The following is a 57,671-nucleotide window of genomic DNA, read 5'->3' as shown; positions in this document are numbered from 1 at the left end:
CGCACCGCTGCGCTGCGGGCACTGCTCCGTATGCTACGGCCACGTCGCGCATCTGCCGGCACCGCCGAGCCTGCCGCCGCTTGTGGATAAAAACTTCATGGGGCTGTGCGGTGATTTTATCCACAGGCATCATGAGCACACCGGCCAACTGCCAGGCGCTGAGCGACTGACACGTTTCCTGGGCGGTATCAGCGTGCCGTTGTTTACCAAGTTGAAGGCGCGCGGCATTCCTGGTTTTGCTGCGCTGGAGGACTATCCCTACGCCGATGTGCGTGAGTGGGCCCAAGTCCATTTGAATGACCTTTAACCCTACTTTCATGAGACGTGCCCATGCCTGACTCAATGCCGCAACGCGCCGATTACCGTCACTTCCAGCCGATCATCACGCGCTGGCACGACAACGATGTGTACGGCCATGTGAACAATGTCACCTACTACAGCTTCTTCGACACGGCGGTGAATACTTACCTGATCGAACAGGGTGGGTTGGATATTCATGACGGTGAGGTGGTGGGGTTTGTGGTGAGTTCGGCATGCGATTACTTCGCGTCGATTGCCTTTCCCGACCGCCTGGAAATCGGCCTGCGGGTGGGCAAGTTGGGCAACAGCTCAGTGCAGTACGAATTGGCGGTATTCAAGGCAGGCGAAGAGGAGGCCTGTGCGGCGGGGCGCTTTGTGCATGTGTTCGTGGATCGGGGGACGAACCAGCCGGTGACGATTCCGGGGATGTTGCGCGAGGCGTTGCAGCGGTTGGTGGTCTGACTTCGGCGTTGCAGCCACCACGGAACTCAATGTGGGAGGGGGCTTGCTCCCGATAGCGGTGGGTCAGCCAGTACACGGGTGGCTGATACTCTGCTATCGGGAGCAAGCCCCCTCCCACATTGGTTTTGCGCTGTTTTTTAGCGCTTAGCGGTGACGGTAGTGATGCTTGTTCTTGCGATGCCCGTAGGCATGGCCACGGCCGCGATGGTCATCGCGGTCATAACGGCGGTTATCACGACTACGACGATCATCATCATCGCTCTTGTTGCCCATGTAGTTGCCCAGCGCACCGCCCGCGCCACCGCCGGCCGCTGAACCGATCAGTGCACCGGTGCTGCCGCCGACACTGCGGCCCACCACGTTGCCGCCGGCTGCGCCCAGTGCGCCGCCAATGGCTGCTTCGCCGCGGCTGCGCTTATCGGCGCCGACTGCGCTACCGCCTGCGCCACCCAGGGCCGCGCCGATGGTCGAACCGGTGTTGCCGCCCAACTGCTGGCCGACAACCGAGCCAAGAACCCCGCCCAATGCGCCGCCCACACCGGCTTCGGTGGTGCCACCGGCCATGGCTGCGCCACTGACCAGGCCAAGGGACAACAAGAGAATCGAGGAGAACTTCATAGAGAGACCTCAAGAGGATGACGGCGCGATCCTGAGGCTGTATCGACATGGTTACAATAGAAATCCGACCAGTAACACGAGTTGTACACAATTCTCTAAGTTACTGTTTTAACTCGGGAACTTAAGTGATTTTTGCGAGTCTTTAGCTACTTCGGAACGGCCGCTTTTATGCAAAAGCGGCCTTTTTTGTGCCCGAAATGATCAGTCAGGCCGAACGCGCCATGATCAGCCCATTGTCACTGGCAGCTTCCAAACGTATCGCCACGAACTTCGACGTCGGTGTATGGCTGCCATCCCCAGTGCTTTCCAGCGGCACCAGCGGGTTCACTTCTGGGTAGTAAGCCGCAGCCTGCCCCGCCGGAATATCAAACGCCAACAAGGTGAAGCCCTTCACTCGACGCTCACGACCGTCTTCCCACAACGACACGATGTCGGCTTTCTGCCCCGGCTTGAAGCCCAGGCGGATGATGTCGGCTTCGTTGACGAACAGCACGTCACGCTGGCCTTTGACCCCGCGATAACGGTCGTCCAGGCCATAAATGGTGGTGTTGTACTGATCGTGGGAGCGCATCGACTGCATGATCAGGTCCGGTACGCGGCCAGTGGCGTGGGTACGCTCGTGGATCAGGTCCTTGGGCAGGATGTTCGGGCGGAAGTTGGCACGGCCCGAAGGGGTGTTCCAACGCCGTGCACCAGCGGAGTTGCCCAGGTAGAAACCACCAGGGTGTTTGAGGCGTTCGTTGAAGTCCTTGAAGCCTGGGATGGTATCGGCGATCAGGTCGCGAATGCGGCTGTAATCGGCCACCAACCAGTTCCAGTCCACCGGTGTGCTGCCCAAGGTCGCGGCGGCGATGCCGGCGAGGATGGCCGGTTCCGATTTCATCAACTTCGACAGCGGCTGCAGTTGGCCGTTGGAGTCGTGGACCATGCTGAACGAGTCTTCCACCGTCACGGCTTGCGGGCCTTCGGCCTGGATGTCGATGTCGGTGCGGCCCAGGCACGGCAGGATCAGCGCGTCTTTGCCGTGCATCAAGTGGCTGCGGTTGAGCTTGGTGCTGATCTGCACGGTCAGGTCGCAATTGCGCAACGCTTCGAAGGTGCGCGGGCTGTCCGGCGTGGCTTGGGCGAAGTTGCCGCCCAGGCCGATAAACACCTTGGAGCGGCCTTCGAGCATGGCGTGGATCGCTTCCACCACGTTGTGCCCGTTGGTGCGCGGTACCTGGAACTGGAAGCGCCGCTCCAGAGCGTCGAGGAACGCCACCGGTGGGCGCTCGTTGATACCCATGGTGCGGTCGCCCTGCACGTTACTGTGGCCACGCACCGGGCATAGGCCAGCGCCGGGGCGGCCGATGTTGCCGCGCAGCAGCATCAGGTTGGCGATTTCCTGGATAGTCGGCACCGAGTGGCGGTGCTGGGTGATACCCATCGCCCAGCACATGATCACGTTCTTGCCCTTGGCGTACATGCGCGCCGCTTGCTCGATCTCGACCAGGGGCAGGCCGCACTGCGCGACGATTTCATCCCAGGAGGTATCGTCGATCTGGCCCAGGTAATCGAGCACGTTGGCGGTGTGTTCATTGAGGAAATCGTGGTCGAACACGGCCTCCTTGCCTTCGGCCTGAGCCTGGCGCTCCCACAGCAGCAGGAACTTGGCCATGCCACGCAGGATCGCCATGTCGCCACCCAGGGCTGGGCGGAAGTACGCGGTGTTGGTCGGCTTGTCGCCGTTGGTGAGCATTTCCAGCGGGTGCTGCGGATGCTGGAAGCGTTCCAGGCCGCGCTCCTTGAGGGGGTTGATGCACACCACCTGGGCGCCACGTTTCACCGCTTCGCGCAGCGGTTCAAGCATACGAGGATGGTTGGTGCCGGGGTTCTGGCCCCAGACGAAAATCGCATCGGCATGTTCGAAGTCATCAAAGGTCACGGTGCCTTTGCCGACGCCCACGCTCTGCGCCAGGGCCACGCCGCTGGCCTCGTGGCACATGTTCGAGCAATCCGGGAAGTTGTTGGTGCCGTAGGCGCGCACGAACAGTTGGTACAGGTACGCCGCTTCGTTACTGGCACGGCCCGAGGTGTAGAACTCAGCCATGTCCGGGCTGGGCAGGGCGTTGAGGTGTTTGCCGACCAAGTCGAAGGCCGCTTCCCAGCTGATGGGGGTATAGCGGTCGGTTTCAGCGTCGTAGCGCATTGGCTCGGTCAGGCGGCCTTGGTACTCAAGCCAATAATCGCTTTGCTCCAGCAGGGCGGTGACGCTGTGCTTGGCGAAGAATGCCGCATCGACGCGGCGCTTGGTGGCTTCCCAGTTGACCGCCTTGGCGCCGTTTTCGCAGAACTTGACCATGCCGCTTTCCGGCGAGTCGCCCCAGGCGCAGCCCGGGCAGTCGAAGCCGCCGTTCTGGTTGGTCTTGAGCATCATGCGCAGGTTTTTCAGCGCGTTGTCGCTGGTCAACCACGCCTGTGCCACGCTGATCAGCGCCCCCCAGCCGCCAGCCGGGCCCTTGTAGGGCTTGTAGCGCGGGGTTGGGGTTTGGTCGGCTTGATGATGATTGCTCACGGCTGTTTCTCCATCGCAGGGCTGTAGACCCGCGGCGCACTTTTCTGCGGCAGGTGGATGAGATTGAGGTTATGCCGGCGGGCCCATTGCAGGGCCAGGCCGGTGGGCGACGACAGGCTGACCAGGGTCTGGATGCCCGCGCGCAGGACTTTCTGGATCAATTCGAGGCTGCAACGGCTGGTGACAATCGCCAGCCCGCCGTCGGTCGGGATCTGTTGGCGGATAAGTGCGCCGATCAACTTGTCGAGAGCGTTGTGCCGGCCGATGTCTTCACGGCCCATGAGCAATTCGCCCTGGTTATTCATGAACACGGCCGCATGCACCGCGCCGCTGTACTGGCCCAGGGGCTGGAACGCACTGATGCGCTGGCGCAGGCCGTCGAGCCACTCGGCAGGCGGCAAGGGCGCGCCGGGCAGCACTTGAAGGTCCGGCAGGGCCTGTTCCACTGCTTCCACTCCACACAGGCCGCAGCCGCTGGTGCCTGCCAGCTGGCGGCGCTGCTGCTTGAGGTTCCAGAACGCACGGCTGGAGATCTGCACCTGAGCGTATTGGGTCGAGCCCGAACCGCTGAGTTTCAGATCATAAATATCGCTGACGTCGGCGATAATGCCGCTGCCGATGCTGAACCCGACAATAAAGTCTTCCAGGTCCGTCGGCGTGACCAGCATGACCGCTTGGCTGATGTCGTTATAGGCAATCGCCAACGCCACTTCTTCCGCCAAGGCTGTGCTGGCGACTTCGGTGTGCTCAAGGTTGCAAAACTGGTAGCTCTGGCTGGCGACGGGCGCGGACATTTCCGGAGCAGGCGCCGCGCAGGCTGGGCGCTTGGCGTTCATGGGGCAGTACCACCGGCGGATTGATCAGTGTTTAGACTAGGCGCGACAAAGCGTCGCGTCTAATTGCCAGTACTGATCTACCGATAGATGACGTCGATCAAGACTCTGTTTGCGATTTCTGAAACAGCGCGAAACACGCCTCCGCCAGCGCCGAGCGAGGCGCGCTGCGCCGCATGATCAGGCCCAGGCGCGCCAGGGTGTGGGCGTCTTCGATAGGTTGCAGGCGCAAATGTTCGGTGAGGGCGTCCAGGCCGCCGTCCAGCGGCATGACTGCGCAGCACAGCCCGCCATGCACAGCTTGTAACAACTGATGCACGGCGTCGGTTTGTAACAGCGGCTGCGGGTGCAGGCCCCGGCTGTGGAAGTTGTGGTCGATGGACTGACGGAAGTGCATGCCACTGGTGAGCATGCCCAGGGGCAATTCGATCAATGCCTCCCAGCTCAGCGGCTTGTCGCCAAAACTGAAATAGCGCTGGTCGTAAAGCAGGCCCATGCGGGTTTCGCCGAGGGCCAGGGAGTCGAAGCGCTCGTTGTCCAGGCGGTCGAGGTAGGACACGCCCAGGTCCAGGCGATTGCTCGCCAACTGTTCGAGGATCTGCTCGGAACTGAGGGCCGAGAGCTCAAAGCGCAGGCTCGGATGCTCCTTGTGCAGTTGTTGCATCAACGCCAGTGGATCAAAGCTCGACAACGGCACCACCCCCAGGCGCAACGTACCCACCAGGTTGCCACGACAGGCGGCTGCTTCGGCCTGCAAACCGTCATAGGCCGCCAGCACCGTGCGTGCCCAGGCCAGTACCCGTTCGCCAGGGGCGGTAAAACCTTCGAAACGCTGGCCGCGATTGACCAGCGGCAAGTCCAGCTCTTCTTCAAGGCTGCGCAGACGCATCGACAGGGTGGGCTGGGTGATGTGGCAACGCGCCGCGGCCTGGCCGAAGTGACGGGTCTCGTCGAGGGCGATGAGGAATTTCAGCTGCTTGATGTCCATCTTCGCTCCAGGGCTTATTCCAATGGCGGGGGGATTCTAGCGCGTTTGGGTCTTTGGTCGGGCTGGAACCCAAGCGTTTAGGGTTGGTCTAGTCTTTGGCATCTGGAAATCAAACATCAAGGAGAGCGCACCATGAGTCTTTTGAGCTTTGTAAAGGAAGCCGGCGAGAAGTTGATTGATCTGTTGACGCCGGGTAATGCAAACGCCAGTGAGCAGTTGAAGGAACACGTGGCGAAGGTGGGTCTGGGTAATCCGAATGTGCAGACCACGGTGGATGGCGACAAAGTGACCGTAACCGGCGAAGTCGCGACCCAGGAAGAGAAAGAGAAGATTCTGCTGGCGCTGGGCAATATTGCCGGTGTGGCCAGTGTGGATGACCAGATCACCGTATCCGGCCCGGCGGTTGCCGCCGCCCGTTTCGTCGTGGTGAAAAAGGGCGACACCCTCAGCGCAATTTCCCTGACGGTGTATGGCAACGCCAACCTGTACAACAAGATCTTCGAGGCCAACAAGCCGCTGTTGTCCCATCCAGACAAGATTTACCCAGGGCAGACGCTGCGTATTCCTGAGTAATACACAAAGTAAAATGTGGGAGGGGGCTTGCTCCCGATAGCGGAGTGTCAGTCGACATCAAGGTGACTGATGCACCGCTATCGGGAGCAAGCCCCCTCCCACATTTGCTCAGAGCCCGACAATGAGATCGCGGTAATCCTCGACTGCCGCAAATTCCCCGGTGTCCTTCGGCCCTTTTTTGCTGTCCGGCTCTTTCACCGCCAACAAGTGCCCCACACCAAACGCCTGGGCACTGCGCAGGATCGGCAAGGTATCGTCGATAAACAGGCTGCGCGCCGGTTCGAACTGGATGTCGGCTTGCAGGGCATCCCAGAACTGTGGGTTTTCCTTGGCGAAACCATAGTCGTGGGAGCTGATCAATCGCTCGAAATACGGCGCCAGTTCAATGCGTTCCAACTTCAACGACAGCGAATCACGATGGGCGTTGGTGATCAGGATCACGCGCTTGCCGGCCTGTTTGATCGCCGTCAGGAAGGTGTCGGCATCCGGGCGCAGGGCGATCAGGTGGGCGGTTTCCAGCTTGAGTTCGCGTACCGGGATGTTCAGTTCCGCACTCCAGAAGTCCAGGCAATACCATTGCAACTGTCCGGCGTTACGCTCGAACAGAGGCTGCAACTCCATCTCGGCCATGGCCCGGCTCACCCCGTGCAACTCGGCGTAACGCTGGGGCAGGTGCTCCATCCAGAAGTGGTTGTCGTAATGCAGGTCGAGCAGGGTGCCGTCCATGTCCAGCAGGACAGTGTCGATGGCGTGCCAGGGCAAAGAGGGCATGGTGCGGTCTCATGTAAGTAAAGATATCCGACACAGACAATCGGAAAAGCCACGGTATAGTAACCCGATCACGCCAAGGAGCCGCTTATGCGCCAGAAACCCACCGTCCTCGCCCGCGAAATAGTCGCCAGTAGCCGTTTGTTCCGCGTGGAGGAAGTGCAATTGCGCTTTTCCAATGGCGTTGAACGGACCTACGAGCGCCTGGTAGGCCGCGGTGCCGGTTACGGCGCGGTGATGATTGTGGCGATGATCGACGAGGATCATGCGTTGCTGGTTGAGGAGTACTGCGGCGGCACTGATGAATATGAGCTGTCCTTGCCCAAGGGCCTGATCGAGCCGGGTGAAGACGTGCTGGCGGCGGCTGACCGTGAGCTCAAGGAAGAAGCCGGCTACGGCGCACGGCAGCTGGAGCACATTACCGAACTGTCGTTGTCCCCTGGCTACATGAGCCAGAAAATCCAGGTGGTGCTCGCCACCGAACTCTATGAAGAACGCCTGGAAGGCGATGAGCCCGAGCCGATGCGCGTGGAGCGGGTCAACCTGCGCGAGCTGTCGCAGCTTGCGCAAAACGAGCAATTCAGCGAAGGCCGCGCCCTGGCCGCGCTGTACCTGGTACGAGATTTGTTGATTCAGCGTGGAGCGTTTACCCCATGAGCGAACTGTTTTTAGGCCACCCGTATATCGCCCCTGTGATCGAGCTGGCTCGCCAGGCGGGTGAAGTGATCCTGCCGTATTGGCGCGCCGATGTGGCGGTGACCTCCAAGGCCGATGATTCGCCGGTCACGGCGGCCGACCTGGCCGCCCACCATCTGATTCTCGCAGGCCTTACCGCACTGGACCCGAGTATCCCGGTACTGTCTGAAGAAGACGCCGACATCGACCAGAGCGTACGTGCCGGCTGGCAGCGTTGGTGGCTGGTGGACCCGCTGGATGGCACCAAGGAATTTATCGCCGGCAGCGAAGAGTTCACCGTCAATATTGCCCTGGTCGAACAGGGCCGCGTGGTGTTCGGTGTGGTATCCATGCCCACCAGTGGCCGTTGCTACTTCGGGGGTGCCGGCCTGGGGGCGTGGCGCTCCGATGTGAACGAAGCGCCCAGGCAGATCCAGGTGCGCGAGGCGCCGGCAATGGGTGAGGCGTTTACCGTGGTTGCCAGCCGCCGGCATACCAGCCCCGAGCAGGAGCGTTTGCTGGATGGGTTGAGCGAAGGCTTGGGTGAGTTGAAGCTGGCGAATATCGGCAGTTCGTTGAAGTTCTGCCTGTTGGCTGAGGGCAGTGCCGATTGCTACCCGCGCCTGGCGCCGACTTCGCAGTGGGATACGGCGGCGGCGCAGGGCGTATTGGAAGGGGCGGGCGGCGAGGTGCTGGAGTTGAGTGGCGAGCCGTTCAGCTATCCGGCGCGGGCATCGTTGTTGAATCCGTTTTTCCTGGCGTTGCCGGCGAAGGCGGCGTGGCGTGAGCGCTTGCTGACCTTGGCCCGCTCTTAATACCTCAGCCGATCAAAATGTGGGAGCGGACTTGCCCCCTCCCACATTTTTTTTGTGTATTGGCTTCTAGCGGTGCAGGACGTATTGGCCGGTGAGCGTAACGGCCCGCTCTTCACTGCCCTCATTCACGATCCACGTGTCCAACGCCAGCCGCGCCCGGCCATAGCGCTTGTAGGTCGCTAAAAAGCGCTTCCACACCTTCTCCTCCGGCGCCGCGCAAAGGGCGGTCGCATCTTGCGTCACCGGCAGTGGATAGCTGATCTGCCCTTCCTGAATCACGATATGCCCGTCTTCAATCCCTTCCTCGCGCAGTTGCAGGTGCATCCAGCCCCAACCCGCCAGCACCGCACCGCAATAGAGGCTGCCGCCGAACATGGTGCTCTTGTGGTTGATATTGGCTTGCAGGGGCAGGTGCAGCCGCAGTTGCCCGTCTTGCCAGTCGAGCACCTTGAGGCCCATTTCGCGGGTCAGGGGGATGTCGTGGTGGAGGATGGATTCCAGGTAACGGCTGTCGCGGCTCATGGGGGCCTCTTGATGGGTGGGCAGGGTCATTCGTCATCAGCGCTTTGGTTGGCGAAGTTCAGGCCGTGTTTGCGCAGTTTGTCGTGCAAGGTCTTGCGCGGTACGCCGAGTGCTTCGGCGAGGCTGCGCATGGAGCTGTGGGGGCGGGTCAGTTCGGCGGCGATCAGGCTTTTTTCGAACTGCTCGACCTGCTCGCTCAAGCCGCCCGGCGTGGAAGTCAGCACGCTGCTGGCGGGACTGTCCGGCGTGTTGTCCAGCGCCAACTCCAGGCCCAAGGCAAAGCGCTCGGCGGCGTTCTGCAATTCGCGCACATTGCCCGGCCAATTGTGGCGTAACAGCAGCGCGCGTTGGCCCGGTTGCAACTCGTGCAACGGTAGGCCGTGGCGGCTGCTGGCTTCGTCGGCGAAGTGCTGGAACAGCATCAGCGCGTCTTCACCGCGCTCGCGCAGTGGCGGAATGCGCAATGGCGCGACGTTGAGGCGGTAATACAAGTCGGCACGGAAGCGGCCCTGGTCGGCGGCCTGGCGCAGGTCTTCCTTGGTGGCGGCGATGATGCGGATATCCAGCGGGATCAGCTGATTACCGCCGAGGCGCTCCACCACACGCTCCTGTAACAGGCGCAGCAGCTTGACCTGCACGTCCAGGCTCATGCTTTCGATTTCATCGAGGAACAACGTGCCGCCATTGGCGAATTCGAACTTGCCGATGCGGCGTTTTTGCGCGCCGGTAAAGGCGCCGGGCTCATGGCCGAACAGTTCACTTTCCACCACCGATTCGGCCAACGCCCCGGCGTTTATCGCCACAAACGGCCCGCTGCGCCGGCTCGACAGGTCGTGCAGCGCGCGGGCCACCACTTCCTTGCCAGCGCCGGTTTCACCGAGGATCAGCACATCGGCACGGGTCGCGGCCAGGGCGCCGATCTGCTCGCGCAGGCGCAGCATTTGCGGGGAGTGCCCAACAAGGCGCGTGCTCAACTGCTGGCGGTCACTGAGGGCCAGGCGCAGGCTGCGGTTGTCGAGTACCAATCGGCGCAGGGCCAGGGCGCGGCGCACGCTGTCGAGCAGGGCGTCGCTGGAGAAGGGTTTCTCGAGGAAGTCATAGGCACCCGCGCGCATGGCCTGCACCGCCAACGGCACGTCGCCGTGGCCGGTGATCAGCAGCACCGGCAGGTCCGGATCCTGGGCGTGCAGATCGGCCAGCAGCTCCAGGCCATCCATGCCGGGCATGCGGATATCGCTGACCACCACGCCCGGCCAATCCCGCGACAGGCGCGCGGTGAGGCCGGTGGCTTCGCCCAGGGTCAGGACTTTCAGCCCGGCCAGGTCCAGGGTCTGGCACAGGGCCTGACGCAAGTGTGGATCGTCGTCGATCAACACCACCTGAATCTGGTTATCGATACTCATACACTGCGGTCCTCGGACGGTTGCAGACTGACGCCCGGCGAGCCGGCGCGCAATTTCAAGGTTAACAGCGCGCCGCCTTCCTTGTGGTTGGCAAACAGCAGTTCGCCACCAAAGGCACGCATCAGGGTTTCACAGATCGCCAGGCCCAGGCCCAAGCCTTGGGTGCGCGTCTTGGTGGTGTAGAACGGTTCGCTGGCGCGGCCCAACGCTTCCATGCAAAAGCCTGGACCATTGTCGCGAATGTACAGGTTGACGCCCTGGGCGGTGGTTTCGGCACTCAGCCACAGTTTGCGCGGCGGGCCTTTTTCGGTGAGGGCGTCGAGGGCGTTGGCCAGCAGGTTGCCCAGTACCTGGCGCAGGCGGGTTTCGCCGGCCTGCACCCACAGGGTCGCTTCCGGCAAATCGCGGATCAGCTCGACTTCCATCGACCGCCGCCGCTTGGCCAGCAGCGCCAGCGCATCGTCCAGCGCCGGTTGCAGGGCCACGCTTTCCGGGGCATGGCGGTCGCGCCGGGCGAAGGCGCGCAGGTGCGCGATGATCGAGGCCATGCGCCCGGTCAGTTCGCTGATCAGCTTGAGATTGCCCCGGGCATCGCTGGTGCGCTCGTGGTCGAGCAGGATCTCGGCGTTTTCCGCATAGCTGCGAATCGCTGCCAGGGGTTGATTGAGTTCGTGGCTGATACTCGCCGACATGGTGCCCAGCGCCGACAGCTTGCCGGCCTGCACCAGGTCATCCTGGGCGCGCACCAGTTCCTGCTGGGCGTGTTCGCGCTCCAGCACTTCCTGTTTGAGGCGTCGGTTCAGGCCTTCCAGATCGCTGGTACGTTCGACCACACGCATTTCCAGCTCGCGGCGGGCCTTGGCTTCGAAGGCGATACGTTCCAGGTAGTGGCGACGGCGTTGCATCAACAGGCCCAGCAGCAGCATCAACACCAGCAATGTGGCGCCGCCCACGGCGACCACCGTGCGCACCGGGCGGCTGATCAAGGATTGTGGTGCAAGGATCTCCACATTCCAGCCGGTCTCGGCAATGGCGGTGGATTGGCGCAGCCATGCGCTGTTGCTCAGGGTCAGCGGCTGCGGGTCACGTGTGGGGTAGGGCTGGATGGCAATGATGGCCTGGCGCTCTTCGGCGGTCAGCGGCCGCGTGGCACGGAAGCGCCATTGTGGACGCGACGTGAGGATCACCACGCCGTTGTGGTCGGTGACCAGCAGTTGCTCGGGCGTGTTGCCCCACAGGCTTTCGGTGTGGTCCAGGTCGACCTTGACCACCAGGACGCCGATTATTTTGTCGCCATCGCGCACGGCGGCGGCGAAGAAATAGCCGCGCTTGGCCGAAGTGGTGCCCAGACCGAAAAACCGCCCCAGGCGCCCGGCCATGGCTTCGCTGAAATAGGGCCGGAACGAGAAGTTGCGCCCGACGAAACTGTCCTGCTTGTCCCAATTGGACGCGGCGAGGGTCTTGCCGGTGGTGTCCATCAGGTACATCACCTCGACCCCGGCCTGGGCGGCGACGTCCTTGAGCAGCAGGTTGGCGTTGACCAGGTTGGTGCTTACCTGTGGTGCATCCAGCACCGTGCGCAAGGCCGGCAAGTCGCCGAGAATCTGCGGCAGCACTTCATAGCGATGCAGGGTGCCCAGCAGGTTGGCGACGTACAGGTCGAGGGTCTGGCGGTTTTGCCCGGCCAGTTGGCTGCGATAGTAGCGCTCGGCCAAATGCTCCAGCGGCCACAGCAGCGGTGCCAGGCACAGGGCCAACAGGGCGAGGCTGCGCCAGCGGGGTCTTCGCGGAAGGGGTGGGGTCATGGGAGTCGTGCGCCTGTGGGTACAGGCGCATTATGCCTAGTGCTGCCCGGCAAGACACTCGCGCAGTGCGTCTTGCCACAGCGGCTGAGTGACGTGCCATTGCTGGCGCAGGTGGCTGCAATCGAGGCGTGAGTTCAGCGGGCGCCGGGCGGGCGTCGGGTAGGCGCTGGACGGGATCGCCTCCAGTTCGGCACAGGCACGGCCGCTGGCGCGCAGGTGCTCGCCGATCGCCTGGGCAAAGCCGAACCACGAGGTTTCACCCTCGGCAGTCAGGTGGTAGATGCCCCATTCCCCGGCCTTGCCCGCTTGCCAGCGTTCGATCAGGACCCGCGTACTGGCGGCAAGGGTCCCGGCCCACGTCGGCGCGCCGATCTGGTCGGCGACGATGCGCAGGTGGGGTTTCTCCTGCAGCAGGCGCTGCATGGTCAGCAGGAAGTTCTTGCCGTGGTTGGAGTAGACCCAGCTGGTGCGCAGGATCAGGTGTGCGCCGCCCACTGCGGCAATCGCCCGCTCACCGGCCAGTTTGCTCTGGCCGTAGACGCCCAAGGGGTTGGGCGTGTCAGCTTCGGTGTAGGGCGCCGGCTTGCTGCCGTCGAACACGTAGTCGGTGGAGTAGTGGATCAACGGGCTGTCCAGGGCCTTGGCTTCCTCGGCGAGAACACCGGGGGCGATGGCGTTGAGGGCGAAGGCGAGGTCCGCTTCGCTTTCAGCTTGATCCACAGCCGTGTGGGCGGCGGCGTTGATGATCAGGTCGGGGCGGTGGGCGCGCACCTGCTGGCGGATGTGTTCGGCGTCGGTCAGATCGAGTTGCTCGCGGCCAAGCACAATCAGTTTGCCCAGGCCCTGAAGCTGCGTTTGCAGCGCCTGGGAGACTTGGCCGTGTTGGCCGGTGATCAGGATTTTCATGGGAACAGGTCGGCGTCTTTCAGGCTTTTGCCGCTCTGATCCTTGGAAGACAAGGTTGGAGGCCCCGTCAATTGCCAATCGATATTGAGATCCGGATCGTCCCAGCGGATGCAGCGCTCTGCAGAGGGTGTGTAGTAATCAGTCGTCTTGTAGAGGAATTCGGCGTAGTCGCTGAGTACCACAAAACCATGGGCGAACCCCGGAGGAATCCACAGTTGGCGACTGTTGTCGGTCGATAGCCGAACGCTGGCCCATTTGCCAAATGCAGGTGAACTCTGACGTATATCCACTGCGACGTCTAACACCTCACCGGCGGTCACTCGCACCAATTTGCCCTGAGCGTGTTCCACTTGGTAATGCAGGCCGCGCAATACGCCTTTTTGTGAGCGCGAGTGGTTGTCCTGAACAAACTCTTGCTGCAGCCCGGTTGCTTGCGCAAAGTCCCGGGCATTGAAACTCTCATAGAAAAAACCGCGTTCATCGTCAAAAACCTTTGGCTCGATGATCAATACCCCGGGCAACTCAGTGGCGGATACATTCATATGGATTATCCCCTGCGAGGGTGAACAAGTATTGACCGTAGCCGGTCTTGCCAAAATATCTGGCCCGCTCCAGCAAGTATTCACGGTCAATCCAGCGGTTCTGGTAAGCAATTTCTTCCAGGCAGGCTACTTTCAGGCCCTGGCGGTGCTCGATGGTCTGCACGTAGAGCGAAGCTTCCAACAGGCTGTCGTGGGTGCCTGTATCGAGCCAAGCGAAGCCGCGCCCGAAACGTTCCACATGCAGGTCGCCGCGCTTGAGATAGGCGTTGTTGACGTCGGTAATCTCAAGCTCGCCACGATGTGAAGGTTTCACGGCTTTGGCGATCTCGATCACGTCGTTGTCGTAGAAATAAAGGCCGGTTACGGCATAGGGGGACTTTGGTTTGAGTGGTTTCTCTTCAATCGACAGGGCGCGACCATCCTTGTCGAAGTCGATCACGCCAAATCGTTCTGGGTCTTTCACCCAATAACCAAATACCGTCGCGCCGGAAGGACGCCTGGCTGCAGTCCGCAACTGTTCGCCGAAATATTGGCCGTGGAAAATGTTGTCACCCAGGATCAGGCATACCGGGTCATTACCGATAAATTCTTCGCCAATGATAAATGCCTGGGCCAAGCCATCCGGCGACGGCTGCTCGGCATAGGTGAAGCGCACGCCGAACTGGCTGCCATCGCCCAGCAAGTTACGATACTGCGGCAAGTCCACTGGCGTGGAAATCACGAGGATGTCTTTGATTCCCGCCAGCATCAGCACCGAGATCGGGTAATAGATCATCGGCTTGTCATACACTGGCAGCAGCTGCTTGGACACGCCCAGGGTAATGGGGTGCAAGCGAGTGCCTGAGCCGCCTGCCAATACGATTCCCTTCATCATGCAATCAGATCCTTCATGTCGGTGTTGCCCAATCGTTCGCCCTGATAACTGCCGTCCTGTACCCTGCGGCACCATTCCAGGTTGTCGAGGTACCACTGTACGGTCTTGCGCAGGCCGGTCTCGAACGTTTCTTCCGGGACCCAGCCCAGTTCGCGTTCGATCTTGCTGGCGTCGATTGCATAGCGCTGATCGTGGCCTGGTCGATCTTTGACGAACGTGATCAGGTCGGCAAATTTTTCCACACCGGCCGGACGTTGCGGTGCCAATTCTTCCAGCAGGCCGCAGATGCCTCGTACCACGTCGATGTTTTTTTGCTCATTGTGGCCGCCGATATTGTAGGTCTCGCCGACCACACCTTCTGTTACCACTTTCAGAAGTGCGCGGGCATGGTCCTCGACGAACAGCCAGTCGCGCACCTGCAAACCATTACCATAGACCGGTAATGGCTTGCCCGCGAGCGCGTTGAGGATGACCAGCGGGATCAACTTCTCGGGGAAGTGGAAAGGGCCGTAGTTGTTTGAACAATTGGTCAGCAATACCGGCAGGCCGTAGGTGCGCTGCCAGGCACGCACCAGGTGGTCGGACGCCGCCTTGCTCGCGGAGTAAGGTGAGCTGGGCGCGTAAGGCGTGGTTTCGGTGAAAAGATCGTCAACGCCGTGCAGGTCGCCGTACACCTCATCGGTGGAGATGTGATGGAAACGGAAAGCGCTCTTGGAGGGCTCCGCCAGCGTGTGCCAGTACGCGCGAGTGGCCTCCAGCAGGCTGTAGGTGCCGACGATATTGGTCTGGATAAAATCCGACGGCCCGTCAATCGAACGATCGACATGGGATTCTGCAGCCAAGTGCATGATTGCCTGTGGCTCGAAGCGCTTCAGCACGGCGCTGACGCTCGCCTGGTCAATGATATCGGCCTGTACGAACTCATAGCGGCTGTTGGACGCAATGCTGGTCAGTGATTCCAGATTGCCTGCATACGTAAGTTTGTCCAGATTAAGCACTTCGTGTTCGGTGTTTTGGATCAGATGGCGGATCAGGGCGGAGCCGATAAATCCAGCGCCGCCGGTGATGAGAATGCGCATGTCGGAGGGCCTTTTCCTTAGACGGACATTAAGCGAATGAAGCATAGCTTGAGTTGTGCGGAAGATAGGCGCAAGCGCGGTATGCGTAGGGGGGTTGCCTAACTCACCTGAACAATGGCGATATACACCCCTGAAAAAAACGAGGCCACGCCCATGCTGCTTGCTACGTTGATCCATCGCGCCAATCTACCCTGCCCGCAAGTAGGCCCCGACCAGGCAGCGCAATTGCTCGAGCAGCACTACGGCCTCACGGGCACCCTGCAGTCACTGGGCAGCCAGCAAGACCTCAATTACAAAGTCGACAGCACCCGCGGTCGGTTTGTTCTGAAAATCTGCCGGGGCGACTACGCCGCGGTTGAGCTGCAGGCCCAGCACGCGGCCCTCGACACCCTGCAGGCCGTGCGTGTGCCCAAGGTCATCAAGGCCCTGAGCGGTGAAGAGCTGTTGAGCGTGACGGTCGATGGCCAGCCCCTGCACCTGCGGCTGCTGGATTATATCGACGGCCAGCCGTTGACCCATCTGCCGCATTTGGGGCGCGACGTGATCGCAGGCTTTGGCGACCTGTGCGGGCGCATGAGCCTCGCGCTGGCTGATTTCTCGCACCCTGGACTGGACCGTACACTGCAATGGGACCCGCGCCATGCTCGGGAACTGATCCCCCATCTGTTGGCCACCCTGGAAAACCTGCTCCACCGCGCCGTACTGGAGCAGGTGGCCGAGCAGGTTGAACAGCGCATTCGCCCCCTGGCCGACCGCCTGCCCAGGCAAGCGGTGCACATGGACATCACCGATGACAACGTGGTCTGGCAGCGCGATGCGCAACGGCGCTGGCAACTGCAAGGCGTCATCGATTTCGGCGACCTGGTGAACACCTGGCGGGTTGCCGACCTGTCGGTGACCTGCGCGGCCCTGTTGCACCATGCCGAGGGCGACCCTTTTGCCATCCTGCCTGCGGTCCAGGCCTGCCACGCCGTGACCCCGCTGCAGCGCGAGGAATTGCAGGCATTGTGGCCGCTGATCGTCGCCCGTGCGGCAGTGTTGGTATTAAGCAGCGAACAGCAGCAACGCCTGGAACCGGACAACACTTATCTATTGAAAAACGCCGAGCACGAGTGGGAAATTTTCCATGTGGCGACGTCGGTGCCGTTTGAACTGATGGAGGCTGCGATTCTCAGCAGTGTCGGTGAGACGCTGCCGTCGGTTGCCAGCCAGGACTTCGCGCCGTTGCTGCCGGGCCTGGTGGGGCGTGAGTTCGCGCTGATCGACCTGGGCGTGCTCAGCCCGCATTTCGAAGCCGGCAACTGGGAACTGCCGGGCATTGATCGGCATCTGCTGGATCAGGCGGCAACCGTACATGGGCTGGCGGCAAGTCGTTATGGCCAATATCGGCTGTCGCGTACCTGCCCGGACAGTGCCGCCGAACCGCACACTTTTCCCCTCCACGTAGAGCTGCATTTGCCCCATGGCACGGTGTTGGAGGCGCCTTTCGCCGGAACGCTGCATCAGGACGCCGATGGCCTTGTGAGCGTGCAAGGGGTCGAGCTGAGCGTGCGGCTGTGGGGCGTGAACACCCGGTTGAAGCACGGTTCATTGCTGGTGAAGGGGCAGGTTCTCGGTGAGGTCCATGGGCCGCTGACCGTGCAACTGTGCCGTGCCGACCTCGAACCGCCGCTGTTTTGTACACCGTCCCGTGCCTTGGCCTGGCAAGCCTTGTGTCCATCGCCTGCGGCATTACTGGGACTGGCCTGCGATGCCGAACCGGAGCTAGACCCCCACGCTCTGCTGGCCCGGCGTGACGCCAGTTTCGCGCGGTCGCAGAAGCACTATTACGTCGACCCGCCACGCATCGAGCGCGGCTGGCGCAACCACCTGATCGATATGCAGGGCCGTTCCTACCTGGACATGCTCAATAATGTCGCCGTGCTGGGTCACGGCCACCCGCGCATGGCGGCGGTGGCGGCGCGGCAATGGTCGCTGCTCAATACCAACTCGCGGTTTCACTATGCGGCCATTGCCGAGTTTTCCGAGCGCTTGCTGGCGCTGGCGCCGGAGGGTATGGATCGGGTGTTCCTGGTCAACAGCGGCACCGAGGCCAACGACCTGGCCATCCGCCTGGCCTGGGCCTACAGCGGTGGGCGCGACATGCTCAGTGTGCTGGAGGCCTATCACGGCTGGTCGGTGGCGGCGGATGCGGTGTCCACCTCGATTGCCGACAACCCCCAGGCCCTGAGCAGCCGCCCGGAGTGGGTCCACCCGGTCACCGCGCCGAACACCTATCGCGGTGAATTCCGCGGGCAGGACAGTGCGCCGGACTACGTACGAAGCGTGGAACATAACCTGGCGAAAATCGCTGCGAGCAAGCGCCAATTGGCCGGGTTTATCTGTGAGCCGGTGTATGGCAACGCCGGCGGCATCTCCCTGCCGCCGGGTTACTTGCAGCAGGTGTACGGGTTGGTGCGTGCCCAGGGCGGCGTGTGCATCGCCGATGAAGTGCAGGTCGGCTACGGCCGCATGGGGCATTTCTTCTGGGGCTTCGAAGAGCAGGGCGTGGTGCCCGACATCATCACCATGGCCAAAGGCATGGGCAACGGCCAGCCACTCGGCGCGGTGATCACCCGTCGCGAGATCGCCGAGGCATTGGAGGCCGAGGGGTATTTCTTCTCATCGTCGGGGGGCAGCCCGGTGAGTTGCCGGATCGGCATGGCGGTGCTGGATGTGATGGAAGAAGAAAAATTGTGGGAAAACGCCCAAGTGGTTGGCGGGCATTTCAAGGCGCGGTTGGAAGCACTGATCGACCGTCATCCTCTGGTGGGCGCGGTTCACGGTTCCGGTTTCTATCTGGGCCTGGAGTTGGTGCGTGACCGGCAAACCCTGGAGCCCGCCACCGAAGAGACCACCCTGTTGTGTGATCGATTGCGGGAATTGGGGATTTTCATGCAGCCCACTGGCGATTATTTGAACATCCTCAAGATCAAGCCGCCGATGGTGACGTCCAGGCGCAGCGTGGACTTCTTTGTCGACATGCTGTCGAAGGTGCTGGATGAGCAACTGTAGATAATCGATTGTTATCGGTTATGGGGCTGTCATATTTTTCGGTTAGCCTGTTTGTTCGCTTTTAAAGCCGATTTTTATCCGTTATAAAGTCGGCCCTTACCCATTCGGAGTCCTGATCGCCATGACCACCCTGCACAGCACCCCCCGCGCCGATGGCTTCCACATGCCCGCCGAATGGGCGCCACAAACGCAAACCTGGATGGTGTGGCCCGAGCGCCCGGACAACTGGCGCCTGGGCGGCAAGCCCGCGCAGGCCGCTCACGTGGCCGTGGCTAAGGCCATCGCCCGTTTTGAGCCGGTGACCGTGGCGGTTTCTGCCGACCAGTACGAAAATGCCCGTGCCCGTCTGGACGTGCCGAATATTCGGGTGGTGGAAATTTCCAGTGATGACGCCTGGGTGCGCGATACCGGGCCGACGTTCGTGATCAACGACCGTGGCGAAGTGCGCGGCGTGAACTGGGATTTCAACGCCTGGGGCGGCTTTGACGGTGGCCTGTACTCGCCGTGGAACCGCGACTCGCAGGTGGGCGGCAAGATCCTCGAAATCGAGCGCGCGCCGCGTTACCGCACAGAGGGCTTCGTGCTGGAAGGCGGCTCGATCCACGTCGACGGCGAAGGCACCCTGATCACCACCGAGGAATGCCTGCTCAACCGCAACCGTAATCCGCACCTCGACCGTGCCGAGATCGAAGCGGTACTCAGCGCCAACCTGGCTGTGGATAAGATCATCTGGCTGCCAGACGGCCTCTTCAACGACGAAACCGATGGCCATGTGGATAACTTCTGCTGCTACGTGCGCCCGGGCGAAGTGTTACTGGCCTGGACCGACGACCCGCAAGACCCGAACTACGCGCGTTGCCACGCCGCCATGGCCGTCCTGCAAAGCAGCACCGACGCCCAGGGGCGCTCGTTCACAGTGCATAAAATGCCGATCCCGGGGCCGTTGTATGCCACTGAGGAAGAGTGCGCCGGGGTCGACCCGGTGGACGGCACACAGGAACGTAATCCGACCGTGCGGTTGGCGGGTTCCTACGTCAACTTCCTGATCGTCAACGGCGGCATCATCGCGCCAAGTTTCGACGACCCGTTGGACAGTGAAGCCAAGACCATCTTGCAGAACCTGTTCCCGCAGCACGAAGTGGTGATGGTGCCGGGCCGTGAACTGTTACTGGGTGGCGGGAATATCCACTGCCTGACCCAACAACAGCCGGCTCCGCATAAAAACTGAGTGCAGTTGTAACAACGCCTTTTCTGCGAACGGGCGCTACTCAGTCTGAGCATTTACAGCGAGCCCACGGCCCAACACGGTCGTGGGCTTTTTTGTGTCCGACCACCTATAAATACGCGACATTGGCATAGCTCTTGTATCGGTGTTGCCCCAGTGGCCCAGGGTGATGACCGCATAGTTCTGTCATAAACCTTGAGTAAGTTAGCCGCTCACGCAGTAGGAGAGAGCGCTGAAATGAATGCCAATATCAACCCGATGTACACGCGCACCTTCCACCCTTCGCGGGTCGACAGTGACGCGATCCATTCGCTGGGGCTCTGGTTGAAGGAAAACGGCTCGCGACAGGTCAGGCAGCAGCCGGATTTGCGCAGTGTGATGAATGAGCGCTACCCGGTGGGGTTGTTCAGCGAGGATGAAATGCACGCGTTGTGCGAGTTGATGAGTAACTGAAAAAATATCGTTGACCCCGTAGCAGTTGCCTCGCTTGCGCTCGACAGCTGTTACGGGATTGGTGTTTTTGTATCGGGTTAGAAACTGTAGGTCCCCGTCACCACCAGATTACGCGGCTCGCCCGGCTGAATTTGCGCGACGCTGGTCGCCGATTCGTAGTAGTTCTTGTCGGCAATGTTGTTCAGCGCCGCGCGTACGTCCCATTCTTTCTGCCGGAACCCGACCAACGCGTCCCAACGGCCATAACCCGGCAGCACCACGGTGTTGAGGCTGTCGGCGTAACGGTCGCCGACCAACGTCAAACCGGTCTCCGCGTACCAGCCCATCTCCGGTTTCCAGGTGAGGAACAGGCTGCCGTTGCGCTTGGCCACGTCGCTGACGCGCTTGCCTTCAAAGCCATTGTTGTCCTTCTCGACCTTGGCATCCTGCAGGCCGATGCCGCCGCGTACATACCAGTTGCCGACGATCTTACCGGTGGCCGTCAGCTCCACGCCGCGTGAACGCTGCAGGCCGCTGAGCAGGGTGATGGTGCGGTCCAGCGGGTCGCTTGTGCGGCGGTTGTAGAGTTCCAGTTCGTACACCGCCAGGGTGGTGCTCAGGCGGTCGTCGAGCCAGTCGCTTTTCACGCCGATTTCTTTTTGCTTGGTCAGTTCGGGGCTTAGGTCGTTGACGCTGCCGGCGGCGTTCGGGGTAATACCGATCAGGCCGCCACCGGCCGGGGAGAAGGTCTTGCTCCACGAGGCATAGAACGAGTGGTGTTCCAGGGGCGTCCACACCAGGCCAAAGCGCGGGCTGGTGCTGTGGCTTTTGACGTCTTGCCGGGTATTGAGCAGTTTGTTTTTGGTGTCCACTTCGAAACGGTCGTAACGCAAGCCGGCCAGCACTTGCCACTGATCGTTCAGGCGCAGTTGGTCTTGCACATACAGGGCGCGGCTTTCGACTTCGGTGTGGTTGTTACTCGATACGCTCATGCGCCCGGTGTGGCTCAGATTACGGTTGGGCTGGTTGAGGTCCAGGGTTGGCACGGCCGAGACGGGGGCGGTGTACAGCTTTGGATCGCGGCGCTGGCTGCCCAGCTCAAGGCCGGTGAGCAGGCGGTGTTCGAGGCCGAAGGTGCTGAAACCTCCCTCCAACTCGACGTTGTTGAAGACGTTGAGGGTAGTCAGGTCTTGCTGCCAGCGTTGGCGCGTCACCCGATTGGTCGAGGCAACGTAGGCGGTCTGGTAGGTGTTGTCGAAATCGCTGTCGAGCTTGAATACGCCCAAGGTCTGGCGCAGTTGCCAGTTGTCGTTGAGTTCGTAGGCCAGCTTGGAGCGCAGGGACTGGGACTTGTCGTCGATGTAATCGCGGTTGTCACCGTAGGTGGTGCTGCGACTGACGTCGGCGGGGCGGCCGTTGACGCCGGGGATGCCGCGATCGGGCGTGCGGTTGTAGCGGCTGTATTCGTATTGCACCAGCCAGTTCAGATCCGGTGTGAGCTGCCAGCTCATGGACGGCGCGAACAGTTGGCGGTTGCCACTGACGCCGTCGCGGAAGCTGTTGTTGTCCTGGTTGCCCATGTTCAGGCGCAGGCTGATGTTATCGCTTGGGTCGGTGCTCAGGTCGGCATACACACTGCGCAAATCATTGCTGCCGCCCTGGGCTTCGATGCTCGACTTATGCCCGGCCGTTGGCAGTTTGCTCACGCGATTGACGATCCCTCCCTGGCCGCCTCGCCCGTAAAGCACCGCTGCCGGGCCTTTGAGCACTTCGATACGCTCGATGTTGTGCAGGTCGCGTACGTACTGGCTGTCGTCGCGAATGCCATCCAGGTAGAAGTCGTTGCTCGCGTCGAAGCCACGGATGCGCAAACTGTCGAAGCGCGTATCGGCACCGCTGCTCACATTGGGGATGCCGCTCAAGGCCTGGCCCAGGTCGTTGGTGCCGTAGGAGCGCAGGCTTTCGGTCTTCACCGAGTCGATGGCCTGGGGCACATAACGCACGGGGGTAGCGGTGCGAGTAGCGGTGCTGGTTTCCTTGACGCGCGGGTCGTCTTCGTCAGCTTCGGCGCTGATCGAGGTTTCGGGCAAGGTGGTGGCCGCACAGGCAAAACCGGCAGACAGCAGAACAGAAAGCCCAAGGGTCATGGGCGTCAGGCGAAGGGCAGGCATGGTGAAATGCATCCAAAGTGTTTGGCAGGAAAAGCGCGCTAATGGTAATGCTTTGCATTTGCGCGCGTTATCTATTACCAAACGTATCGACTTTGAAATGTGTTACTAGATGTGTTTCCGGGGTCGCTGAAGGCAGAATTTGGTCGTTTTCAGAAAGGCCGTAGGCCGTTGCTTAGAATTATTTCGCCTAAATACAGACGATTCACGAAATTGACACATAGTTCAACGCGCGACTAGGATTGCGTCCAACGCCTGTGGCTAACCGCCATGACTCATCCAATAAGAAAAGGCCCGCGGCATGTTCACTCGTCCGCGGGCCTTCTTTTTTCGGAAAAAGTCGATACCAGAAAAGCGACATGGAGCCTGGTGTCATAGCGCGTACTCAACCCGTAATAAGGAATACAAAAAAATGTTGAAGCAACGGATGAGTCTGATCGCTCTGGGGATTTTGAGCGCATCGACCGCAATGGCAAACGACCAGGAGCAATCCAAAGGTTTCGTTGAAGACAGCCACCTGAACATCGCAGCCCGTAACGCCTACATCAGCCGTGACTATAAGAACGGCAAGCAAGACAAAGCCGAGTGGGGCCAAGGCTTCATCGGCAAGTTCGAGTCCGGCTTCACCCAAGGCACCGTCGGTGTGGGTGTGGATGTGATTGGCCAATATGCGATTCGTCTGGACGGTGGTAAAGGTCGCAGCGGCGCTGGCGGCATTAACTTCTTCAAGCAAGGTGACAGCGGCGCAGCAGCTGACGACTTGGCCAAAGGCGGCGCGGCGGTGAAGTTCCGCGTATCGAACACCGTGCTCAAGTACGGCGAGCAAATGCCTGCCGTTCCTGTACTGCAGTACGACAACTCTCGTCTGTTGTCGGAAACCTACACCGGTACCTCGATCGTTTCCAAAGAGATCGAAGGTCTGCAACTGGATGCAGGTCGCTTCACCAAGGAAGCCCAAAAAGGTGCTGAAGGCACCGACAGCGGTAACCTGAAGAACATCAGCTACCTGGGCGGCAGCTACAAGTTCACCGAAAATCTGTCGGCTGCGCTGTACGCTTCCGACATGGAAGACGTGCTGAAGAAGCAATACGTCAACGTCAACTACGTACTGGCCCTGCCAGAGAAACAGTCGCTGACCTTTGACTTCAACGGCTACAAAACCAAGCTGGACAGGAGCTTCGCCGAGCAACGCGGTAATGGCGACGCGCGCGACAACAAAATCTGGAGCCTGGGCGCTACATGGGCTGTTGGCGCGCACAGCTTCACCTTGGCCCATCAGCGCAGTACCGGCGATACCGGTTACCTGTATGGCGGCTACCGTGACAATACCGCGGACACCGGCATCGGCGACGGCGGCAACACCATCCTGCTGGCCAACTCCTACTGGTCCGACTTCAACGGCAAGGACGAGCGCTCCTGGCAAGCCGGCTACGGTCTGGACTTCAGCACCTTCGGCGTGCCTGGCCTGACCTACAACGTGGCCTACGTGCGCGGTACTAACATTGACGACGGCAGTGGCCGTGGCAATGGCACCGAGCGCGAGATCTTCAACCAGTTCAAATACGTCGTTCAGAGCGGCCCGGCCAAAGACCTGAGCCTGCGTGCTCGTGCCTCGTGGTTGCGTGTTTCCAACAACGCCAGCAACTACAACGTTGGCGGTAACGAACTGCGTCTGTTCGCTGACTACCCGATCAACGTTTTCTAAGTGATCGCACGTCGCGCCTGATTCCAGGCGATAAAAAACCCCGACTGGTTCGGGGTTTTTTTATGGGCGCGCATCAGTCCTGGCGGCTCTGCAAAATCTTGCGCGCCAACGCTGCATTCTTGTAGTCGAGCATCAAGGACAACCCCTCATAGGGTTCGATCTTTTTATTGTCGATACACAGCTGTGCCATCAGCAGCAGCACCTGGCGTTTCTTCTTGTTGATCCGCACGCAGGGTACGCCGAACGCCGTCTTGCGCGTTGCGGGTAATGGCGCCTCGGGCGTCAGTTGGACGGTTACCCAGATGCCCTGGACAAACTGCAACGTGATCTCCTCGATATGTTCGATGGGCAGCGGTTGCGCCAGGTTATTGAACACAAAATGCTCCGGCGTCAGGCGCAACGCGGTCTGCGGCGCACGCTTGAATCGACGGATGCCCAGCCATAGCAGGCCCAGCCCAATAATGCCGAGACACGCGCCTGCACTGACTGCCGACAGCGGTGTGCCTTTCAAACGCTCCGGGGCGAGCCAGACTCGACTCAGGATAAACAGCGCAGCCAGCACAAAGGGCAGGCTCGACACGGCCATCAGTACCCCGCGCCACTGGCCGCCTTCATGCAAGCTACGCTCACCCTCGGCCGAAGCGGCCAAGGTTTCCAGCAGATGGGTGTGTGCGGTGTTCTCCGACACGGCCACGTCCATCACATCCCGAGACAGTCGCTCGCGCAGTGCCTGGGGTGCGCTGAAATAGGCGTCCATCTGCGCATTCGCTACGTCGCGATCCAACGCGCGGGTGGCGCCGCGCAGGGTATCGTCCAGTGGCACGTCGAGCGCCTGCAGGCGTTCGCCATTGGAGGGGTGGGAGTCGGTGGGATGCGGTTGATGAATCTCCACGGCTTCGGGTGATGGTTGCAATTCACACTCACGCAAGCGCGCGAACACGGCGTCGGGCAGGTCTGTAGCCGAGCCTGCGTCACACACTGCCAACAAGGCATCCTCAACGTGCGTCTGCAACACCGACACCCGCAACAACGCTGACGCCGCCGCAGCAGGGCCCGCCAACTGCGCGCCGGCAGCGTCCGCCAGCAATTCGCGCTCACGGCTCCAGTGGTTCACCGCGTCATCAAAGCGCTGCATGAAAAACACACCGAACATGAACGACGGCCGCATCAGCCGTCCCTGGATAAAATCGCTGGCCAGCATCGTATTCAACAGCGCTTCCAGGCTGCGATTAACCCCATCGTAGATCGGCAAAAAGCGCAGGCTGTATTCCGTGTCCTGCCCCACAAAGTGCGCCAGCTCATGGCCGATCACCGCGCTGATTTCTTCACGGCTCAGCAGGCCCAGATACAGCAGCGGCACATGCAAGGTGCGCCCCTGCAGCGAAGTATTCGCCGGTTGCACAGTGGCCGCGCTGGACGTCACGTAAAAGCCCTGGGCCAGGCTCACCACGATGTGGTCCGGTGGCAGCGCGCCGAGCCTACCCGCCAATTCGTCCACATGGCGCCACAACCCTGGAGCCTGCGCGGGCGTCACCAGCTGGCCGAACATCTCCAGCGGCTCAGGCTTGAAAATCCCCAGCATAGGGCGCAGCTGTCTAAGCAACGACCAGATCGAATACAGACAAAACGCCGCGACCACCCCCAGCAGCGCCATCAGCTTGACTTCGCCACTGCCCAGCCGGCCGATATGCCACATCGCCAAGCCTTCGAAACTCAACGCCAACGCGACGGCCGCCGCCACCGCCACCACATGGCCCACCAGCACGTAGGGCAACAGGCGGCTGCCCAGGGAGAACACCTGCAATAACCTCTCCCGTGACTGCCGTGCCCGCCGCCCCGCCCAGTACGTACCCGCCAACGCAGCCACACCAATCAACGCCGCCAACAGACCCAAGCCCATCACCCACGGCGCGATGGCGCGCATCGCACGGTTCACGCGGTGGGCGATGGGCAGTTCGGTTTCGATTTTTTCCAGACGCGAGAGGGCCTCCGCAACGCTGATGACGCCATCAGGCAGGTCGACACTACTCGCGGGCTGTCTGGTTGCCAGCGCTTGCAACGGGTGCTTGGCTTTATCAAGGTTGAGGTGGTAATCGACCAACGCTGTGGTTGCGTCCTCACCACGCTGACGCTCCCAGCCGCCGAGGGTGGCCAGCAGCAGCGGGAAAATCACCAGCAGACAGATCAGTTTCAGAGCGTTCATGGGAGTCCGTTCACAACGCGGGGGTGTGCAGGTTTATACCGAAAAAAGCGCCCCATGCCGAGGCGCGCTACTGTGGGAGCCGGAGCGGCCCTGGGTATCTACACCACTTTCAAATGCGGGCACACAATTCTGTGGTGAGCGGGCTTGCCCCGCGCCGGGCTGCGCAGCAGCCCCAATAAAGACACTGAGATTTTGCTGTTAAAACTAAGCGCCTGGTTTTGGGGCCGCTTCACAGCCCTACTTACAGCCCGGTATTCCCAGGCGACTCCAACACCTTCACCACATCATCAATCACCGCCTTGCTCATCTCCTGCAAATAATGCGACGCCCAGGCATGACGGTCCGTCTCCTTGGTCATCGCTGCATCTTCGGCGAGCAGCTTGGCAACGTGGAGCAAGTCGGAAACGTGATGCAAGGCTTCATGCAGGGAAACACCGCTGTTGACGCGGAACAGAGGTTGGTCGGAGTGAAAGGAGAACGGGGTGACGCCGAGGGTGGTTAACGCAGAGGGATTTGGAGCGGTCATCGGTAAAACTCCCATATCGAGTAAGAGCTACCACGTTCGTTCTCAGGCAAATGGGTGGCAGCTGTGCGCAGGCTGAGAAACCGGAGATACAGGAACCCGGCAGACCCGAAGGTCTCCCACGCACAGCCGCCATTGCACGAATTTTCAGGCGAAAAAAAACGCCTTCAAAATCGGGTGTTGGGGGCGCTTGGTGCGCCTGCATCTTGCCGGGTTCTCAGGCCCGATCGCTGAATTGGCAGCGACGGGGGGAGGTTAGCGTGGTGAGAGGTGAGGAGCAATCGGGAAAATGGATTGGTTGATTTTTCAGCTCGTCTTGAAATGTTGCGGCCGGGCGTTGATGCCATTATTTGTTTTATGGATACGCCGTAATTATTGCCAATACATAATTCAGCATAAAGGATGAAATCTGGAGTTTTGGCGCGAAAGGTGTGATTCAACAGGTAGGGAGGTGAGGCGGGAAGGGGCTGATCGAGGATGAGTGTCCCAGAAAAAACAAAGCCGCTGCATTGCTGCAGGGACTTCGTCTTATATGGTGCGGCACCAGACGAACGGTAGCGGTCGGCGGGGCTAGGTTTTCTGCGAGTCTGGAACGCGTTGGAAAATTCGGCGTACCCCAACTGGTGACTATATATAAATCAGCTAGTTATGGATTTCAGTGGAATCGAACCGGGATTTTTTGGGAGGCAGCCGAATGCTGTCGTGCACCTAATAGTAATGTCGTAACCTATGAAATGTATCCCGCGAGTGGCAATAGGCTGCAGGCGATCTAGTGCAGACAATCGGCATTGGTATGAATCGGCCAGAAGCAATTTCTGGCAACTGACTGATTTGCCGAAAGCAAACGCATCGACCATAGCAAACACCTGCTGACGCGGAATTGATCTGTCCAGTGGAAAACGGTGGCCCATAAAGTCAACACCGGCAATGGTTCGATGCTCTGGAGTGATGGCTCATGTGCAATCTATTCCGACATCAGGGACGTGCGACGGGGGCCGGGGCTACCGCGCTGTGACCAGGTTGTAGCAGGTGTTTCCTTGTCAGATGCTTGACGCGCCGACAAAGCAACAAAAGCATGGATGCCATGGATGCTCAACCCTCGCCAGGTTCCTTATTGCGAACTTTCTCGACTTCGTCAGGCACACCAACCGGGCCCTGACACTCATCAAGAACGTTGCGGTAAGGAGGCTATATTCACCTATGAAGGGGCTGAGTGGACCAGCAGGCCCGACCGCGAACCCAAGATATCACTTACCTTTACGGCTTAGGAGCCCTGGATAAGAAAATCCATTCCGTTTGCTCGAAGGCATGCCCTTGCAGTTGCTGAATATGCTGCCTCCGATGATGTCAAACGTGAGATTTTCTCCAAGTGTCTTTCAAAACGGGCATGATCTTGGGGCGTACAGCTGTCGTAGTCTGGAGGGCATACCTCCAAATATTCCTCCAGCCAATCTAAAACTTCCCTCCATTTTAGTTTGCGAGCTGCCACTAGGCGAGGACTGTCAAGAAAGAGCAAGTGTGTAGTGAGCTCAACTTTTTTTCTGACTATTGGATTAGTTGCGTCTGAAGGCTTAGGTAATCCTGTTTCGTCAAAAGTAAGCAATTTTGGATCATGTTCGTTCGTAGGATCGAGCAGGAGATACCGCTCTTCTCCGGTAATTCTATTGTCCCACGTTGCTCGTCTCGAACCTTTCGCTAGCGGAAAGTAATCCCACTTCCCTCTAACTACACCTGTATTATCTTTGTGTGGTGAGTTTGAATAACTACCTGCAACACGGTAGTTTTCCCAATGGAAAGCTAACCACTGATAACCATCGTACTCTGTCCCATCTAAGTCTATTGACTTTCCTTTAGGTCGAAAATGATCAACATGGAAATCGGAAACTGCGTCAGGAGCCTCTGAGTACCAGCACTTGCCGAAAGACATTGCGAGCAAAACCTCTTTCAGTTCAGACCACAGCTTATTATTACTGTTTATCAGCTTCGCGCGCTCATTCTTTGTTGTTAATTTTTCTAAGCGAGCAGTGAGCGCAGTCGCTTTAGCAAGCCACTCTTGTGGTATTTTAGTGTTCTCCAGATGAATAAATATCATTTGGCCTCACTCCGCCGAGCTGTTATCTTAGCTAATATTTTTTTTGCGACTTCGTTACGTGCGGCTATTTCTTCTGAGGAAAATACGGTAAAGCGATCTTTTTTAATATCTTCAAATGCCCTTAGGAATAGCAAATATTCTTCCTCTCGGTCCTCCAGCAAAAAACCAAGCCCCTTCAATTTTTTATTTATTTCAAACAAACTCCTCTCTTGAGCATCGGATCTCTCTTCTAAGCGTAACAACGCATTTCGACTATCAAGCTTGGACTGTGTATCGGGGTCTACGGTACTTGGCATACCAAAAATCTGAGTTAGAATATTGGTGAAGCCGAGACCTCTAGGATCAACTCTAGGCGGGGAAACAATAGTTTTATCTTTGTCAGATATAGACATGACTTGCACTTGAGATGCCTTTAAGCTTCCCATTGTTAACGGGTCATGGCTCGTAAGAATAATATGGCTTTCACTATTTTTAGAAGTGACCTCATTTATAAGGTTTAGGTAGTTCCATTTCCACATTGGATTCAGATGCGTATCAGGCTCGTCAAGTAAAAACAAACTTTCCCCGCGCCCAGTAAACCGCATAAGCCCAAGCACGCTGAGTAACTGCTTCTCGCCATCACTAATCTCGTGAAATGGTATTTCACCATTTACTTTATCTTTGTCGACCCAGATTTTTACATCCCTTATCAAGTCAGAGATATCCAGCGTTTCCAACAATGAGAAGAAGGATTTCTCATCACCAAAAGATTCTGCGATTTGTTTTAAATCTTCTTGGTTTTTTATGAAAATATATACTTGATCTTCACCTCCAGGCTTTGTCCTGTAATCGTCTTGCTCACGAGAGGTTCCTGATATTGGAGCTAATGAAAACTCCCAAAGCTTATCAAGCAGAGCCCTCACCAGACCCGATGAATACCAAAATCTAGGATCGCCGTGTGTCCGTTGATGCTCTGTTGGGGTGGCATTCGCCCACCTTGGTTTCCTTAGTACTAATAGTGCACTATTAAAGCCTGTAATTTGAAACTGTCTCTTCAGAAATGTCTTAGCTGAATGAGCGCCAAACGCAAAATAACTCAATAGGGCTAATTGACCATAGGACTGACGACAGTAAAACAGCCGGCGAAGTTCTACATCGTGAATGTCTTCAGTTTTGGACTCTGGAGAAATAACCCGTTTATAATATTTAACTTGATGCTTATCAAACAAAAACTCTAGCCTGCGACTAGAGCCAGAGTAGTAGCCAAAAACATGTGCAGGTAGATATTTTGTTTTTTCAGAAAAGAAATCGGCTCTCGATTTGACTTTCTGATTAACCTTTATACTTATGCCCCTTTTGCCAAGGTTGTTATTGATCTCTATTTGATTTCCATAGCAAGTATATGAAATGTGATATCGGAAACTGGTAGTTTCTTCTAAATCAAGATCTCGAAAGATAGTGACGAGCGCTTCAATTACGTTAGATTTTCCTGAGCCATTAGCCCCAATTAATACAGTAGTCAGTTCGTCCTCATCGAAATCTATAGAGGCATCAACTAAATTTTTAAATTTCTCTAGTCTTAACCAGTCAAGCCTCATCGTTAATCTCCAGGATATCCTTTTCCCGACCTACGACTATGGTCTCGACTAGTATATCTGCTCGTAGCAATTTATAAAAGTCTTCGATATCCATACCGCTCGTCATCCATAGGTCTTTAGCCTTGGCCTGGCCGCCTAGCTCTTTAAGCTTAAGAACTAAGTAGGAATTAGTTGCAGCAGACTCTTGATCAATACTCTTCCCTGCTGTGGGCTTGTTTGTTTTGGTTGGTCCAGCCCCCACTTCCTTATTTGATCGCATATCTCTGAGTTTTTCTGCCAATCGCAGTTTTGATCCAGATACGGCATTTGACAGGTGCGTAATATCAGCTGCATCCGAGTCATCTAGAACAAAGTCACCAGAAAAAATCTTGTTCATTACTTCGCTTTCGAGATTAGGTAGTAGCTCTAAAACTTTATTGAGCTCAGCTCGAAGTGATGATGCCTTTTTATCCGCCTTTAAGAATTCTCCTACCGCCGCTTCCTGATCTGTAATTGGGGGGCAAGGAATCAGCAGATTCATTAGCTCGGTTGCATTTATATTATTAACACCGCTCGTGGATCTAGCAGCACTCTCAATCTGCTCACGTACTTGCGGAGATTGAAGCATGCAATTCAGATAGGGTGGTGAAACTTTCGTTAAATCTGGTCGTATACGGATTAAATAACCAGCATAGACCATATCTATATGCGCTTGAGAAACTACTGCTGTTCGACCTACTAAGTCCACGCTACCATTGGATCGAACGATCAAAATATCTCCAGCTTGCAGTGACAGTTTCTTCAATGCGGCATCATCAAGCTCAGTGTACTTCAGCTCTTTGGTTGATATCTCTCCATCGACTATGTTTGGGATTCTAAGTACTGGTGTGCCTTTAGAGTTTGGGTAACTCTTTTTTGATGTGCCATAACGGATATCCGTCACAACTTCACTTAGTGGGGCAGGAGCATTAGCTATGCCGCGCGAGTATATAGAACCGAGAGTCACTGTTTTGTATTGATGTGTCTGTGCAATACAAGGATCCAATTCTGCTCTGGTAGCATTTATACGAGCTTGTACATTTTTTAGTCGCTCTAGGATACGTTTCTGAATTTTAATACAAGGGAATGCGATTTCTATCGATTCGAGATCTTTTCTCGTAATGTGCCGTAATCCAACGCCACCCTGTGCCTTGTCGATAATTGAGCTCAGATTGTGCTTTATCACCAACTCCATAAATTCAGGCATGACGACTGTTTCGTCGATTATGACTTTGAATATATGTTGGTTTAATACAGCGTTTTCGCCGCGCCAAACGTGAGCGCCAAACGAGGTTCCTGGAGTTCCAGACCACGCGAAAAGCAAATCGCCGCTAGACACACGGTGCCGCTCATCAACTGGACCTAAAAAATAATTATATTTTGCCTGTGCATTATTTAGATTTTGTATTCTTATAATAGGTAGTCCGCTATCCGACCACTCAGTTACCTTAAATGCCCTGCCGTTAATAAAATGGCATACATCACCCAAGCACGTTTTCACCCATCCCGCTGGCAAGACATCCATAATCACTCCAGGAAAACCGGATTTTCAAGATCTTCAATGAGGCTTTCTACCTCATCTAAAGCGTTTCTTAAATGCCCAATAATAGCTACTGCAATCTCTTCTGGTTCAGAAAGACTTTGCTCCAAATTGATATCTTGGCTTTTTAACCATGTGATATCGAGATTATCATCTCTCTGTCGAATTTCATCTCGACTCACGCAACGAAAACGACCGAGTTCGCCTTGATCAACTCTAATTGCAGACTTATATGACTTTTCGAAATCTGAAAAATAGCTTTCCGTAAGTGGGTTCTTTTTTCCAAAGTTTGGCATGTTAGTGCGCATGTCGTAGAACCAAACTTTTTGCGTGTTGTTAACGTCGCTAAAGCCCCGGGAGAAAAATAGAACATTTGTTTGAACCCCCTGCGCATAAAATATACCGCTGGGCAACCGCAGGACTGTATGCAAATCGCATAGATCCATTAGCCAAGTGCGTAGTCTATTCGCTGGGGAACCACCGAACAAAACATTGTCGGGTACGATTACAGCTGCTCTTCCGCCAGGTCTTAAAGCCCTTATAGCGTGTTCAACAAATGGTAACGGACCAACACGATCTCCCGCCGTAATAGTGAAGCTTTCTCGATCAACCAATCCAGTCATTTTATTAAATGGGGGATTGCTCAAAACAATATCAGCTGATCCTAAATCATCACCAGCATCCGAGAGGGTGTCAGTGCAATTGACTTGACTTTGGATTCCATGCAAAAGCAAATTCATCAGGCAAAGCCGATGAGTATCTTGAACCCATTCGTTTCCGACAAACGCTTTAAATTTTTGAAATTCGCGTTGTACAATACTTAGTGAGTTATAGTTATCGGTATGATCTTTGATGTAACGATCCGCAGCAATTAAGAATCCGCCAGTGCCTGCAGCAGGATCTTGAACTACTTCACCTACTTTTGGTGCTATCAGTCGAACAATTGAATCAATTAGAGGGCGGGGCGTAAAATATTGGCCTGCTTTAACTTTAGTCGCTGAAGTAGTCTTGTCTAAAAGGCCTTCATAAATGTCACCTAGACCATCTGCTCTAGCCGAAAACCAATCAAGTTTGTTAATTGCTACAACCAATAGATTTAGATCTTTAGAGGTGCGGATATGCGTTCTAGCATCTTTAAATATTGCTAGTGTTAATCTATCTTGATTTTTTTTGGGATTGCCCAGTATGTCTAGTATTCTTTTGTAGTAAATTAACTGGGCTTCACCGGTCTTGGCCGCTAACTCGCTCCAAGTGTAAGGGCTATCAATGCGAATATTATCTTTTGTTTCTTCCAACATTTTGAGGAATAAAAGATAAGTGAGTTCGGTAACGTAGTTGTGGTAAGAAATACCCGCCGACTGAAGGGTTTTACATTCTCGCCATAGCTTTGCTACGTTGTCCGCAGTTGATTGTGCTGACTTTCTCTTAGCAGGCATGCTCTCTTTGGCCTCAAAAACCACGCTGTCATGTGAAGAACGAACATCATGATTGGAACTGGGTGCCGAGCCGAAACTCGTCGAATATCCCTCTAGGATAGCATATTCCATCCTTTAATTTCCTTCTGGGAGCCTCTTTCTCTATTGCTTTTAAAAAAACTATTGGTTTGAGCATTTTTACTGCCCATGCGGACCTAATCAAGTTGCTGAAAATTCCAGCGCCCCAAACTTCTACTCTATGGAGCAGTGGCAGTGAGCTGATTGCTAATGGGTCATCGCTTCGGCGGTGATAGGGTCAATTTTGGCGTCGGCGGTACACGCTCGAACACCCATGTTCTTTCTAGCTTTGTTGTGAGCAGTTTTACGGTAAGAAAATAGCGATAACGCGTCGACTCACTGCGCTGGTTCAAATGGTAAGCGAGAAACCAAGCAAGGTGTTTCCTCTGCCAAGCCCACGGAATATCACGTTTCCAGCGCTTCGCGATTGCCGCTTGGATCACCTTCGCCTGCCGTAGATGACGTTGACGCGTGGCATATGATCCTGTCAGAACTCCCGCCATAAAAAGCTCCATATCGAATGGCTTACTCATGTTCGACCACCGATATATGCGGATACCACGTCGATACGGCCGTGCCCTAGCTCGTAGCTGATTTGTATTCGTGCCTCCTGATCGAGACGTCGGTCGAGTTGATAGCAATGGCCACCGTTGATGGGGGCGGGATGGTGGGTGATTTGCTCATAGCGTTCGCACGCATAGGCTGCCCGCAATTCGTGGAAGCCTTTGAGGTTGTACTGATGGAGGATGTCCCGTGCAGGACGGACGATTCCCCGTTGGAAATCGAGGTAGGTTTCGTTCGGTGCAAGTAGGTTGCGGCTACCGTCGGGTGAGACCTGTTCGGCGAATTTCAGCGCCTCGCGAATATGATCATCCGCCCTGATCCAGCGAGGTGCCGAGGCACCTGAGCGGCCCCCCTTGGTGCCATCCTGGATGTTGATCTTGCCGTATTGTTCGGCCTCACGTTTTAAGCGCGGAAGGTCGGCCAAAATGGCCTCACGTAAGCGCATGCCGGTGGCTCGCGCTAATTGAGCGATGGCCGCGGCACGCGGCTGCTGGTGTGCGCAAAGCACCTCTACGACCCTCTTCACATGTGCGCGGTCTTGGCCTTGCGGCACCGAACGACGAACACTGGTGCGCCGCATTCCTAGCGCCTTGCTCGGACTCGGTACTTTCACATACTGATCACCGCGAAGCGCTGCCAGGGTCCGATTTGACGCTGGATAATCGGTTTTGCGCAGTGGCGATGGCGAGATCGCTGCGCTCAACCAGGTGACGCAGATGCTCCGCGTAATCCAGCAAGGTCTGCCGATCAATCTGCCGTGCATCATTAATTCCCGGGCCATCCTCCGACCGACACCAGCGCACGAACGTCTGCCAACGATCACTGTGTGCTTTGACCGTCCCGTAATGCCCACCGCCAAACAGGTCTTTCAGTGCCTGCGGCCCGGCATAGCTCAATTGCCGGCCATAGCCAAAATTACGCCCCTCCCGTCTACCGACCAATCCCATGATCAAACTCCTCTCGAAGCCAAAACGTTTCAAACCTTCCTCACGTCATCCCGCCAAGAGTGCTGAGTGTTATCAGGGATCAAGGCCCCTGCGACCTGTGAGGGTTGTCCACTAACGCGGGACTGGCGGCTCCTTACGACCGGGAGCTTGGGCATCTCATGATCTGGCCTCCTGAACACTTCCGAAGGAGTGGGCGGGTGGAGGCTGCACTGGCTGACGAGACCGGCGCGGCGAGATCCTGAGTGAGAGAAGGCAGTGATGCGATGACCGGGGCATGCCTGACTGTCAGTCAGGTGCAGTCCATTCCTGAGGCTGCGGCACCATCATCGGCATCGCTGTTGCTGGTGACTTCGGTGTTTGTCACGCCGATTGTCACGAGAGGGAATGCCGCAAAGCCCCATGCGATCAGGACTGCAGCAGCGGTAGGAGCGCCCGTCTCTTTCCAGAGAAAGAGACGGGCGTAGGTTGGCGCAGTGGAATGGCCAAGCGGATGAGTTGCTGCAGCGCAGCTAGGAAGGGGTATGAGTTGCCGCAGTGGGCACTCCCTAGAAGTAGGCATCCATCACATGACTGTGACTGTGCGAGCTGCCGGACGCTAATCGCACTTTGGGAGAACCACCACGGTGTGGCGTAGCCTTAAAGGTTCTGGCTACCTGGGTTGCTGTCAAAGACAGCGCTTTGCCCGATCTTTTCTACGCCTGTGGATAATTTGGGTCAAGGCTCGAATTTTCGGGAATTCTGCGGCTGTGGATGAAATTATCCACCGGTGGAAATCAGTGGTTTTCCACAGACAGTTGCGTGGGCTTTAGATTTCTCAAATGAGGTCCATCCAAGCAGGGCGGCTTTGCAGCCCCGCTTGGATGGACCCGCGTGGAAGGGCGGACAACGGTGATCTCACAGGCTTACCCACGTTTGGATGCGCCACGGCTATTTTGTAGGGCGGTGATGTTGTTGCCGACTGGGTGAGCGAATTCGTGAGGCGTTACATGGCCGCTGCGATTGGCATCAATGTAGTTGCTCCACCACGCCATGATCAGCCTGCGCTGCTCCAGAAATTCAGCTTTGTGGATATACGCGGCGCGCACGCGGTTGCGTTCTTTGTGGCTCATTTGTCTTTCGATGGCTGCGTCGGTCCATAACCCGGACTCAAGCAGGGCGCTACAGGCCATGGTCCTGAAGCCGTGGCCGCACACGTCCTTGCTGGTGTCATAGCCGACGTTGCGGAGCATGGTGTTCACCGTGTTCTCGGACATGGGCTTCCAGTACTTGTGGTCGCCCGGTAGCACCAACTCTGAAAAGCGACTCAGGCCGCGCAGGCGCTCCAGTATTTCGATGACCTGTGGCGACAGCGGGACCATTTGAATGTCGCCGTTCATCTTGGTCCCTCGTGTGGAGTTGCGTACCCCTTCAATCGGTGCGCGTGTATCGGGGATTTCCCACATGGCGCGTTGGAGGTCGAACTCACTCCATCGAGCGAAGCGCAGTTCGCTGGAGCGGACGAATACATGCAACGTCAGCAGGACGGCGAGGCGTGTCAGCTCGCGGCCGTTGTAGTTGTCGATACGGTGTAGCAGTTCGGGTAGGCGGTTGAGGGACAGGGCCGGGCGATGGACTGTGCGCGGCGCGTGAATCGAGCCTGCCAGATCCAGTGCAGGATTCATGGTGATCTGCCGAGCCCTTTTGGCCCCGCGCATGATGGTGGATAAGTAGTTCTGTACCCTTAACGCGACATCCATGGTGCCGCGCATCCTTGATGCGCTGGGTGATCTCTAGCAGGTCATGGGTATCGAGTTCGGCGATGGGTCGTTGGCCGATGAGCGGGAAGACGTGGGTGCGCAGTCGGCTCATTACGGTTTTTGCGTGGCCTTCGGTCCAGCGGCGGGACATATCAGCGTGCCACTCCAGGGCAACGGTTTCGAAAAGCAGTGCCGCCCGCTGGGCTACGATCTTGGCCTTCTTCTTTTCTTCCATTGGGTCGAGGTTGTCGAGCAGCAATGCCTTGGCTTCGTCTCGCTTACGCCGTGCGACTGAAAGGGTAACTATGGGGTAATTGCCGATGATGAGCGTACCTTCCTTGCCGTTGGGCTTGGTGTACTTCAAGCGCCAGGTCTTCACGCCATTGGGTTTGACGAAAAGGTACATGCCGCCGCCGTCGAACAGTTTGTAGGCGCGTTCGCGGGGTTTGGCCGTGCGGCATTGCAGGTCGCTGAGGGGGATCGCTAGACGTGGCATAGGGGTACGCGCTCCTGACCGGAAAATCGCAGTACCCCTAACATACCCTCGGGGAAGGGGGATTTTGTTGGATCCCGACAGAGGGTCCTGGAACGAAAAAACCCGCCAAAGGGCGGGTTTTCGGGGCTTCCAGAGCATTCAGTAGAATGCAATGGAATCTAATGTGGTGCCGGCACCAGGAGTCGAACCCGGGACCTACTGATTACAAGTCAGTTGCTCTACCAACTGAGCTATACCGGCGTGTTAGGGCGACGATTATAGCGATTGGCAACGTTCTGTAAACCCCTGAATTCTGACTATTTTTGCAGAGACCGAGCTTTTTCCACCAACGCCCCTTTTTCCGGCAAGCACGGGTAGGATTCTTCCCTCGTCGCCGAGCGGTCTGGCCGGCGCGATCTTGAATTCATCTCTATCTAAGGAAGCCCCACGTGAAACGGACTCTCTCCCTGTGCTTCACCTCACCGCCGCTCTCAGCGCGTGCTCCACTACCAAGCCCGGCAACGACTCCGCGCTGGTCGGCACTTGGAAAGGCCTGCGTACGGAAACCGGCAAATGTCAGTTTCTGTCGTGGACCAACAACCTCAAGCCCGATGGCCGTTTCACCATTACCTTTTTCCGCGATGCGCAGCAGACGCAGGTGATTCAGACCGAGCAGGGTTCGTGGTCGGCGGCCAACGGTAAGAATGAGTTGCGCACCGATGGGGTGCGTTCGCCGGATGTGTACACCTATCAGCTGGTGGATCCGGACACGGTGCATTACGTGAGTGTCGCGGCTGACCCTACCAGCGATTGCCAGGATGGCTACGAATTCACCGAGCGGCGGGTTCGTTAACAAGCCTGACGGTGATCAGGAAGTCCCGTTCAGGGGGCGACCCCCGAGGAGCTACCGGGTGGTGTGGGCTCTCTCCTCTATCTATAGAAGCTGCATCCATAGGAGCTGCGCAGACATACACCGGCCGTGCCTTTACGGGCGACCGCCGGGCGGGTTTTGCCTTGAATCCCGCCGCGGTTTGCGTATTCTGTCGCGCGATATGAATAGTAGGTTTAATCGCAAAATCGTGTAGGCAAATTTTCGAGACAGGTTTGAGCCAATCGATTATCTGTTTATGGGCATGTCAGATTTGTGCCGTTTCTGACCACTAGGCCAACAAAAATCACGATAAATCAGTGCAAGTCCATGTTCTTACGAGGGATGCATTTTTCTCGGTGAAATAGTCATAAAAATGGCGCCATGCCGTTCGTCGGATAATACCCGGTTAAAATCATCAAAATACTGACACTATCATTGTGATATCACAGAATACCTCGGCCAACACATAACTATAAAAATACAAGGTCAGCCCATTGCTGACCTTTTTATCGCCTTTAAAGGGCAAACCAGGTGGGGAGGGGCAGTGAGTGAGTCGAGCAGATGACATTTCAAAACTATTCAACAAGCTGGGTGCCAACCCGAATGGCTACCGCGAAATCGACTTTATCCATGAGTTCATCGAGGACGAAGTAGAGGTCCTGGAAAGCCCGGAGGTTGTTGCTCCCCTGCCTGCATTGGCAGCTCTTTTAGATGAAGCCCCATCGGCTCCGTTGTTGCGTTTGCTCGAAGAGCTGAACCATGGCGACGCCGACCACCTGCCCCTGCCCGAAGTGGTACAGGGGCCGCAAGGCGAGGTGTATTCGGAGCCGTCCACGCCGAAAGTGGTGGTGGTGGTTTCGGTCAAAGGCGGCGTCGGCCGTAGCACCTTGGCAGCTGCGGTTGCCAGTGGCTTGCAGCGCCAGGGTCACCCGGCGCTTGCCCTCGACCTTGACCCGCAAAACGCCCTGCGTCATCACCTGTGCCTGGGCCTCGACATCCCTGGTGTCGGCGCCATCAGCTTGCTCAACGAAGGCTGGGAAGCCCTGCCCGAGCGCGGCTTTGCCGGTTGCCGCCTGGTGGCCTTCGGTGGCACTGACCACGAGCAGCAGCAGAGCTTGAATCGCTGGTTGGGCCAGGATTCCGAGTGGCTTGGCAAGCGTTTGGCCAGCCTTAAACTGAACGGCCAGGACACGGTCATCATCGACGTACCGGCCGGTAACACCGTGTACCTCCGCCAAGCCATGTCGGTCGCCGACGCGGTGCTGGTGGTGGTGCAGTCGGATGTGGCGTCGTTCAGCACCCTGGACCAGATGGACAGCGTGCTGGCGCCATACCTGCAACGCGCAAAACCACCACGACGCTTTTATGTGATCAATCAGTTGGACGCCGCCCACCGGTTCAGCCTGGACATGGCCGAGGTGTTCAAGACGCGCCTCGGTACTGCCCTGTTGGGCATCGTCCACCGCGACCTGGCGTTCAGCGAAGCCCAGGCCTGCGGGCGTGACCCCCTCGACCCTACCGTCAACAGTATCGGCTGCCAGGACGTCCACGCCCTGTGCCGTACCTTGCTCGAACGCATCGACTCGGACCTCCCATGACCGACAATACGTCTTCCACGCCCTTCGTCGAAGGGCGCGCTGAACAGCGCCTGAATGGCGCCATCGCGCGCTTCAATCGCTGGCCTGCGGCGCTGCGTACGGTGCTGGTATTTGCCAGTTGCGTGCTCGGTGCCCTGCTGCTTATGGGCGTTATCAGCGCGCCGCTGGACCTCTACAGCCAATGCCTGTTTGCCGCCGTGTGCTTCATGGCGGTGCTGGTGCTGCGCAAGGTCCCGGGGCGCCTGGCAATCCTCGCGCTGGTGGTGTTGTCGCTGGTGGCCTCGTTGCGCTACATGTTTTGGCGACTCACCTCCACCCTGGGTTTTGAAACCTGGCTCGACATGTTCTTCGGCTACGGCCTGGTCGCCGCCGAGTTCTACGCCCTGATCGTGCTGATCTTCGGCTACGTGCAAACCGCCTGGCCGCTGCGCCGCACGCCCGTATGGCTCAAGGCCGAGCCGGAAGAATGGCCGACGGTGGATGTGTTCATCCCCACCTATAACGAAGCGCTGAGTATCGTAAAACTGACCATCTTCGCCGCCCAGGCGATGGACTGGCCCAAGGACAAGCTGCGCGTCCACGTGCTCGATGACGGTCGCCGTGACGAGTTCCGCGACTTTTGCCGCAAGATCGGCGTGAACTACATCCGCCGCGACAATAACTTCCACGCCAAGGCCGGTAACCTCAACGAAGCATTGAAGGTCACCGACGGCGAATACATCGCGCTGTTCGACGCCGACCACGTGCCGACGCGCTCCTTCCTGCAAGTCAGCCTGGGCTGGTTCCTCAAGGATCCGAAGCTGGCGATGCTGCAAACGCCGCACTTCTTCTTCTCGCCGGACCCGTTCGAAAAGAACCTCGATACCTTCCGCGCCGTGCCCAACGAGGGCGAGCTGTTCTACGGCCTGGTGCAGGACGGCAACGACCTGTGGAACGCCACCTTCTTCTGCGGCTCGTGTGCGGTGATTCGCCGTGAGCCGCTGCTGGCAATCGGCGGGGTGGCCGTCGAGACCGTGACCGAAGACGCCCACACCGCGCTCAAGCTCAACCGCCTGGGCTACAACACGGCGTACCTGGCTATCCCGCAAGCCGCGGGTCTGGCCACGGAAAGCCTGTCGCGCCACATCAACCAGCGGATTCGCTGGGCGCGGGGCATGGCGCAGATCTTCCGCACCGACAACCCGCTGCTGGGCAAGGGCCTCAAGTGGGGCCAGCGCATCTGCTACGCCAACGCTATGTTGCACTTCTTTTATGGTTTGCCGCGTTTGGTGTTCCTCACCGCGCCGCTGGCCTATTTGGTCTTTGGCGCGGAGATTTTCCATGCATCGGCGCTGATGATCGTCGCTTATGTACTGCCGCACCTGGTGCATTCAAGCCTGACCAACTCACGCATCCAGGGGCGCTTCCGGCACTCGTTCTGGAACGAGGTATACGAGACCGTACTGGCCTGGTACATCCTGCCGCCGGTGCTGGTGGCGCTGGTCAACCCCAAGGCCGGTGGCTTCAACGTCACCGACAAGGGCGGCATCATCGATAAGCAGTTCTTCGACTGGAAGCTGGCGCGCCCTTACCTGGTGCTGTTAGCCGTGAACCTGGTCGGCCTGGGTTTTGGTATCCATCAGTTGATCTGGGGCGATGCGTCCACGGCCGTGACGGTGGCGATCAACCTGACCTGGACCCTCTACAACCTGATCATCACCAGCGCCGCCGTAGCCGTGGCCTCGGAGGCGCGCCAGGTGCGTTCCGAGCCGCGCGTCAGCGCCAAGCTACCGGTGAGCATTATCTGTGCCGACGGCCGTGTGCTGGATGGCACTACCCAGGATTTCTCGCAGAACGGCTTCGGCCTGATGCTCACCGATGGTCACTCGATCACCCAGGGCGAGCGCGTGCAACTGGTGCTCTCGCGCAACGGCCAGGACAGCCTGTTCGATGCGCGCGTGGTGTTCAGCAAAGGGGCGCAGATCGGCGCCCAGTTCGAACCCCTCAGCCTGCGCCAGCAAAGCGAATTGGTACGCCTGACCTTCTCCCGCGCCGACACCTGGGCCGCAAGCTGGGGCGCCGGCCAACCGGATACGCCGCTGGCGGCCCTGCGCGAAGTCAGCTCCATCGGCATTGGCGGCCTGTTCACCCTCGGCCACGCCACCCTACACGAACTGCGTCTGGCCTTGAGCCGCACCCCCAAAAAACCGCTTGATACGCTGATGGACAAGCCATGACCTCGAAGATTTTCGCTCGCCCTCATCCGCGCCGTGCACTCGCGCTGATGATAGCCTCGCTGATGGGTTTCAACACCCTGGCGCAAGCTGCCGAGCAGGCGGTGACCACCGTGCCCGTGCAAAGCACCGACAACGGCTACAGCCTGACCCTCAAGCAATTGGGGCGTCGCGACACCATGAACCTGCAAGGGGTGGAGTCTTCCGACAGCGTCAACTTCGACATTCGTGCCGACGAAGTGGTCAAGGGCGCGCAACTGTTGCTCAAGTACAGCTACTCGCCGGCGTTGCTGGCGGACCTGTCGCAGATCAACGTGCTGGTCAACGGCGAAGTAGCCGCCAGCCTGGCGTTGCCCAAAGAGGGTGCCGGCACCCAGCAAGAACAACTGGTGCAGATCCCGCCGAAGTTGATCACCGAATTCAACCGCTTGAGTCTGCAGTTCATCGGTCACTACACCATGTCCTGCGAAGACCCGTTGCACAGCAGCCTGTGGGCCAAGATCAGCAACAGCAGTGAGCTGAAAGTGCAGGTCGAGCCGATCGTCCTCAAGGACGACCTGGCCGTGCTGCCGCTGCCATTCTTCGATAAGCGTGACGCGCGCCGGGTGAGCCTGCCGTTCGTGTTCGCCACCGCGCCGGACAGTGCCGCCCTGGAAGCGGCCGGTGCGTTGTCGTCTTGGATCGGCGGCCTCGCCAGCTACCGTGGCGCGACCTTCCCGACCACCCTCGGCGAGCTGCCGGCCAAGGGCAATGCCATCGTGCTGGTGCAAACCGCCGAAGCCATGGATGTGCACGGTGTCGCCATCGCCAAGCCGACAGGCCCGACGTTGACCCTGATCGCCAACCCCACCGATGCCAATGGCAAGCTGCTGATCGTCACCGGCCGTGACGCGCAAGAGCTCAAGCGCGCCGCCACCGCCGTGGTGCTGGGTAGCCCGGTATTGGCCGGCAACAGCGTGGTCATCACCAAGCTCGAAGCCCTCGCGCCGCGCCGTCCCTATGACGCCCCGAACTGGCTGCCGAGCAACCGCCCGGTGCGCCTCGGTGAGTTGGTCGAGCAGCAGAAGCTTAGTGTGTCGGGCTACAATCCCGGCGCCATCAGCGTCGACATGCGCCTGCCGCCTGACCTGTTCAACTGGCGTGAAGAAGGTGTGCCGCTGCACCTCAAATACCGTTACACCCCACAGCAGGTGTCGACCAATTCCGCGCTGCTGATCGGTCTGAATGACCAGTTCATGAAGTCCGTGGCGCTGCCGTCGGTGACCAACCTGGGCGGCGGTCAAACCCTGCTCGACCAGTTGAAGAAAGACGAAAGCCTGCCCCGTGAAGTGACGACCCTGTTGCCGATCAGCTCGGCATCGCCCAAGTCCAAGCTGCAGCTGCGCTTTATGTACGACTACATCAAAGAAGGCGAATGCCGCGACATTATCGTCGACAACATGCGCGGTTCCGTCGACCCAGACTCTACCCTCGATGTCACCGGTTACCAGCACTACATCGCCATGCCTAACCTGGGTGTGTTCAACGACTCCGGTTTCCCGTTCACGCGCCTGGCCGACCTGTCGGAATCCGCCGTGGTCATGCCAGACAACTTCGGCACCGATGAAATCACCGCTTACCTGACCGTGCTCGGCCGCTTCGGCGAAGCCACCGGTTACCCGGCGACTGCCGTGAAAGTGGTACAGGCCAAAGATGTGCAAAGCGTCGCCGACAAGGACCTGCTGGTGCTCGCCACCGCCGCCAACCAACCGCTGCTCAAGCAGTGGCAGCAGTACCTGCCGGCGACCAGCGATGGCGCGCAGCATCAGTTCCTGTTGTCGGACCTGCCGCGTTATGTACGCAGCTGGGTCAGCCCCGATCCGGCGGCCAATATCCACAAGGCCAATACCGGGATTACCTTCAACAGCTTGAGCAGCAGCACCTGGCTGGCCGGTTTCCAATCGCCGCTCAAGTCCGGGCGCAGCGTGGTACTGATCGCCAGCAACCAGCCGCAAGGCCTGCTGGAAGCTACCTCCGCCCTGATCGGCGGTGACGACTACAAAGATTCGATCCAGGGCAGCCTGGCGGTGGTGCAAGGCACGCAAATCAGCTCGCTGGTGGCGGACGAGCAGTACTACGTCGGCAAGCTCAACTACTTCAAGTTCATGCAGTGGCAACTGTCCCAGAACCTGGGGTGGATGCTGTTGATCACCTTCCTCAGTCTGGCGGTGGTCACGTCGCTGATCTACCTGTCGCTGCGTGCCCGTGCAAAACGGCGGTTGGCATGAGCCTGCTGCGTAGCATGGCCCTGATAGCGCTGGGCTCGCTGATGTGTGCAGGTGTGGCGCAGGCGCAGAGCTGTGACTGGCCGTTGTGGCAGAACTATGCCAAGCGCTTCGTGCAGGACGACGGCCGTGTGCTCAACTCCTCCATGAAACCTACCGAGAGCAGCTCGGAAGGGCAGTCCTATGCGATGTTCTTCGCCCTGGTCGGCAACGACCGTGGCAGCTTCGACAAGCTGTGGACCTGGACCAAGGCCAACATGTCGGGGGCCGATATCGGCCAGAACCTGCCAGGTTGGTTGTGGGGCAAAAAGCCTGACGACACCTGGGGCGTGATCGATCCCAACTCCGCCAGCGACGCGGATTTGTGGATGGCCTACGCCCTGCTCGAAGCGGCCCGCGTGTGGAATGCGCCGCAATACCGCGCCGATGCGCAATTGGTGCTGGCTAATGTGGAACGCAACCTGATCGTGCGTGTGCCGGGCCTGGGCAAGATGCTGTTGCCAGGGCCGGTGGGTTACGCCCATGCCGGTGGTCTGTGGCGATTCAACCCGAGCTACCAGGTGCTGGCGCAGCTACGTCGCTTCCATAAAGAGCGGCCCAATGCAGGCTGGAACGAAGTGGCCGAAAGTAACGCGCGGATGCTCGCCGACACCGCCAGCAACCCCCATGGTCTGGCGGCCAACTGGGTCGGTTACCGCGCGACCAGTACCAACACCGGGCTGTTTGTGGTCGACCCGTTCTCCGATGACCTGGGCAGCTACGACGCGATCCGCACCTACATGTGGGCCGGCATGACCGCCAAGGCCGATCCACTGGCGGCGGGCATGCTCAAGTCCCTGGGGGGCATGTCACGGGCGACGGCTGCGGCGGCCACCGGCTTCCCGCCGGAGAAAATCCACGTCACCACCGGCGAAGTCGAGAAGAACAATGGCTATTCGCCGATCGGCTTCTCGGCGTCGACCATTGCCTTCTTCCAGGCCCGAGGCGAAACCGCCCTGGCACAACTGCAAAAGGCCAAGGTCGACGACGCGCTCAACAAAGCCCTGGCGCCCTCGGCGCCGGACAGCACGCAGCCGATCTACTACGACTACATGCTCAGCCTGTTCAGCCAAGGCTTTTCCGATCAGAAGTACCGTTTTGAACAAGACGGTACGGTCAAACTTTCCTGGGAGGCAGCATGCGCCGTCACACGCTAGCCATTGCGATTCTCGCCGCCCTGGCCTCGACCGCCGGCTTCGCTGAAACCAGCGACCCGCAGTCCCTGCTGATCGAGCAGGGCTACTACTGGCAGGCGAAGAAAAACCCCGAGCGGGCGCTGGAGACCTGGCAGAAACTGCTTAACCTGAGCCCCGAGCAGCCGGACGCGCTTTATGGCATCGGCTTGATCCAGATGCAGCAGAACCACCCGGCCGAGGCGCAAAAGTATCTGGCCCGACTGCAAGCGCTGAGCCCGGTGCCGCGCCAGGCGTTGCAGTTGGAGCAAGATATCACCGTCAACATGCCGGAAAATGCCAAGCTGTTGGAGCAGGCGCGTGAATTGGGTGAGCCCGAAGACGAGCGCGAAAAGGCCGTGGCCTTGTACCGTCAGATTTTCCAGGGCCGCCAGCCCCAGGGCCTGATCGCCCGTGAGTACTACAACACCCTGGGTTTTACCGCCAAGGGCACCAATGAGGCCATTGCCGGCCTGCAGCGCCTGACCCGTGAGCGGCCCAACGATCCGATCGTTGCGCTGTTCCTGGCCAAGCACCTGGCGCGCAACCCGGCTACCCGGCCGGACGGTATCCGTGCGTTGGCCAAGCTGGCCTCGAACAACGACGTGGGCGGCAACGCCGATGAAACCTGGCGCTTTGCGCTGGTCTGGCTCGGCCCACCGAAGCCGGACCAGGTGTCGCTGTTCCAGCAATTTCTCACCGTGCACCCGGATGACACCGAGATCCGCGCGCTCATGGACAAGGGCATCGCCCAAGGCAAGGGCGGCGGTGCCTGGCAGCGTGATCCGCAGATGACCAAGGCGTTCAAGGCCCTGGACGACGGCGACTTGAAAACCGCCGAGCCACTGCTCACGGCGCGTCTTGCGCAAAAATCCAATGACGTCGATGCGCTTGGTGGCATGGGCGTGTTGCGTCAACAGCAAGAGCGTTTCAGCGATGCGGAAAACTACCTGGTGCAGGCCACGCGCTTGCCCGGTGGCGCCGCGTGGCAGTCGGCCCTGAACGACGTGCGTTACTGGAACCTGATCAGCCAGAGCCGTGACGCCCAGCGCGCCGGCCGCGGTGCCCAGGCCCGTGACCTGGTGGCCCAGGCCGAGCGCCTGAACCCGGGCCAACCGGGTGCGGCAATCGCCTTGGCCGGTTTCCAGGCCCAGGACAACCAGTTCGACGTTGCCGAAGCCGGCTACCGCAAGGTGTTGGCCCGTCACCCTGGCGACCCGGATGCGCTCAGCGGTTTGATCAACGTGCTGTCCCAATCCGGCCAGCCGGATGAAGCCCTGAAGCTGATCGACTCGGTGTCGCCGGCCCAGCGCGCCAAGTTTGCGCCGAGCGTGAAAATCAACGCACTGCGCGCTACCCAGGTCGGCAAACTGGCCGAGCAGCGCGGTGACCTGAAGGCCGCGCAAGCCGCCTACCGCCAGGCCCTCGACGCCGACCCGGAAAACCCCTGGACCCGCTTTGCCTTGGCGCGCATGTACCTGCGCGACGGTCAGATCCGCAATGCGCGTGCCCTGATCGACGGCCTGCTCAAGACCCAGCCCAACCAACCAGATGCGCTGTACACGAGCACCCTGATGTCGGCTGAACTGAGCGAGTGGAAACAAGCCGAGGCCACCCTCGGGCGTATCCCCACCGCCCAGCGCACGGCGGACATGAACGAGCTGGCGATCGATATCGCCCTGCATCAGCAGACGGACATCGCCATCGAAACAGCGCGCCGTGGCCAGCGTCCGGAAGCCCTGGCGCTGCTTGGTCGTTCCGAGTCGCTGGCCCGGCAAAAACCTGAGCGTGTGGCTGTGCTGGCTGCTGCTTATGTTGAAGTGGGCGCCCCGCAGTTCGGCCTGGACATGATGCAGAGGGTGGTGGAGAACAACCCCAACCCGACTGTCGACCAGAAACTGCTGTACGCCAACGTGCTGCTCAAGGCCAACAAGTACAGCGAGGCGGGCGAGATCCTGCGCGAAGTGCAAGGCCAGCCGTTGACAGAGATCGGTCGCCAGCGCTATGACGATTTGATCTACCTGTACCGGGTCAAGCAGGCCGACGCCCTGCGCGAGAAGAACGACCTGGTGGCGGCCTACGACATGCTTTCCCCGGCCCTGGCCCAGCGCCCGAACGACGCATTGGGTGTCGGTGCCCTGGCGCGCATGTACGCGGCCAGCGGCAACGGCAAGAAGGCCATGGAGCTGTACACGCCGTTGATCCAGCAGAACCCGAATAATGCGCGCCTGCAATTGGGTCTGGCGGACATCGCCCTGAAAGGCAACGACCGCAGCCTGGCACAATCGGCCAGCGACAAGGCCCTGGCGCTCGAACCGGGCAACCCGGAGATCCTTACTTCGGCGGCACGCATCTATCAGGGCCTGGGCAAGAACAGCGAAGCCGCTGAACTGCTGCGCAAGGCCCTGGCGATTGAAACCGCGATGAAGGCCAGGACCCAGGTGGCCCAGGCCGAACCTCAGGGCAAATCGTATAACCCCTTCGTGGGCTTGCCGGGCCAGCGCCGCCAGGTCACCGACCTGACTGTCGCCGGCGCCGTGCCGCCGCCGATCGATGCACCGACCAAGACCGTTACGTCCAGCGCGTTTGCCAGCGCGACGTCCAACGACCTGAGCGACCCGTTTGTGCCGCCGTCGACCATCGCCTCCATCGACAGCCCCGAGCTGAGCCCGGCACGGCGTGCGCTGGATACCATCCTGCGTGACCGTACCGGGTATGTGGTGCAGGGCTTGAGCGTACGCAGCAATAACGGCGAGAAAGGCTTGAGCAAGATCACCGATGTGGAAGCGCCGTTCGAGGCGCGCATGCCGGTTGGCGATAACACCATAGCGTTGCGCGTCACGCCGGTGCACTTGAGCGCGGGCAGCGTGGGCAGCGATGCGTTGTCGCGTTTCGGCAAAGGCACCACCACCCCGGCGGGCTCCCAGAGCGACACCGGTGTTGGCTTGGCCGTCGCGTTCGAGAATCCGGATGAAGGCTTCAAGGCCGACGTCGGGGTCAGCCCGTTGGGCTTCCTCTACAACACCCTGGTGGGTGGCGTGAGTGTGTCGCGTCCGTTCGAGGCCAATTCGAACTTCCGATATGGCGCCAATATTTCCCGGCGTCCGGTCACCGACAGTGTCACTTCCTTCGCAGGTTCCGAAGACGGCGATGGCAACAAATGGGGCGGCGTCACCGCCAACGGCGGCCGTGGTGAGCTGAGCTATGACAACCAGAAACTGGGCGTCTACGGCTACGCGTCGCTGCATGAATTGCTGGGCAATAACGTCGAAGACAACACCCGTCTGGAACTGGGCAGCGGCATCTACTGGTACCTGCGCAACAACCAGCGGGACACGTTGACCCTGGGTATCAGCGGCTCGGCGATGACCTTCAAGGAAAACCAGGACTTCTACACCTACGGCAACGGCGGTTACTTCAGCCCGCAGCGCTTCTTCTCCCTGGGCGTGCCGATTCGTTGGGCGCAAAGCTTTGATCGCTTCAGTTACCAGGTAAAAAGTTCGGTAGGCCTGCAGCATATCGCGCAAGATGGGGCGGATTTTTTCCCTGGCGAAAGTAGGCTGCAAGCGTCCAGGAATAATCCCAAGTACGAGAGCACCAGCAAAACCGGCGTCGGCTACAGCTTCAACGCGGCTGCCGAATACCGTCTCAGCTCGCGGTTCTACCTGGGGGGTGAAATCGGACTCGATAACGCCCAGGATTACCGCCAGTACGCGGGTAATGCTTATCTGCGCTACTTGTTCGAAGACCTGAGCGGACCTATGCCTTTGCCGGTCAGCCCGTACCGTTCTCCTTATTCCAACTGATTAAATCGGAGTTATTCATGCCTGTTTCTGCGATTGCCGGCCTAACCATGCTGGTACTGGGCGAAAGTCATATGAGCTTTCCCGATTCGTTGCTCAACCCGCTGCAAGACAACCTGACCAAGCAAGGCGCGGTGGTTCACTCCATCGGTGCCTGTGGTGCTGGTGCGGCGGATTGGGTCGTACCGAAAAAAGTCGAGTGTGGCGGCGAGCGCCTGCCCACCGGCAAAGCCGTGATCTACGGCAAGAACGCCATGAGCACCACGCCGATCCAGGAACTGATCGCCAAGGACAAACCCGACGTTGTCGTGCTGATCATCGGTGACACCATGGGCTCGTACACCAATCCGGTATTCCCCAAGGCCTGGGCCTGGAAAAGCGTGACCTCGCTGACCAAGGCGATCACCGACACCGGCACCAAGTGCGTGTGGGTCGGTCCGCCGTGGGGCAAGGTCGGTTCCCAGTACAAGAAGGACGACACCCGCACCAAGCTGATGTCGGCTTTCCTGGCCAGTAACGTGGCGCCGTGCACCTACATCGATTCGCTGACCTTCTCCAAGCCGGGCGAGTGGATCACCACTGACGGCCAGCACTTCACCATCGACGGCTACCAGAAATGGGCCAAGGCCATTGGTACAGCCCTGGGCGACCTGCCGCCATCGGCCTACGGTAAAGGAAGCAAATAATGAAACGAATGACCCTGGGCCTGGCTACTTTGCTCGCCAGTGTCAGCGCCTACAGCGCCGACATCCCGTTGTACCCCACCGGCCCGGAGCAAGACGCAGCGTTCCTGCGTTTTGCCAATGGCGCTCCCGGCGAGTTGAAGCTGGTGGCGGACGGTTCCAAGGCCAGCCTGGTGTTGAGCGGGGATAAAGCCGTGTCGGACTTCCTGCCGGTGGTGGGGGGTGACAAGCCGATCAAGGGCGTGTTGAGCCGCGACGGTAAAAACGCCGACCTGTCGGTGACCGTGGCCCCCGGCGAATTCGCCACCGTGGTCGCGTTGGTCGACGCCCAGGGCGCCACGCGCCAGTTGGTGGTGCGTGAGCAACCGGACGACTTCAACGCGCTCAAAGCTTCCCTGGCCTTTATCAACGCCGACGCCGCGTGCGCCGACGCCAGCCTGGAAGCCGTGGCGCAAAAAGCCGAGCTGTTCAAGAAGGTGGCTGAAGGTGCGGTGCAGCGCCGCATGATCAACCCGGTGGAGCTGTCGGTGCAGCTCAAGTGCGCCGGTGCTCCGGTGGGCCAGCCGCTGACGTTCACCCTCAAGGCGGGTGAGCGCTATAGCGTGCTGGCCGTCCCTTCGGCTGCAGGTTCGAAGTTGCTGTTCGCCTCCGACGCACTCGCTAACTGATCGGGCCCGACACCACCATGGTCTTTGCCTCACTCGAATTTCTCACGCTGTTCCTGCCGGCCTTTCTGTTGATTTATGCCCTGGCTCGTCCGAGCTGGCGCAATGTCATCCTGTTGATCGGCAGCTGGTTGTTCTATGGCTGGTTGAGCCCGCTGTTCCTGTTCCTGCACATGGTGTTGACCGTGGTGGCATGGGTCGGCGGCCTGCTGGTGGACCGCTCCCGTGAGGACGGCAAGGGCCGGGTGCGCCTGTTGATTGCGTTGATCGTGTTCAACACGGCGGTGCTGTGTTGGTACAAGTACGCCAACATCGTCGCCGGCACCGTGAGCGAGGTGATCACCTGGTACGGCGCCATGCCGCTGGATTGGCAACGCGTGGCCTTGCCGGCCGGTCTGTCGTTCATCGTGTTGCAGGCGATTTCCTACCTGGTGGACGTGCACCGTCATACGGTGCCGGTGGAGCGCAGCTTCATCAATTACGCCACGTACATTTCGATGTTCGGTCACTCGATTGCAGGCCCGATCATTCGTTACGACTGGGTCCGTCGCGAGCTGAACCAGCGTTATTTCAACTGGCCGAACTTCTCTCTGGGCGCGCGTCGCTTCATGATCGGCATGGGCATGAAAGTGCTGGTGGCTGACACCTTGTCGCCGTTGGTGGACATTGCCTTCCACCTCGAAAACCCGAGTCTGGTGGATGCATGGGTCGGTTGCCTGGCCTATTCGCTGCAACTGTTCTTCGACTTCGCCGGCTACAGCGCCATGGCTATCGGCCTGGGCCTGATGCTGGGCTTTCACTTCCCGGAAAACTTCAACCGGCCGTACCTGGCCAGCAGCATCCAGGACTTCTGGCGTCGTTGGCACTTGTCGTTGTCCAGTTGGTTGCGCGACTACCTGTATATCGCCCTGGGCGGTAACCGCGACGGCGTGTGGCGCACCTATCGCAACCTGTTCCTGACCATGGCGATCGCCGGGTTGTGGCACGGCGGCGACAGCTGGAACTACCTGTTGTGGGGGGCGGCACATGGTATCGCGCTGTGTGTGGATCGCGCCTGGTCGCGGTCGAGCCTGCCGCGCATTCCGCCGGTGCTGTCGCACATCCTGACGCTGCTGTTTGTGTGCCTGGCCTGGACCTTGTTCCGCGCGCCGGACTTCCATTCGGCACTGACCATGTACGCCGGCCAGTTCGGTATGCATGGCGTGGCCCTGGGTGACGCAATGGCCGTGGCCATGCGCCCGGCCCACGGCATGGCGGCGTTGCTGGGCCTGGTGTGCATCATTGCGCCGATCTGGCAGGTGCGTTGCGAGCAGCGTTTCGGTACCCAACCCTGGTTTGTGGTGGCTGCTTCGTTGTGGCCGGTGGCCGGGTTTTTGTTGTCGTTCGCGCTGATCGCCAGCCGCGACGCTGTACCGTTTCTGTACTTTCAGTTCTAAGGACGCCCGACCATGCCCGCTCCTACCGCGCCGACTCCTCCGAGCGATTTGGCCGTTCGCACCAGCCCCCTGGCGGCCTGGGTGCTGGTGCCCTTCCTGGCGGCGGGGCTGCTGTCCTGTGCCTGGCTGATGGTGAAGGGGCCGATCAGCTTCTTGCCCGCCAAGATCGACAGCGACATGCTGCTGCACGGTGAGTTGACCCACCGTTTCGCCAAGGAACTGGCCAAGGCGCCGATGGCGATCCAGGCTGCCAACCTGGAGCGTGGGACCAGTTGGCTGGCGTTCGGCGACACCGGGCCGCGTGTGCGCCAGGGTTGCCCAGGCTGGCTGTTTATCAGCGATGAACTGCGCATCAACCGCCATGCCGAGGCCAATGCACAGACCAAGGCCCAGGCGGTGATCGCCTTGCAGCAGCAACTGGGCAAAAAGGGCATCGACCTGCAAGTGGTGGTGGTGCCGGACAAGAGCCGTATCGCCGCCGCCCAACGTTGCGGTCTGTACCGTCCTGCGGCGCTTGATGGCCGCATCCAGGCTTGGACCGCCACGTTGCAGGCGGCTGGCGTATCAGCACTCGACCTGACCGACACCCTTAAGCCGCTGGGCCCGGAAGCGTACCTGCGTACCGACACCCACTGGAGCGAAATCGGCTCAAACGCGGGGGCCAAGGCCCTGGTACAACGCATCCGGCAACGTGGCATCCAGGCCACGCCCGAGCAAGCCTTCGAGATTACCCAGGCGCCGCTCGCCGTGCGCCCGGGAGACCTGGTGCGCCTGGCCGGTCTCGACTGGTTGCCACCCAAGTTGCAGCCGCCAGGGGAATCGGTCGCGGCCAGTTCCGCTCACGAAAGCGGCGGTGCCACCAGCAGTGCCGATGACCTGTTCGGCGACGCCGGCCTGCCCAATGTGGCGCTGATCGGTACCTCGTTCTCGCGCAATTCGAACTTTGTGGGCTTCCTGCAAAAAGCTCTGAATGCGCCGGTAGGCAATTTCAGCAAGGATGGCGGCGAATTTTCCGGCGCGGCCAAGGCGTACTTCGACAGCCCAGCGTTCCGGCAAACCCCGCCTAAGTTGTTGATCTGGGAGATTCCAGAGCGCGACCTGCAAACGCCGTATGACATCATCACGCTTGGTCAGTAATTTGACGGCTTGCCGTCTGTCTAAAAAATAAACAGCGAAAGGATCAAAATAATGACACCTTGGCGAGCTTGAAGCAGACTGCTCGCACAAGGGCGACCACAAAAAGACCTGCGGTAAGCAGTCGTATCAGCTGACCTTTTCACGTCTTTAAGCTTCGCCGTGATGAGGATTGCGCTATGAGCTTCACCGACGGTCTTCTGGTTCTGCTGGGCAAAGACGTCAGCCTCGATCCCCAAGGGCTGAATGCGCGAATGCACTTTTTCGGCAGCGTCCCCGTGGATGACGGCACCCCGTTTCCTCCACCAACTCCCGGTGTCAATGAGCAGTCCCATCCGTTGAATAAGGCTGCGCGGCATCCGTGTGTGGTTGCGTTGGTGTCGGTCAATGGTGGGGTCGGACGAAGCACCTTGGCGGCGGCCTTGAGCAGTGGCTTACAGCGCCATGGCGAGTCGGTGGTAGCGGTGGACCTGGACCCTCAGAACGCCTTGCGTTTGCACTTCGGGGTCAGCCCTTGCGTGCCGGGTATCGGCCTGACCAGTCTGCGACATGGGCAGTGGGAGAACATCCAGCAGCCCGGTTTTTTCGGCAGTCGCGTGCTCCCCTTTGGTGAAACCGACATGCAGCAACAGGAAGACCTGCAGCGCTGGCTCAAAAACGAGCCGGACTGGCTGGCCCAGCACCTCTCGACCATGGGCTTGAGTGCCCGGCATACGGTGATCATCGATACCCCCGCCGGTCATAACGTTTACTTTCATCAAGCCCTCAGCGTGGCCGATGTGGTGTTGGTGGTTGCGCAGCCTGACGCCGCTTCCCTGGGCACTCTGGACCAACTTAATGGGCTGCTGGCGCCCCACCTTGAGCGTGAGCGCCCGCCGCACGTTCACTTCTTGATCAACCAACTGGACGAGGGCAATGCCTTCAGCCTGGATATGGTCGAGGCGTTCAAGCAGCGTCTGGGCGCGAAAGAGCCGCTGGAGGTGCACCGCGACACATCGATCAGTGAAGCGCTGGCATTCGGAACCGACCCATTGGACAGCCAGGCATTGGGCTTGGCTGCGGACGATATCAACGACCTTTGCCGACTACTGATTGCTCGCAAAAAATGTCTGTAAATGGCGGTTTAAAGGCTTAGCGCCAGATGCTTATGCACAATCGGTTGAATGCCTGGGTCATGAAACAACTTTTTTGTGGAGCCGTTCTCAACTCGCCGCAACTGCCTGTTTTACGTGAATTTTATTTTGTGAGTAAAAAATGAACAGCATGGCATTTTGGCTGTAGCGCAGGTGGATGCAGGCTCCGTACAAAATTCATCAACAGAGTTATCCACAGGTTGGGGTGCGACAATTTTGCCCCCTAATCGCGCTCGGCGAGCACCAACAAGTTGCGCGGTGTCAGTGTCGTTTCGCAGAAGATCCCAACTTCTACCCTGTAGCCGTGCTCGGCCAAAAACAGTGCCCGATCCAGCACCAGCCATAACTCCAGCGGGCGCCGAAACAGACCACGCACCAGTTCCAGGTTTCTGACTTCGGCCAAGCGCTGCCAGCCATAGGCTTCCAACACCGGCCAATCCTGCTCATCTGTGGATAACCCTTTAACACCCGCCAGCTCCCGGCAGTAATCAGCAAAGGGTTTGTCCAGCCAGCTGGCGGGCAGGGACGGTGTGGGCAGGTAGTCGTCGCAGCCGCGTAACTGGCGTTGCAACTGATCGAAACCCAGGCGGCGGGCCATCGACATGTCCCGTTGCCGGCGCACGCGTTTACCCGCGGTGACGGTTTCGCTCAGCGGCAGGCCAAGGTCATCAACCGATAGTTGCAAACGTGAAGCACGGCCCGCATTGGAAAGCGGCTGGTAAGTCGACGCGTTGATGCGGTTATAGCAGCAGGGCGCCAGCGCCAGCTGTTTGCAGCCGACGGCACTGGCTACTTGCAGCAGACGCACGTGCAGGTCACCGCAGGCGTGCAGAGCGACAGGCGTGTGTTCGGGGCCGAGCGCCACATCGGCCATCACGTCTTGCAGGCGATGGGTGACGGGCAATCCATGCTGGTCGCTCAAGGCCTGGCCTGCCGCGATCAGCGCCGGGTCGTATTCCAGGCAGGTCAGCTGTTGGCCTGTGTGCAACAGGCGGCGGCCGAGGTGGCCCTTGCCGGCGCACCAATCCAGCCAATGCCGGGGTGTTTGCGCAAACTGCAGCGCGGCGCCGAAGGCTTCGATTTGCTGCCATTTGCGCCCGGGTACGTCGACATTCAGGCGGTGCGCAGCGGGTTGCAGGGGCTGCGTCGGTAACTTATCCACAGCACTGAGACGCAAGGCTTCGCGGGCCAGTGTGGGAAACGGTGCGGGCGCCGGCAGTGTGTGGGGGTGGTTATGGCTGGTTTCTGCGTCGGACAACGAGCGTTGACGCAGCCACCGGGCCAGTTCCGGATGCTCGGTTTCCCAAGGCAATTGCCGATGAATAAAGGGCCGTGGTCGCCACAGCCTCTGGTGCTCGATCAGAAACGCATCCAGCGCCTTGAAGCGGGCTTCAACGTCCCTGGCAGGCATCGACGCGCAGCCAGCGTTCCAGCAGTTTGAAGCCGCGCACCAGCAGGAAGGAGATCAACAGGTAGAACACGCCGGCGGTGAAGAACATCTCCACGGTGAGGTAGTTGCGCGCGATGATCGTCCTGGCCATGCCGGTCAGCTCCAGCAGGGTCACGGTGCTCGCCAGCGAGCTGGCCTTGAGCATCAGGATGACTTCGTTGCTGTAGGCCGGCAGCCCGATGCGCGCGGCCCGGGGCAGGATGATGTAGAACAGCGTCTTGGGCCTGGACATGCCCAACGCACGGGCTGCTTCGATTTCCCCCGGCGGAATGGCCTGGATGGCGCCCCGCAGGATCTCGGCGATATAGGCCGCCGTATGCAGCGTCATGGTGGCGGTGGCACACCAGAACGGGTCGCGCAGGTACGTCCACATGAAGCTTGAGCGGATGCTTTCGAATTGAGCCAGGCCGTAATAGACCAGGAACAATTGCACCAGCAGCGGCGTACCGCGAAAGAAAAAGATGTAGGCGTAGGGCAGGGCGCGCACAGACAGGTGCCTGGACGAGCGCGCGATACCCAGCGGGATGGCCAGGATCAGGCCGAGGATCACAGCGATGCTCACCAGTTCCAGGGTCAGGATGGCGCCCTGGATAAACTTCGGCAGCCACTTGATGATGACTTCCCATTCCATTACGTCGTCCTCACGAAGCCGCGGGCGGCGCGTTGTTCCAGGAAGTGCATAGCCACCATCGACAGCGACGTCAGGGCCAGGTAGATGAACGCGGCGACCATATAGAAGGTGAAAGGCTGTTTAGTGACGGTTACGGCGATCTGCGCATGGCGCATGATTTCTTCGAGGCCGATGACCGTGACCAGCGCGGTATCTTTCATCAGGATCAGGAACAGATTGCCCAGCCCCGGCAGGGCGATGCGCCACATCTGCGGCATGATCAATCGGGTAAAGATACGAAACTTCGACAGGCCCAGCGCCACACCCGCTTCGCGGTGGCCTTTGGGAATGGAGATGATCGCGCCACGCAGCACTTCCGTGGCGTAGGCGCCGAAACACAGGCCCAGCGCGATGACGCCAGCGGCAAAGGCGCTGAGGGACAGGTCGGGAATGTCGAGCAACTCACCCAGTGATCGCATGGCGTTGATCGTGCCGAAGTAAATCAGCAGCACCCACAGCAGTTCCGGCACACCGCGAACGATTGTCGAGTAAGTACCGCCCAGCCATTGCAACGGCTTGTACGGGGAAGTCTTGGCCAGGGCACCGGCGAGGCCGAGTACCAGCCCCAGGCATAATGCCGTGAGCGCCAGTTTGACGGTCATCAGCGCGCCGGCAGCGAGCGCCGGGCCGAATCCGTAGAGATCGAAATTCATGGTGTTTTCATATCGCGGCAGGCATTGCTGAAAGCCGGCGCGCTCAAAGGCGCGCGCCGGGCAGGCCGTTCAGATCATTCGATGCTGAACGGGAAGTACTTGTCGTTGATCTTCTTGTAGGTGCCGTCTGCCTTGATCTCTGCCAGGGCTTTGTTCAGGCGCTCGCGCAGGGGGTCGCCCTTGCGTACGGCGATCCCGATCTTGTCGCTCTCTACAACCGGGTCGCCCTTGAACTCGTAGGCCTGGCCGTCTTTGCTCTTGAGCCATTCGTACTGCACGTACTTGTCGGCGAGGATGCCGTCGAGGCGGCCGGACGTCAGGTCGAGGTAGGCGTTTTCCTGGGTGTCGTAGAGCTTGGCTTCGGTGTCAGGCAGCTTGTCTTCCAGGTACGTGCCGGCCAGCGTTGCGCGCTGTGCGC

At 59.1% G+C, this 57,671-nt stretch carries 44 protein-coding genes, 1 tRNA gene and 2 pseudogenes (2 of these 47 cut by a window edge); 20 read left to right on the top strand and 27 right to left on the bottom strand.

All coding sequences use genetic code 11. The features are described from left to right. Both FBY10_RS10155 and FBY10_RS10150 read left to right on the top strand, forming a co-directional pair. Window positions 1-307: the 3' end of an ATP-dependent DNA helicase RecQ gene (locus FBY10_RS10155; RefSeq protein WP_145335815.1), read on the top strand. Its footprint begins 1,631 nt before the window's first position; only the last 307 of its 1,938 coding nucleotides appear in the window; its start codon lies off the left edge, out of view; its stop codon occupies window positions 305-307. A 23-nt stretch (window positions 308-330) separates the two neighbouring features. Continuing rightward, window positions 331-762: a thioesterase family protein gene (locus FBY10_RS10150; protein ID WP_131696964.1), complete on the top strand. Its 432-nt coding sequence runs from the start codon at window positions 331-333 to the stop codon at window positions 760-762. A gap of 144 nt (window positions 763-906) precedes the next feature. On the opposite strand, the gene FBY10_RS10145 is transcribed toward FBY10_RS10150, so the two are convergent. The 4 genes from FBY10_RS10145 to FBY10_RS10130 all read right to left on the bottom strand — a co-directional run bounded on the left by FBY10_RS10145 (window position 907) and on the right by FBY10_RS10130 (window position 5,755). Continuing rightward, window positions 907-1,380: a glycine zipper domain-containing protein gene (locus FBY10_RS10145; RefSeq protein ID WP_053140314.1), complete on the bottom strand. Its 474-nt coding sequence runs from the start codon at window positions 1,378-1,380 to the stop codon at window positions 907-909. A 205-nt stretch (window positions 1,381-1,585) separates the two neighbouring features. Then, window positions 1,586-3,934, bottom strand: a complete 2,349-nt coding sequence (locus FBY10_RS10140) for an FdhF/YdeP family oxidoreductase (protein WP_145335817.1) — start codon at window positions 3,932-3,934, stop codon at window positions 1,586-1,588. Further along, window positions 3,931-4,770: a formate dehydrogenase accessory sulfurtransferase FdhD gene (gene fdhD / locus FBY10_RS10135; protein WP_131696962.1), complete on the bottom strand. Its 840-nt coding sequence runs from the start codon at window positions 4,768-4,770 to the stop codon at window positions 3,931-3,933. The genes FBY10_RS10140 and fdhD overlap by 4 nt, the downstream gene beginning before the upstream one ends. Before the next feature lie 97 nt (window positions 4,771-4,867). Then, on the bottom strand, window positions 4,868-5,755 hold the full coding sequence (locus FBY10_RS10130) for a LysR family transcriptional regulator (RefSeq protein ID WP_048725293.1): 888 nt from the start codon (window positions 5,753-5,755) through the stop codon (window positions 4,868-4,870). A 132-nt stretch (window positions 5,756-5,887) separates the two neighbouring features. On the opposite strand from FBY10_RS10130, the gene lysM reads away from it, so the two are divergent. Continuing rightward, on the top strand, window positions 5,888-6,328 hold the full coding sequence (gene lysM / locus FBY10_RS10125) for a peptidoglycan-binding protein LysM (protein WP_053140321.1): 441 nt from the start codon (window positions 5,888-5,890) through the stop codon (window positions 6,326-6,328). Between the two features lie 108 nt (window positions 6,329-6,436). Here the strand turns inward: lysM and yrfG are convergent, their stop codons facing one another. After that, the gene (yrfG, locus tag FBY10_RS10120) at window positions 6,437-7,099 is read right to left on the bottom strand and encodes a GMP/IMP nucleotidase (RefSeq protein ID WP_145335819.1); all 663 of its coding nucleotides are present in this window, start codon (window positions 7,097-7,099) and stop codon (window positions 6,437-6,439) included. Window positions 7,100-7,186: 87 nt separating this feature from the next. Between yrfG and nudE the strand changes: the two genes are divergently transcribed. Both nudE and cysQ read left to right on the top strand, forming a co-directional pair. Further along, complete coding sequence (gene nudE / locus FBY10_RS10115) at window positions 7,187-7,753, top strand: ADP compounds hydrolase NudE (RefSeq protein WP_131696960.1); 567 nt, start codon at window positions 7,187-7,189, stop codon at window positions 7,751-7,753. Further along, entirely contained in the window at window positions 7,750-8,586 is an 837-nt protein-coding gene (cysQ, locus tag FBY10_RS10110; RefSeq protein ID WP_145335821.1) for a 3'(2'),5'-bisphosphate nucleotidase CysQ, read from the top strand. Before nudE ends, cysQ begins: the two co-directional genes overlap by 4 nt. 66 nt (window positions 8,587-8,652) lie before the next feature. On the opposite strand, the gene FBY10_RS10105 is transcribed toward cysQ, so the two are convergent. The 7 genes from FBY10_RS10105 to rfbB are packed head-to-tail and all read right to left on the bottom strand — an operon-like array spanning window position 8,653 to window position 15,717. After that, a complete protein-coding gene (locus FBY10_RS10105; protein WP_145335823.1) occupies window positions 8,653-9,108 on the bottom strand; it encodes a YiiD C-terminal domain-containing protein in 456 nt (151 codons plus the stop codon). A 26-nt stretch (window positions 9,109-9,134) separates the two neighbouring features. Next, window positions 9,135-10,511 carry a sigma-54 dependent transcriptional regulator gene (locus FBY10_RS10100; protein WP_145335824.1) on the bottom strand — a complete coding sequence of 459 codons (1,377 nt, stop codon included), beginning with the start codon at window positions 10,509-10,511 and terminating at the stop codon, window positions 9,135-9,137. Continuing rightward, the gene (locus FBY10_RS10095) at window positions 10,508-12,316 is read right to left on the bottom strand and encodes an ATP-binding protein (RefSeq protein ID WP_145335827.1); all 1,809 of its coding nucleotides are present in this window, start codon (window positions 12,314-12,316) and stop codon (window positions 10,508-10,510) included. Before FBY10_RS10095 ends, FBY10_RS10100 begins: the two co-directional genes overlap by 4 nt. Before the next feature lie 36 nt (window positions 12,317-12,352). Next, the gene (gene rfbD / locus FBY10_RS10090; RefSeq protein ID WP_145335829.1) at window positions 12,353-13,222 is read right to left on the bottom strand and encodes a dTDP-4-dehydrorhamnose reductase; all 870 of its coding nucleotides are present in this window, start codon (window positions 13,220-13,222) and stop codon (window positions 12,353-12,355) included. Continuing rightward, entirely contained in the window at window positions 13,219-13,764 is a 546-nt protein-coding gene (gene rfbC, locus FBY10_RS10085; RefSeq protein ID WP_145335831.1) for a dTDP-4-dehydrorhamnose 3,5-epimerase, read from the bottom strand. The genes rfbD and rfbC overlap by 4 nt, the downstream gene beginning before the upstream one ends. Beyond that, window positions 13,745-14,638, bottom strand: coding sequence for a glucose-1-phosphate thymidylyltransferase RfbA (gene rfbA, locus FBY10_RS10080; RefSeq protein ID WP_145335833.1), 894 nt, complete (start codon window positions 14,636-14,638; stop codon window positions 13,745-13,747). The genes rfbC and rfbA overlap by 20 nt, the downstream gene beginning before the upstream one ends. Then, window positions 14,635-15,717 (bottom strand): dTDP-glucose 4,6-dehydratase, encoded by a 1,083-nt coding sequence (gene rfbB, locus FBY10_RS10075; protein ID WP_145335835.1) that lies wholly within the window; start codon window positions 15,715-15,717, stop codon window positions 14,635-14,637. The genes rfbA and rfbB overlap by 4 nt, the downstream gene beginning before the upstream one ends. Before the next feature lie 153 nt (window positions 15,718-15,870). On the opposite strand from rfbB, the gene FBY10_RS10070 reads away from it, so the two are divergent. The 3 genes from FBY10_RS10070 to FBY10_RS10060 all read left to right on the top strand — a co-directional run bounded on the left by FBY10_RS10070 (window position 15,871) and on the right by FBY10_RS10060 (window position 20,449). Then, window positions 15,871-18,771, top strand: coding sequence for an aminotransferase (locus tag FBY10_RS10070; protein ID WP_145335837.1), 2,901 nt, complete (start codon window positions 15,871-15,873; stop codon window positions 18,769-18,771). Window positions 18,772-18,892: 121 nt separating this feature from the next. Next, entirely contained in the window at window positions 18,893-19,999 is a 1,107-nt protein-coding gene (gene aguA, locus FBY10_RS10065; protein ID WP_145335838.1) for an agmatine deiminase, read from the top strand. Between the two features lie 234 nt (window positions 20,000-20,233). Beyond that, window positions 20,234-20,449 carry a hypothetical protein gene (locus FBY10_RS10060; protein WP_131696949.1) on the top strand — a complete coding sequence of 72 codons (216 nt, stop codon included), beginning with the start codon at window positions 20,234-20,236 and terminating at the stop codon, window positions 20,447-20,449. A gap of 77 nt (window positions 20,450-20,526) precedes the next feature. Here the strand turns inward: FBY10_RS10060 and FBY10_RS10055 are convergent, their stop codons facing one another. Continuing rightward, window positions 20,527-22,599: a TonB-dependent siderophore receptor gene (locus FBY10_RS10055; protein ID WP_145335841.1), complete on the bottom strand. Its 2,073-nt coding sequence runs from the start codon at window positions 22,597-22,599 to the stop codon at window positions 20,527-20,529. Between the two features lie 409 nt (window positions 22,600-23,008). On the opposite strand from FBY10_RS10055, the gene FBY10_RS10050 reads away from it, so the two are divergent. After that, window positions 23,009-24,301, top strand: coding sequence for an OprD family porin (locus tag FBY10_RS10050; protein ID WP_145335843.1), 1,293 nt, complete (start codon window positions 23,009-23,011; stop codon window positions 24,299-24,301). Window positions 24,302-24,374: 73 nt separating this feature from the next. Here FBY10_RS10050 and FBY10_RS10045 read toward each other — a convergent pair whose 3' ends face one another. From FBY10_RS10045 to FBY10_RS09995, 10 genes and pseudogenes are all read right to left on the bottom strand, one after another. Beyond that, a complete protein-coding gene (locus FBY10_RS10045; RefSeq protein ID WP_145335845.1) occupies window positions 24,375-26,504 on the bottom strand; it encodes a M48 family metallopeptidase in 2,130 nt (709 codons plus the stop codon). A 241-nt stretch (window positions 26,505-26,745) separates the two neighbouring features. Beyond that, window positions 26,746-27,030 carry a DUF3077 domain-containing protein gene (locus FBY10_RS10040; RefSeq protein ID WP_131696946.1) on the bottom strand — a complete coding sequence of 95 codons (285 nt, stop codon included), beginning with the start codon at window positions 27,028-27,030 and terminating at the stop codon, window positions 26,746-26,748. Between the two features lie 1,261 nt (window positions 27,031-28,291). Next, on the bottom strand, window positions 28,292-29,119 hold the full coding sequence (locus tag FBY10_RS10035; RefSeq protein ID WP_145335847.1) for a hypothetical protein: 828 nt from the start codon (window positions 29,117-29,119) through the stop codon (window positions 28,292-28,294). Continuing rightward, on the bottom strand, window positions 29,116-30,696 hold the full coding sequence (locus FBY10_RS10030) for an AAA family ATPase (RefSeq protein ID WP_145335849.1): 1,581 nt from the start codon (window positions 30,694-30,696) through the stop codon (window positions 29,116-29,118). The genes FBY10_RS10035 and FBY10_RS10030 overlap by 4 nt, the downstream gene beginning before the upstream one ends. Beyond that, on the bottom strand, window positions 30,686-32,239 hold the full coding sequence (locus FBY10_RS10025; protein ID WP_145335851.1) for a restriction endonuclease subunit S: 1,554 nt from the start codon (window positions 32,237-32,239) through the stop codon (window positions 30,686-30,688). Before FBY10_RS10025 ends, FBY10_RS10030 begins: the two co-directional genes overlap by 11 nt. A 2-nt stretch (window positions 32,240-32,241) precedes the next feature. After that, entirely contained in the window at window positions 32,242-33,801 is a 1,560-nt protein-coding gene (locus FBY10_RS10020; RefSeq protein ID WP_218571035.1) for an N-6 DNA methylase, read from the bottom strand. Window positions 33,802-33,962: 161 nt separating this feature from the next. Beyond that, the gene (locus FBY10_RS10015; protein WP_145335853.1) at window positions 33,963-34,280 is read right to left on the bottom strand and encodes a hypothetical protein; all 318 of its coding nucleotides are present in this window, start codon (window positions 34,278-34,280) and stop codon (window positions 33,963-33,965) included. Then, window positions 34,277-35,258 (bottom strand): annotated as a pseudogene (locus FBY10_RS10010) (integrase domain-containing protein). Before FBY10_RS10010 ends, FBY10_RS10015 begins: the two are co-directional and overlap by 4 nt. Before the next feature lie 902 nt (window positions 35,259-36,160). Beyond that, window positions 36,161-37,490, bottom strand: a pseudogene (locus tag FBY10_RS10000) (tyrosine-type recombinase/integrase). Window positions 37,491-37,654: 164 nt separating this feature from the next. Beyond that, window positions 37,655-37,730 (bottom strand) — tRNA-Thr (locus FBY10_RS09995). Window positions 37,731-37,938: 208 nt separating this feature from the next. On the opposite strand from FBY10_RS09995, the gene FBY10_RS09990 reads away from it, so the two are divergent. The 11 genes from FBY10_RS09990 to bcsQ (FBY10_RS09940) all read left to right on the top strand — a co-directional run bounded on the left by FBY10_RS09990 (window position 37,939) and on the right by bcsQ (FBY10_RS09940) (window position 54,462). Continuing rightward, on the top strand, window positions 37,939-38,322 hold the full coding sequence (locus FBY10_RS09990) for a hypothetical protein (protein WP_256663407.1): 384 nt from the start codon (window positions 37,939-37,941) through the stop codon (window positions 38,320-38,322). 566 nt (window positions 38,323-38,888) lie between these two features. Next, window positions 38,889-39,938 (top strand): cellulose biosynthesis protein BcsQ, encoded by a 1,050-nt coding sequence (bcsQ, locus tag FBY10_RS09985; protein ID WP_371920966.1) that lies wholly within the window; start codon window positions 38,889-38,891, stop codon window positions 39,936-39,938. After that, a complete protein-coding gene (gene bcsA, locus FBY10_RS09980; protein ID WP_131696938.1) occupies window positions 39,935-42,154 on the top strand; it encodes a UDP-forming cellulose synthase catalytic subunit in 2,220 nt (739 codons plus the stop codon). Before bcsQ (FBY10_RS09985) ends, bcsA begins: the two co-directional genes overlap by 4 nt. Further along, window positions 42,151-44,418 carry a cellulose biosynthesis cyclic di-GMP-binding regulatory protein BcsB gene (gene bcsB / locus FBY10_RS09975; RefSeq protein WP_131696937.1) on the top strand — a complete coding sequence of 756 codons (2,268 nt, stop codon included), beginning with the start codon at window positions 42,151-42,153 and terminating at the stop codon, window positions 44,416-44,418. Before bcsA ends, bcsB begins: the two co-directional genes overlap by 4 nt. Next, window positions 44,415-45,611 carry a cellulose synthase complex periplasmic endoglucanase BcsZ gene (gene bcsZ / locus FBY10_RS09970; protein WP_131696936.1) on the top strand — a complete coding sequence of 399 codons (1,197 nt, stop codon included), beginning with the start codon at window positions 44,415-44,417 and terminating at the stop codon, window positions 45,609-45,611. The genes bcsB and bcsZ overlap by 4 nt, the downstream gene beginning before the upstream one ends. After that, window positions 45,593-49,432 (top strand): cellulose biosynthesis protein BcsC, encoded by a 3,840-nt coding sequence (locus FBY10_RS09965; RefSeq protein WP_131696935.1) that lies wholly within the window; start codon window positions 45,593-45,595, stop codon window positions 49,430-49,432. Before bcsZ ends, FBY10_RS09965 begins: the two co-directional genes overlap by 19 nt. Before the next feature lie 17 nt (window positions 49,433-49,449). Beyond that, window positions 49,450-50,115 (top strand): SGNH/GDSL hydrolase family protein, encoded by a 666-nt coding sequence (locus FBY10_RS09960; RefSeq protein WP_027605099.1) that lies wholly within the window; start codon window positions 49,450-49,452, stop codon window positions 50,113-50,115. After that, a complete protein-coding gene (locus FBY10_RS09955; protein WP_131696934.1) occupies window positions 50,115-50,780 on the top strand; it encodes a DUF4397 domain-containing protein in 666 nt (221 codons plus the stop codon). The genes FBY10_RS09960 and FBY10_RS09955 overlap by 1 nt, the downstream gene beginning before the upstream one ends. A 17-nt stretch (window positions 50,781-50,797) precedes the next feature. Further along, window positions 50,798-52,213, top strand: a complete 1,416-nt coding sequence (locus FBY10_RS09950; protein WP_131696933.1) for an MBOAT family protein — start codon at window positions 50,798-50,800, stop codon at window positions 52,211-52,213. A 12-nt stretch (window positions 52,214-52,225) separates the two neighbouring features. Next, window positions 52,226-53,350 carry a cell division protein FtsQ gene (locus tag FBY10_RS09945; RefSeq protein ID WP_131696932.1) on the top strand — a complete coding sequence of 375 codons (1,125 nt, stop codon included), beginning with the start codon at window positions 52,226-52,228 and terminating at the stop codon, window positions 53,348-53,350. 176 nt (window positions 53,351-53,526) lie between these two features. Next, window positions 53,527-54,462, top strand: a complete 936-nt coding sequence (gene bcsQ, locus FBY10_RS09940) for a cellulose biosynthesis protein BcsQ (RefSeq protein WP_145335857.1) — start codon at window positions 53,527-53,529, stop codon at window positions 54,460-54,462. A 241-nt stretch (window positions 54,463-54,703) separates the two neighbouring features. Here the strand turns inward: bcsQ (FBY10_RS09940) and FBY10_RS09935 are convergent, their stop codons facing one another. The 4 genes from FBY10_RS09935 to FBY10_RS09920 form a co-directional block, all read right to left on the bottom strand. Then, a complete protein-coding gene (locus FBY10_RS09935) occupies window positions 54,704-55,891 on the bottom strand; it encodes a methyltransferase (protein ID WP_131696930.1) in 1,188 nt (395 codons plus the stop codon). Then, complete coding sequence (locus FBY10_RS09930; RefSeq protein ID WP_131696929.1) at window positions 55,872-56,561, bottom strand: ABC transporter permease; 690 nt, start codon at window positions 56,559-56,561, stop codon at window positions 55,872-55,874. The genes FBY10_RS09935 and FBY10_RS09930 overlap by 20 nt, the downstream gene beginning before the upstream one ends. After that, a complete protein-coding gene (locus FBY10_RS09925; protein ID WP_145335859.1) occupies window positions 56,561-57,253 on the bottom strand; it encodes an ABC transporter permease in 693 nt (230 codons plus the stop codon). Before FBY10_RS09925 ends, FBY10_RS09930 begins: the two co-directional genes overlap by 1 nt. A gap of 74 nt (window positions 57,254-57,327) precedes the next feature. Next, window positions 57,328-57,671, bottom strand: the 3' portion of a protein-coding gene (locus FBY10_RS09920; RefSeq protein WP_131696927.1) for an ABC transporter substrate-binding protein. Its footprint extends 409 nt past the window's final position; the window shows 344 of its 753 coding nt (coding positions 410-753); the start codon falls outside the window, past its right edge; the stop codon is at window positions 57,328-57,330.

Source organism: Pseudomonas sp. SJZ103 (assembly GCF_007828335.1).
In the GTDB taxonomy this organism is placed as follows: Bacteria; Pseudomonadota; Gammaproteobacteria; order Pseudomonadales; family Pseudomonadaceae; genus Aquipseudomonas.
Note: the sequence above shows the minus strand (reverse complement) of the source record. Positions and strands in the feature narration are given on the sequence as shown.

What these genes read in the sequence shown, in the direction of transcription:
- FBY10_RS10150 (WP_131696964.1), top strand. Translation starts at nt 331, where the DNA reads ATGCCTGACTCAATGCCGCAACGCGCCGATTACCGTCACTTCCAGCCG.
- FBY10_RS10145 (WP_053140314.1), bottom strand. Translation starts at nt 1,380, where the DNA reads ATGAAGTTCTCCTCGATTCTCTTGTTGTCCCTTGGCCTGGTCAGTGGC.
- fdhD (WP_131696962.1), bottom strand. Translation starts at nt 4,770, where the DNA reads ATGAACGCCAAGCGCCCAGCCTGCGCGGCGCCTGCTCCGGAAATGTCC.
- FBY10_RS10130 (WP_048725293.1), bottom strand. Translation starts at nt 5,755, where the DNA reads ATGGACATCAAGCAGCTGAAATTCCTCATCGCCCTCGACGAGACCCGT.
- lysM (WP_053140321.1), top strand. Translation starts at nt 5,888, where the DNA reads ATGAGTCTTTTGAGCTTTGTAAAGGAAGCCGGCGAGAAGTTGATTGAT.
- yrfG (WP_145335819.1), bottom strand. Translation starts at nt 7,099, where the DNA reads ATGCCCTCTTTGCCCTGGCACGCCATCGACACTGTCCTGCTGGACATG.
- nudE (WP_131696960.1), top strand. Translation starts at nt 7,187, where the DNA reads ATGCGCCAGAAACCCACCGTCCTCGCCCGCGAAATAGTCGCCAGTAGC.
- cysQ (WP_145335821.1), top strand. Translation starts at nt 7,750, where the DNA reads ATGAGCGAACTGTTTTTAGGCCACCCGTATATCGCCCCTGTGATCGAG.
- FBY10_RS10105 (WP_145335823.1), bottom strand. Translation starts at nt 9,108, where the DNA reads ATGAGCCGCGACAGCCGTTACCTGGAATCCATCCTCCACCACGACATC.
- FBY10_RS10100 (WP_145335824.1), bottom strand. Translation starts at nt 10,511, where the DNA reads ATGAGTATCGATAACCAGATTCAGGTGGTGTTGATCGACGACGATCCA.
- FBY10_RS10095 (WP_145335827.1), bottom strand. Translation starts at nt 12,316, where the DNA reads ATGACCCCACCCCTTCCGCGAAGACCCCGCTGGCGCAGCCTCGCCCTG.
- rfbD (WP_145335829.1), bottom strand. Translation starts at nt 13,222, where the DNA reads ATGAAAATCCTGATCACCGGCCAACACGGCCAAGTCTCCCAGGCGCTG.
- rfbC (WP_145335831.1), bottom strand. Translation starts at nt 13,764, where the DNA reads ATGAATGTATCCGCCACTGAGTTGCCCGGGGTATTGATCATCGAGCCA.
- rfbA (WP_145335833.1), bottom strand. Translation starts at nt 14,638, where the DNA reads ATGATGAAGGGAATCGTATTGGCAGGCGGCTCAGGCACTCGCTTGCAC.
- rfbB (WP_145335835.1), bottom strand. Translation starts at nt 15,717, where the DNA reads ATGCGCATTCTCATCACCGGCGGCGCTGGATTTATCGGCTCCGCCCTG.
- FBY10_RS10070 (WP_145335837.1), top strand. Translation starts at nt 15,871, where the DNA reads ATGCTGCTTGCTACGTTGATCCATCGCGCCAATCTACCCTGCCCGCAA.
- aguA (WP_145335838.1), top strand. Translation starts at nt 18,893, where the DNA reads ATGACCACCCTGCACAGCACCCCCCGCGCCGATGGCTTCCACATGCCC.
- FBY10_RS10060 (WP_131696949.1), top strand. Translation starts at nt 20,234, where the DNA reads ATGAATGCCAATATCAACCCGATGTACACGCGCACCTTCCACCCTTCG.
- FBY10_RS10055 (WP_145335841.1), bottom strand. Translation starts at nt 22,599, where the DNA reads ATGCCTGCCCTTCGCCTGACGCCCATGACCCTTGGGCTTTCTGTTCTG.
- FBY10_RS10050 (WP_145335843.1), top strand. Translation starts at nt 23,009, where the DNA reads ATGTTGAAGCAACGGATGAGTCTGATCGCTCTGGGGATTTTGAGCGCA.
- FBY10_RS10045 (WP_145335845.1), bottom strand. Translation starts at nt 26,504, where the DNA reads ATGAACGCTCTGAAACTGATCTGTCTGCTGGTGATTTTCCCGCTGCTG.
- FBY10_RS10040 (WP_131696946.1), bottom strand. Translation starts at nt 27,030, where the DNA reads ATGACCGCTCCAAATCCCTCTGCGTTAACCACCCTCGGCGTCACCCCG.
- FBY10_RS10035 (WP_145335847.1), bottom strand. Translation starts at nt 29,119, where the DNA reads ATGATATTTATTCATCTGGAGAACACTAAAATACCACAAGAGTGGCTT.
- FBY10_RS10030 (WP_145335849.1), bottom strand. Translation starts at nt 30,696, where the DNA reads ATGAGGCTTGACTGGTTAAGACTAGAGAAATTTAAAAATTTAGTTGAT.
- FBY10_RS10025 (WP_145335851.1), bottom strand. Translation starts at nt 32,239, where the DNA reads ATGGATGTCTTGCCAGCGGGATGGGTGAAAACGTGCTTGGGTGATGTA.
- FBY10_RS10020 (WP_218571035.1), bottom strand. Translation starts at nt 33,801, where the DNA reads ATGGAATATGCTATCCTAGAGGGATATTCGACGAGTTTCGGCTCGGCA.
- FBY10_RS10015 (WP_145335853.1), bottom strand. Translation starts at nt 34,280, where the DNA reads ATGAGTAAGCCATTCGATATGGAGCTTTTTATGGCGGGAGTTCTGACA.
- bcsA (WP_131696938.1), top strand. Translation starts at nt 39,935, where the DNA reads ATGACCGACAATACGTCTTCCACGCCCTTCGTCGAAGGGCGCGCTGAA.
- bcsB (WP_131696937.1), top strand. Translation starts at nt 42,151, where the DNA reads ATGACCTCGAAGATTTTCGCTCGCCCTCATCCGCGCCGTGCACTCGCG.
- bcsZ (WP_131696936.1), top strand. Translation starts at nt 44,415, where the DNA reads ATGAGCCTGCTGCGTAGCATGGCCCTGATAGCGCTGGGCTCGCTGATG.
- FBY10_RS09965 (WP_131696935.1), top strand. Translation starts at nt 45,593, where the DNA reads ATGCGCCGTCACACGCTAGCCATTGCGATTCTCGCCGCCCTGGCCTCG.
- FBY10_RS09960 (WP_027605099.1), top strand. Translation starts at nt 49,450, where the DNA reads ATGCCTGTTTCTGCGATTGCCGGCCTAACCATGCTGGTACTGGGCGAA.
- FBY10_RS09955 (WP_131696934.1), top strand. Translation starts at nt 50,115, where the DNA reads ATGAAACGAATGACCCTGGGCCTGGCTACTTTGCTCGCCAGTGTCAGC.
- FBY10_RS09950 (WP_131696933.1), top strand. Translation starts at nt 50,798, where the DNA reads ATGGTCTTTGCCTCACTCGAATTTCTCACGCTGTTCCTGCCGGCCTTT.
- FBY10_RS09945 (WP_131696932.1), top strand. Translation starts at nt 52,226, where the DNA reads ATGCCCGCTCCTACCGCGCCGACTCCTCCGAGCGATTTGGCCGTTCGC.
- bcsQ (WP_145335857.1), top strand. Translation starts at nt 53,527, where the DNA reads ATGAGCTTCACCGACGGTCTTCTGGTTCTGCTGGGCAAAGACGTCAGC.
- FBY10_RS09935 (WP_131696930.1), bottom strand. Translation starts at nt 55,891, where the DNA reads ATGCCTGCCAGGGACGTTGAAGCCCGCTTCAAGGCGCTGGATGCGTTT.
- FBY10_RS09930 (WP_131696929.1), bottom strand. Translation starts at nt 56,561, where the DNA reads ATGGAATGGGAAGTCATCATCAAGTGGCTGCCGAAGTTTATCCAGGGC.
- FBY10_RS09925 (WP_145335859.1), bottom strand. Translation starts at nt 57,253, where the DNA reads ATGAATTTCGATCTCTACGGATTCGGCCCGGCGCTCGCTGCCGGCGCG.